Here is a 56,130-nt window from a genome sequence, read left to right on the forward strand (position 1 = left end):
AGAAGCAGCTCACCGTGGCCACCTCCTCCCTGCAGGGCTCCGGCTGGGGCGTCCTCGCCTGGGAACCGCTCGGCAAGCGCCTGATCGTCGAGCAGGTCTACGACCACCACGGCAACGTCGGCCAGAACACCACCCCGCTGCTGGTCTTCGACGCCTGGGAACACGCCTACTACCTCCAGTACAAGAACGTGCGCCCCGACTACGTCACCAAGCTGTGGGACCTCGTCAACTGGACCGACGTCGCCGACCGCTTCACCAAGGCGACCGCGGCCACCGCCTGACCCCCGCACCTCCGTACGGCCCGGCCGCACCGCCCTCACCGGGCCCGCGGCCGGGCCGTCGTGCGTCCACCCATGGGAACGGCCGGCGGCTCCGGGCCAGGTCACCTGGTGACCTCTTAAAAGTCCCAGTCGTCGTCGGCGGTGTTCTCGGCCCGGCCCATCACGTACGAGGAACCGGAACCGGAGAAGAAATCGTGGTTCTCGTCCGCGCCGGGTGAGAGCGCGGCCAGGATCTCCGGGTTCACCTCGGTCTCCTCAGCGCCGAAGCGGGCCGGATAGCCCAGGTTCATCAGCGCCTTGTCGGCGTTGTACCGGACGAAGACCGCCACGTCGTCCATCAGCCCCAGCGGTTCGTACAACTCGCCCGAGTACCGCAGTTCCAGGGCGTACAGCTCGTCCAGCAGGGCGTGCGTGAAGTCCCGCATCTCCCGCTGCCCCGCGGGCGTCAGCTTCTCCAGGCCGCGCTGGTACTTGTAGCCGGAGTAGTAGCCGTGCACCGCCTTGTCGCGCAGGATCAGCCGGATCATGTCGGCGGTGTTGGTCAGCAGGGCGTGCGTGGAGAAGTGCAGCGGCAGGTAGAAGCCCGCGTACAGCAGCAGCGAGGACAGCAGGGTGGAGGCGACCTTCCGCTTGAGCGGATCGTCGCCGTAGTAGTGCGCGAGGACGGTCTTGCAGCGCTGCTGGAGGACGTCGTTGCCGACCGCCCAACGGTAGGCGTCGTCGATCTCGGGGGTGGTGGCGAGGGTGGAGAACACCGAGGAGTAGCTGCGGGCGTGCACGGCCTGCATGAAGGCGATGTTGGTGTAGACCGCCTCCTCGTGCTCGGTGCGCGCGTCCTGGATCTGAACGATCTCACCGACGGTCGCCTGAACGGTGTCGAGCATGGTCAGGCCGGTGAACACCCGCATGGTCAGGGTGCGTTCGTCCGCGGTCAGTCGCTGCTGCCAGGCGTTGACGTCGTTGGAGAGCGGGACCTTCTCGGGCAGCCAGAAGTTGGCGGTCAGCCGGTTCCACACCTCCAGGTCCTTCTCGTCCGTCACGCGGTTCCAGTTGACCGGGCGCAGTCGGGCGGTGGGATCGTGGCGGTAGGAGGGCGGTGTGACCGACAGCTCGGTCAGGCGCGCGGTCGCGTTCGTCATCGGCGATGTCTTCCTCGACGTGGTGCTCGGCGGCTTCCTCACAGCGCGCACGACAGGCAGTTCTCGATCTCGGTGCCGGCCAGGGCCTCCTGGCGCAGCCGGATGTAGTAGAGGGTCTTGATGCCCTTGCGCCAGGCGAGGATCTGCGCCCGGTTCAGGTCACGGGTAGTGGCGGTGTCGCGGAAGAAGAGCGTGCAGCTCAGGCCCTGGTCGACGTGCTGGGTGGCCGCCGCGTACGTCTCGATGATCTTCTCGTAGCCGATCTCGTACGCGTCCTGGAAGAACTCCAGGTTGTCGCCGTCCATGTGCGGCGCGGGGTAGTAGACACGGCCCAGCTTGCCCTCCTTGCGGATCTCCACCCTGGCGGCGACCGGGTGGATGGAGGCGGTGGCGTCGTTGACGTAGCTGATGGAGCCGGTGGGCGGCACGGCCTGGAGGTACTTGTTGTAGATCCCGTGCTCCTGGACCGAGCGCTTCAGCCCGCGCCAGTCGTCCCGCGTGGGGATGCGCACGCCCGCCTCGGCGAACAGGGCGCGGACGCGTTCGGTGGCCGGTTCCCACGTCCGCTCGGTGTACGTGTCGAAGTACAAGCCGTCCGCGTACGCCGAATCCTCGAAGCCGTCGAAGGTCGTGCCGCGTTCGACGGCGATCCGGTTCGAGGCGCGCAGCGCGTGGTAGGCGACGGCGTAGAAGTACATGTTCGTGAAGTCGACGCCCTCCTCGCTGCCGTAGTGGATGCGCTGCGACGCGAGGTAGCCGTGCAGGTTCATCTGGCCGAGGCCGACGGCGTGGGACATCTCGTTGCCGTGGGCGACGGAGGGCACCGCGTCGACGCACGACTGGTCGGAGACGGAGGTCAGGGCGCGCACCGCGGTCTCCACGGTCGCACCGAAGTCGGGGGAGGCCATCGCCGCGGCGATGTTGAGCGAGCCCAGGTTGCAGGAGATGTCCCGGCCGACGGTCCGGTAGCCGAGCGACGAGTCGTACGTGCTGGGGGAGTTGACCTGGAGGATCTCCGAGCACAGGTTGGACATGTTGATCCAGCCCGGGATCGGGTTGGCGCGGTTGACCGTGTCCTCGAAGAGCAGGTACGGGTAGCCGGACTCGAACTGCAACTCGGCGATGGTCTTGAAGAACTCGCGGGCGCTCAGCGTGGTCTTGCGGATGCGCGGGTTGGCCACGAGGTCGTCGTAGTGCTCGGTGACCGACAGGTCCGCCAGCGGTCTCCCGTACTCGCGCTCGACGTCGTACGGCGAGAACAGGTGCATGTCCGCGTCGCGCTTGGCGAGTTCGAAGGTGACGTCGGGGACGACGACGCCCAGCGACAGCGTCTTGATGCGGATCTTCTCGTCCGCGTTCTCCCGCTTGGTGTCCAGGAACCGCATGATGTCCGGGTGGTGGGCGTGCAGGTACACCGCCCCGGCTCCCTGGCGGGCGCCGAGCTGGTTGGCGTAGGAGAAGGAGTCCTCCAGCAGCTTCATCACCGGGACCACGCCGGAGGACTGGTTCTCGATCCGTTTGATCGGGGCGCCCTGCTCGCGCAGGTTGGTCAGCAGCAGCGCAACGCCGCCGCCGCGCTTGGACAGTTGCAGGGCCGAGGTGATCCCGCGCCCGATGGACTCCAGGTTGTCCTCGACGCGCAGCAGGAAACAGGAGACCAGTTCGCCGCGCTGCGCCTTCCCGGCGTTGAGGAAGGTCGGGGTGGCGGGCTGGAAGCGGCCGGTCATCATCTCGTCCACCAGCCGGGTGGCCAGCGCCTCGTCACCGGCTCCCAGGTACAGGGCGGTTGACACGACGCGGTCTTCGAAGCACTCCAGGTAACGGGAGCCGTCGAAGGTCTTGAGCGCGTAGGAGGTATGGAACTTGAACGCGCCGAGGAAGGTGCGGAAGCGGTGGCGGTGCGCGTGGGCGCGGCGGTACAGGTCCTTGACGAAGGGCCAGGGGTAGCGGCGGATCGGCTCCTGTTCGTAGTAGTCGTTGTCGACGAGGTACGCGATCTTCTCCTCCAGGGTGGGGAAGACCACCGTGGAGGGGTTGACGTGCTGGAGGAAGTACTGGCGGGCGGCCTCACGGTCCTTGCCGAACTGGATGCGGCCGTCGCAGTCGTACATGTTCAGCATCGCGTTGAGCGCGTGGTAGTCCTTGCGCGCGCCGACCGGTTCGCGGGTGAGTGTCGTGTCCAAAACGTGTGGAGTCCTTCCTTGACGGCACGGACGTCGTGGTCCGTGCCCAGCAGCTCGAATCGGTACAGCAGCGGCACGCCGCACTTCGCCGCGATCACACGGCCCGCGAGGCAGTAGTCCGCGCCGAAGTTGGTGTTGCCGGAGGCGATCACACCGCGCAGCAGGGCCCGGTCGGCCGGGTCGTTGAGGAAACGCGCGACCTGCCGGGGCACCGCGCTCGCGGGGTCGCCGCCGCCGTAGGTGGGCACGATCAGCACGTACGGCCCGGTGGCGTGCGGCAGGGGATCGCGGTGCGGGTGCACCGGGGTGCGCGTGGCGGGCATGCCGAGGCGTTCGACGAAGCGCTTGGTGTTCTCCGAGACGCTGGAGAAGTACACGAGGCCGCCCAACGTCCGCCTCCTCTCCTCGTTCCCTTCCGGTGTCCGGGTCGGGAGAGGGGGAGCGGCGGCGGGTACGGAAGGCACCGGTGCGGCGGCACGACGGCACGCCGGACCGTCAAGTCCGTACGACGGCCACGCGGCCCTCCCTCGGGGCCCCGGAGCGCGTACGCCGCCGCGCGGCGCACGCACCGGTGGCAGGTCTTCGGACTCGCGGGCGTGTCCGTCGTTACGGACGCCTACTGGCCGTCGCTTCCCGGGCCCGTCGGACCCAGTGCGTGATGACGGCGGTCGTTCCCGCTCACCGCTGCGGGGCAGTCCCGGATTCCCACCGGGTTCCCTCTTGCCTCGCCGGACACGGGGAGCATCCGGCGAACCACCAGCACGTCCAACACTACATCTGGATCGGCATGGCTTCGTCCACCCCAGATGTTGTGTTTCGTCAAATACTTAGGTATACCTAAGTTCGGCCTTGGGGGTGGGTACTCCTTCCTGGGGGGCCAGGGGTCCCGCACCGACCCCGCAGGGTCAACTCCAGCTCGTCGCGGCCGGGTTCACGGCCGCCGACGCGGTGTGAGCCTGCGAACAGCGGGCTCCAGAGCTCTGGTCGCGGGATCAGGGGCCCGGTAGGTTGTCGGCGCAATCGCTTCAGGCGGCAGGGGAAGCCGGTGGGATTCCGGCGCTGTCCCGCAACCGTGTGTCCTCCCTCGGGTGGACGAGTCGGATCACCTTCCCCGCCTGGACCCGTGGAACAGCCGAACGCCGTCGTGGACTGCGGCGTGGCCCTGGCAGACACCCGCGTGTCCGCCTGTCGCCGCGCCCGCGTCCGCGGAGGCCGACAGGGAGGGGCACAGCATGACCAGGGGCAAGCGGACGGGAGCCGGCAGACACCGGTCGGTCAGAACCGTCGCGGGCGCGGCGGCCGCGCTCGCCACGCTCGGCGCGACGGCGGTGGGCACGGCCGCACCGGCCTCGGCGTCACCGATCTCCAGCTGCACGGCCACCAAGGGCGCGGTCGTCGCCGTCGACTTCGGCCACTGGGGTGGCCCCGTGGTGCGCGGCTGCGACGCCAGCCCCACCACCGGCTACAACCTGCTGCACAACGGTGGGTTCACCACGACCGGCACACAGCACGACGGCCCCGGCTTCATCTGCCGCATCGGCAACTCCGCGTTCAGCGGCGGCACCCAGTACCCGACGCCCGCGCAGGACGCCTGTGTCAACACCCCGCCGGCTTCCGCCTACTGGTCGTACTGGATCGCGCCCAAGGGCCAGACGACCTGGACCTACAGCCCGCTCGGCGCCATGAGCGACGTGCCGAAGGCCGGTGAGGTCGAGGCGTGGACCTTCGGCAGCACGGACATCAACGGCACGACCGGACAGCCGGACTTCACCCCCGCCTCGGTCCGGGCCAGCTGAGGGACCCGAGGGCTGACGTGGCGCCGCGGCAGAGCAGCCTGCTGCGGCGTCACGCCAGCCGGGCGCCCTCGGCCGAGGGCTGCGCCTAGGCTGGCGGTATGCGTATCGTCTCGCTCCTGCCGGCCGCGACCGACCTGGTCGCCGACCTCGGACTCGCCGGGAACCTGACCGGCCGGACACACGAGTGCGACTGGCCCGCCGAGGCGCTGCGCACGGTCCCCGTGGTGACCGCCTCCGGTATCGACGCCGCGCGGATGAGCAGCCGGGAGATCTCCGAGGCGGTGGGCGGCGCCACCCACCACGGGTCCTCGCTGTACTCACTCGACGCCGGGGCGCTGGCCCGGGCCGCGCCGTCGGTGGTCCTCACCCAGGACCTGTGCGACGTGTGCGCGGTCTCGTACGAGAGCGTCTCGCGCGCGGTGCGGGTGCTGGACGCGGACACGCGGGTCATCAGTCTGGAGCCGCGCACCCTGGACGAGGTGCTGGGCTGCCTGCGGCAGGTCGGCGAGGCGCTGGGGGTCGCGCGGACCGCGGTGCGGCGGGAGGCGGTGTGGCGGGAGCGGCTCACCGCGGTCGGCGCCTCGGTGGCGGGCCGGCGTCGTCCACGGGTGGCGGCGGTGGAGTGGCTCGACCCGTTGTGGCCCGCCGGGCACTGGGTGCCGGACCAGGTGCGCTGGGCGGGCGGCGAACCGCTGCTCGCCGCGCCCGGAGAACACACCGGCCCCATGACCTGGGAGCGGTTGCGGGACGCACGGCCGGACGTCGTGGTGTTGATGCCCTGTGGCTTCGAGCCCGCGCGCACGGAGGCGGAGTACGGGCTGCTGCGCGCGCTGCCCGGGTGGGGTGACCTGCCCGCGGTGCGCTCGGGCGAGGTGTGGGTGGTGGACGGACCGGCTCACTTCAACCGGCCGGGTCCGCGCGTGGTGCGAGGCGCCGAGATCCTGGCGTACGTCCTGCACGGCGTCCAGCCGCCGCTGCCCGTCACCCGGGACGAGGCGCGGCGGCTGGAACCCGCAGGCGGAGAAGGGTAGTTCGGTCGCAGAACCGAACGAACCGATCGGTGGCGCTAGTTGACGTACCGCAGCGCGATGGTGTCGCCCGCGCGTATGCGCTGTCCGGCGGTGGCCGGCACGGACGGCGAGCCGTCGACGCTGACCTGCCAGCCCGAACTGCCGTTCACGACATGGCCGTCGGCGGCGGGCAGCTGTCCCGGCAGGCCCGAGCCGCCGCACCCGGCGGGCGTGGCGTGCGCGGCGGCGGCCGACACCACGGCGCCGAGCGTGACGGTGGCGGCGGTGGGCGTCACGGTCACGGAGCACAGGCCGGGGGCACCGCTCGGGCCGTCGACGGCGACCGCCAGATCGCTGGGACTCCCGGGCGTGAAGCCCGTCACGCCTTCCCACCGGGGTTGCCCCGGGGTGACCGGACGCGGCGCAGGTGCGGTGAACCCCGCACCTGCGAGGGCGCGCAGGGCGTCGATGGAGGAGTACGGCGTCGGCGAGGTGTCCCCGGGCTGGTAACGGAAGCCGCCGCCGGGGGTGAACTGCTGGGCGAGCAGGAAGTCCACCGGAGTCCTGCCCGCCGTACTGGTGAAGTCATGACCCTGCGCCGCGATGCCGCAGGCGTTGAGGCCGGAGACCGCCCAGGCGTTGGAGTCGGTGTTGGCGCCGTACGGGGAGTCGAAGGCGCCGGAGGCGGCGAGGAGCTTTCCCGCGAGGAACTTCTCGCCCGCCTTCACCGCGGGGTCCGTCCTGGGTACGCCCACGGTGCACAGCGCCGCCATCGTGGCGCCGGTCATGTCGATGTCGCTGGGTGCGGCGAGGGCCTGGGGGTCATCGGCGGCCTGGCTGTAGTCCCAGCCTCCATCGGTGTGTTCGTTGGCGCGGACGGCGTCGACGGAGGCGCCGAGCAGCCACTGCGGCACCCGCGGCGCCCCGGTCGTCGTGCGGGCTCCGCCGAGCGCCAGCAGGGCGAAGACGGTGCCGTTGAAGTTCGACGGAGGACCGAAGTACCCGGGGGCGGACGGCTGCCAGGCGGCGGCGATCTCCGCTATCAGGTTGCGGCCCGCGCTGACCCGGGCGGGGTCGATGCCCGCGGCGTAGGCGTTGAGCGCGGCCCGTTCGTAGTCGGTGACCACAGGAGCGGAGCCGAACCAGTCGGGCTGGGACAGTTGCGCGCGGTAGACGGCGCGGGCGTTCTTCGCGGGCGCGCCCGCCGGGGCGAGGTCGGCGGCCGCCACCCCGGCGGCGGCCAGCGCGCTGAACGCCCACTCGTTCGACAGCCCGCCGCCACTGGCGAAGCTCCCGTCCGAGCCCTGGAGCTGGGAGACGTAGGTGACCGCGCGGGCACGGGCGGCGGCTATCGATCCCGGGGGCGAGGTCGCGACGGCCGGTGTCGCGCCGGCGAGGGTCGCGACGGCCGCGGCCAGTACCGCGACGACACGGGCACGACGGCCGGGTCTGCCCGCCGAACGGGCTGTTGCTCTGGCTGACATGGGGAGTCCTCCGGTGGGGGCGACGCCGCCACCCCGTCCGCGGAACCCCGCCGATGAGGCGGTCGCCGCCCGATCGCGTGGTCAGGCTTCCGCTGGTGCCGCGTCGCCGGGCGGGCATCCGGGCTCGGCCGGGACACGGCCACACCGTTGCGCCTCAGCCCTGGGCTCGCACCAGGTTCCCCCGCATGGCGACGCGCTGACGCTAGCCAGGGCTTCGGCCCGCGTCCAGTGACGGCGGTCACGTCGGGTAGTCCGTTGACTTCCGAAATGACGTCGTGCTCCTATGATGTGATTTCGCTTCAGGTCCATAGCGCAGGGGAAGCCGGTCGAAGTCCGGCGCTGACCCGCAACCGTAGGCCCACCTCGGGGTGGGCGAGCCGGAACACCTGCCCTGGAGCCACTGAACACCGTTCGCCGTCGAGGTCCGCGGCGCGGAAGTGAACGGCCCGGCCCCGCCGGTCCGTTCCCCTCTGCCTGCCCTCACGGCCGGCAGAGGGGGTCTTGGATGAACGGCATCACGGGCGGCCTGCGCAGACGCGCCGCGACGGTCGGCGCCGCGGCGGTCGTGCTCCTCGTCACCACAGGTGGATTCGTCCCGCCCGCGCTCGCCGCCGCCCAGCCGTCCGGCACGGCCTCGCCCGCCCCGGCCGTCCCCACGACCGCAGTTCCCTCCGTGTCCGCTTCGGCCTCCGCGTCCTCCTCGGCCTCCGCACCCGCCGCCGTGCCGCCGGTGACCGGGCCTTCGTCGAGCGCGCAGAGCTCCGCCGCCACCGCGAAATCACCGAACCTCACCAAGGGCACCGACTACCTGGTCGCCTCCTCCCGGCTCATCGGCGGCCACTACTACGACGCCTACCCGGGTGTGGACTTCGCCGACTACGGCATGACGATCGACGGCGCCTTCGCACTCGCCGCGACCGGCCGCGACGACGCGGCGCTGAAGAAGATCGTCGCCTTCTTCCAGAGCCAGGGCAAGGACGGCTCCAGCCGGTCGGTCAACGACTGGACCGGCATCGGCACCGCGTACGCGGGCGGCGGCTCCCTCGGCAAGGAAGCGCTCCTCGCCGAGGTGGTCGGCGCCGACCCGCGCGCCTTCGGCGGTCACGACCTGATCGCCGCCCTGGACAAGGCGGTGTGCGCCAAGGCGAGCACCGGGACCGACACCAGCTGCGCGGCGCCCGGCAACTACACGTACGCCACCTCGGTGTTCTCCCAGGCTCTCGGCATCATGGCGCAGATCCGCGCGGGCGACGGCGCCTCCGCGACCGCGCCCGTGAAGTACCTGGAGAGCCTCCAGCACAGCGACGGCTCCTGGCCGAGCCTGATCCCGGCCACCGGCGACTCCGACGTGGACAGCACCGCCATGGCCGTAATGGCGCTCGCCCTCGTGCACGGCGACGCGGCCTCCGCCGCCGTGGACCGCGGCGTGCGGTGGATCGCCGCGCAGCAGGAGAAGGACGGCGGCTTCCCCGGCGCGTCCGGTGATTCGACCAACTCCGCCGCGCTCGCCGTCCAGGGCATGACCCTGCGCAAGAGCACCTACTCCGGGCAGATCGCGCGGGCGCTGGCGTTCCTCGCCGCGCAGCAGAACAGCGACGGCGGCTTCAACGTCGCCTCCTCCGGACAGCGTGGCTCCGACGTGCGCGCCTCCACCCAGGTGGTCAGCGGGGCGACCGGGATATCCTTCGGCACCCTGGAACGCGACCTCTCGGGCAAGCCCGCGCCCACCTCCTCGGCGTCCGCCGCCCCGACCGCCACCGCGACCCTGTCGGCCGGGCCCACCCCGAGCATCAGCACGATCGGCGGCGCGGGAACCGGCGCTTCGTCAACCAACGTCCTCGCCAACGCTGTTGGGGACGACACGTCGGACGGCGGACTCGGCGGCGTGCTCGCCCACACCGGCACCGACGCACGCGGCGAGGCCGAACTCGCGGCGCTCCTGCTGCTCGTCGGCGCCGCGGCCGTCGCCGTCGGCCGCCACCGCTTCCGCCGGACGCCCGGACAGGGCGCCATCGCGGAAGGACGGCACCGCTGATGCGCCGACCGGCCGCCCTGCTCGGGGCCGGCGCGCTCACCGGCCTCGCGGCCTTCACCGGCCTCGGCGTCACCGCGACACCCGCCGTGGCCGCCGCCGAGCCGATGAGCCTCTGCACCACCACCAGCGGTGTCGTGCTCGCCGTGGACTTCGGCCACTGGGGAGGCCCGATCCTGCGCGCCTGCGGTACCACACCCACCACCGGGTACGACCTGCTGAACGAGGGAGGCTGGCGCACCACCGGCGACCAGCACGACGGTCCCGCGTTCATCTGCCGCATCGGCTACAGCGGTTACCAAGGCGGCGCGCAGTACCCGACCCCGGCGCAGGACCCCTGCGTGGTCACGCCACCGGCGTCCGCCTACTGGTCCTACTGGCATGCCGACCCCGGCCAGAACACCTGGACCTACAGCCAGCTCGGCGCGATGAGCTATCACCCCGAGCCCGGCAGCGTCGACCTGTGGATCTTCGGCGGCACCAACATCGCGGGCACCGAGGGCCGCCCCGCGTACTCGCCCGACCTCCTGCGCGCCCACAACACCGCGCCCACCGGTCCGACCGCCCCCGCCACGCAGGGCTCCGGATCCACGGGCGGGAGTACCGGCGGCCGGACGGGCAGCGCACCGCACGCGCCCGCCGGCGGCGGTGCGACGTCGCCGAGTCCGAGCGCGAGGGCCAAGCCGTCGGGCTCCGCGTCGGCGTCCGCCTCGGTCTCGGCACCGGCGAGCGGCGCGGACGTCTCACGTCCTCCCACGACACGGGTCGTGGACGCCGTGCCCGCACCGCCCGCCAAGCGGTCCAGCGGCTCCGGCGTGGCGACCGTGGTCGCCATCGCGCTCGGGGCGTCCCTGGCCGCGGCGGCCGGTGTGACGACGTGGCGCAGGCGACGAGCGGGCTGAGCCGGTGCCCGTACGCCACCCCGCCGTCGCCGCACTGAGCAGCAGCGCCCGGCCGCCGCGCAACCTGCACCCGGTGGCCTGGTGGATCTGGGCCGCCGGTCTGGCGACCGCCGCCAGCCGCACCACCAACCCCCTGCTGCTCCTGCTGGTGTTCGCGGTCCTCGGCTACGTGGTCACCGTCCGCCGCACCGACGCGCCCTGGGCCCGCGGCTTCCCGTACTACCTGTGGCTGGCGCTGACCGTGATCGCCATCCGTGTGGTCTTCCGCGTCGTCTTCGAAAGCGGTGTCACACCGGCCGACCACATCATGTTCACCCTGCCGCACCTCCCCACGCCGCGCTGGTACGCGGGCATCCAGATCGGCGGCCCCGTGTCACTGGAGGCCGCGCTGTCCGCCGCCTTCGACGGGCTGCGCCTGGCCTGCCTGATGTGCTGCGTCGGCGCCGCCAACACCCTGGCCAACCCCAAGCGCGCCCTGCGCGTGCTGCCCGGCGCGCTCTACGAACTGGGCGTGGCCGTCACCGTGTCCCTGAGCGTCGCGCCCCAGCTCATCGAGTCCGTCCAGCGGGTGCGGCGGGCCCGCAGGCTGCGCGCCGGGAACACCAAGGGCCTGCGCGCAGTACGCGGCATCGTCGTCCCGGTCCTGGAGGACGCGCTGGAACGCTCCCTCGCGCTGGCCGCCGCCATGGACTCGCGCGGCTACGGCCGCTCCGGCACCGCGACCCGCGCCTCCCGCCGCCTCACCGGGGCGTTGATGCTGCTGGGGATGCTGGGACTGTGCACCGGTGTGTACGGGCTGCTCGACGGCACCACACCCCGCCTGCTCGGGCTGCCCGCCCTGCTGGCCGGAGCCGTGCTGTGCGGCGCGGGACTGATGACGGGAGGCCGCCGGGTGCGTCGCACCGGATACCGGCCCGACCCCTGGCTCGCCCCGGAGTGGATCACCGCCGGATGCGGTGTCGTGGTGGCGGTGACGCTCTTCGCGTCCACCGGCTACAGCGCCACCCAGCTCAACCCCAGCCTTTATCCGCTGAGTTGGCCGCCCCTGCCGCTGGTCCCCTCCGCCGCGATCCTGCTGGCCGCCGTCGCGGGCCTCGCGGCGCCGCGTCCCGCGGCCGTTCCTGGGCCCGCACCGGGGGCCGCCCTTCCCGCCTCGCCCGACACACCGACGGAGACCGCCGCGTGATCCGCTTCGACCACGTCACCGTCACCTACGACGGAGAGCCGGAACCCGTGCTGCGCGACGTGGACCTGCGCGTCGAGGAGGGCGAACTGTGCCTCGTCGTCGGCCGCACCGGCGTGGGCAAGTCCACTCTGCTGGGCACGGTCAACGGCCTGGTCCCGCACTTCACCGGCGGGACCCTCGCCGGACGGGTCGTCGTCGACGGCAGGGACACCGCCCACCATCCGCCGCGCGAACTCGCCGACGTGGTCGGGGTGGTCGGCCAGGACCCCCTGGCCGGATTCGTCACCGACACGGTGGAGGAGGAACTCGCCTACGTCATGGAGCAGTTGGCGGTCCCACCGCAGGTGATGCGCAAGCGGGTGGAGGAGACCCTCGACCTGCTCGGCCTGGCCGACCTGCGCCACCGCGCCCTGCGCGAACTCTCCGGCGGCCAGCAGCAGCGCGTCGCGATCGGCTCCGTGCTCACGGCGCACCCGCGCGTCCTGATCCTGGACGAGCCCACCTCCGCGCTCGACCCGACCGCCGCGGAGGACGTCCTCGCCGCCGTCACCCGCCTCGTCCACGACCTCGGCGTCACCGTGCTGCTGGCCGAACACCGCCTGGAGCGCGTCGTGCAGTACGCCGACCGCATCGTGCACCTCACCGGGGACGGCACTGTCGAGGACGGGCCCGCGCGGCAGATCTTCCGCACCGCCTCCGTGGCCCCGCCCGTGGTCGACCTCGGACGGCTCGCCGGATGGGATCCCCTGCCGATGTCGGTACGCGACGCACGCCGTATGGCGGCCCCTCTGCGCCGCCGCCTGGAGTCGGCACCCGCACCTCGGCCCCCGTCCGGCCCGAAGACCGGCGACCCTCTTCTCACCGCACGCGGCGTGCTCGTGCGCTATGGGCCCACGGTCGCCGTCGCGGGTGTCGACACCGTGCTGCACGGCGGCGAGGTCGTGGCGCTGATGGGCCGCAACGGTTCCGGCAAGTCCTCGCTGCTGTGGGCCTTGCAGGGCTCGGGGCCGAGGCAGGGCGGCACGGTCAAGGTCAGCGGCACGCTCCCCGCACGAAACGGCGAAGGGCACCACGACCCCGGGAAGCTCGCCCCCGGCGCCGCGCGCACCCTGGTGGGCCTGGTCCCGCAGACCCCCACCGACCTGCTGTACCTGGACTCGGTGGGGGCCGAACTCGCCCAGGCGGACCGGGAATCGGCCACCACGGCCGAGGAGGCCACCCGGGGGAAGCCCGCCGACCCGGGTCGGCCGTCCGCCCGCGCGTTGCTCGACCGGATCGCGCCCGGCATCGGCGACGCCGTGCACCCCCGCGACCTGTCGGAGGGCCAGAAGCTCTCCCTGGTCCTCGCCATCCAGCTCGCCGCCACACCACGTGTCGTCCTGCTCGACGAGCCGACGCGGGGCCTGGACTACCAGGCGAAGACCGCGCTGATCGCGATCGTGCGGTCGCTGGCGGCGGAGGGGCGAGCCGTGGTGGTCTCGACGCACGACGTCGAGTTCGTGGCGTCCTGCGCCGACCGCGTCGTCGTCATGGCCGAGGGCGAGGTGGTGGCCGACGGGCCCACGGCCGACATCGTGGTGTCGTCCCCCGCGTTCGCCCCCCAGACGGCGAAGATCCTCAGCCCGCTCGCTTACTTGACGCCTCATCAAGTCGCGGCCGCACTGGCCGCGTTGCCCGCGTCGGCGGGGGAGGAGCGGTGACGAGGAGACCCCGCACTCCGGTCGCCGTGCGCCTCCACCCCCGCGCCGCGACGGCGGCCGGACTCGCCGCGTTCGTCGGGGTGGTGGCGTTCTTCTGGCCGTTCGTCGTCGCACCGGGCAGGTTCGGCTCGTCGCTGACGCCACCGTTGATCTTCGGCAGTCTCCTCGTCCTGGTGCTCGCCGTCGTCTTCGCCGAGATCGCGGACGGCGGCATCGACTCCAAAGCCCTGGCCATGCTCGGGGTGCTGTCCGCGGTCAACGCGGCGCTGCGCCCGCTGGGCGCGGGCACGGCCGGGGTCGAGACCGTGTTCTTCACCCTGGTGCTGGCCGGCCGGGTCTTCGGCGCTGGCTTCGGCTTCACCCTGGGATGCACCTCGCTGTTCGCGTCCGCGCTGATCACCGGCGGGGTCGGGCCGTGGATGCCGTACCAGATGTTCGGCTGCGCGTTCGTCGGCATGCTGGCGGGCTGGCTGCCGCGACTCGGCGGGCGCAAGGAGATCCTGGTGCTGGCCCTGTACGGTGCCTTCTCCGGTTACCTGTTCGGATTCCTGCTGAACCTCTCCTTCTGGCCGTTCTCCGTGGACCCGCACAGCTCGATCGCCTACCTGCCGGGCCTGCCCTTCACCCAGCAGTGGCACCGCTATCTGGCGTTCGACGCGGCGACGTCGCTGGGGTGGGACACGGGAAGGGCGGTGACGACGTTCCTGGGCGTGCTCGTCGTGGGGCCCGCGGTTCTCGGCTCCTTCCGCCGAGCCGCCCGCCGAGCCCACTTCGAGGCCCCGGTCCGCTTCGAGCCCGTGGGCGGCGAGGACTCTCAGCCGACCGGGACGGAGCGCTGGGCGGGGCCGTTGTAGGCGCCGAGGGGGCGGATCAGCGCGTTGTGGGCGAGTTGTTCGGTGATGTGCGCGGTCCAGCCGGTGACGCGGCTCATCACGAAGACGGGGGTGAAGGCGGGGATGTCGAATCCCATCAGGTGGTAGGCGAGTCCGGCCGGGTAGTCCAGGTTGGGGTGGATGCCCTTGCGGCTGATCATCGCGTGCCGCAGCGCCGCGTGCAGCGTGGCGAGCCGGGTGACGTCGGGGTCTCCGGCCCGCGCGATCAGCCGCTCGGTGGCCGCCTGCATGATCGGGACACGGGAGTCTCCGTGCTTGTAGACGCGGTGACCGAATCCCATGATCTTGCGCTTGGCGGCGAGCGCCTCGTCGAGCCAGGCGTCGACGCCCCGCGGGTCGCCGATCTCGTCGAGCATGTGCATCACGGCCTCGTTGGCGCCGCCGTGCAGGGGACCCTTGAGCGCGCCGATGGCCGCGGTGACCGCGCTGTAGAGGTCGGAGAGGGTGGAGGTGACGACGCGGGCGGTGAACGTGGAGGCGTTGAAGCTGTGTTCGGCGTAGAGGATGAGCGAGATCTCGAAGCAGCGCACGACCTCGGGGCCGGGCACCGAGCCGAAGCACATGTGGAAGAAGTTCTCGGCGAGGCCGAGCGAGTCGTCCGGCGCGATGGGGTCGAAGCCGTGCCTGCGGCGGTGGTCGGCGGCGACCACGACCGGCAGTCTCGCCAGCAGGGCGAGCGACTTGGCGCGGTTGGCGGCCGGGCTGCCGTCGTCCTCGACCGGGTCCTCGGCGCCGAAGAAGCTGACAGCGGTGCGCAGCACGTCCATCGGGTGGCAGGTGTCCGGCAGCCGGGTCAGCACGTCGGTGGTGGTGCGGTCCAGCGGGCGAAGGGCGCGTTCGCGGGCGGTGAAGTCCACCAGCTGGTCGTGGTCGGGCAGTTCGCCGTACCACAGCAGGTAGGCGACCTCCTCGAAGGAGCGGTGGGCGGCCAGGTCCTGGACCGGGTAGCCGCGGTAGGTCAGGGAGTTGGTCTCCTCGATGACCGTGGAGATGGCGGTGGTGTCGACGACGACACCGGCCAGGCCGCGGTGGATCTCGGGGGCTTCGGTGGTCATGGGATCCTCCGTGCGAAGGTCAGTCGCCGGGCGGCAGGCGGAAGTCGAAGACGTCGGAGTCGAAGGCGGAGTACGCCTGGTAGTCGAGGAGTTCGTAGAGCCGGGAGCGGGTCTGCATGCGCGGCAGCAGCGACTCCTGGGTGCCCTCGGCGGCGATCGTGCGCAGGCCGTCCTCCACGGCGCCCATCGCCAGGCGCAGCAGGGTGACCGGGTAGAGGGCGATGTTGTAGCCGAGGTTCTCCAGGGTGGCGGCGGTCAGCAGCGGGCCCTTGCCGAACTCGGTGAGGTTGGCCAGCAGTGGCACGTCGACCGCCGCGCGGAACGCCTCGAACTCGGCCTCGTCGGCGAGTGCTTCGGGGAAGATCGCGTCGGCTCCGGCGTCCACGTAGGCCTTGGCGCGGTCGATCGCGGCGGGCAGACCTTCGACGGAGCGGGCGTCGGTTCGGGCCATCAGCAGGAAGTCGGGGTCTCGGCGGGCGTCGACGGCGGCGCGCAGCCTGCGGGTCATCTCCTCACGGCCGACGACCTGTTTGCCGTCGAGGTGACCGCAGCGCTTGGGGTTGACCTGGTCCTCCAGGTGCATCCCGGCGAGGCCCGCGTCCTCCATGAGCTGCACGGTGCGGGCGGCGTTCATCGGCTCGCCGAAGCCGGTGTCGGCGTCGATGATCGCGGGCAGGTCGGTGACCCGGGTGGTCTGCTGGGCGCGGGCGGCGATCTCGGTGGAGGTGGTCAGCCCGATGTCGGGCAGGCCGAGGTCGGCGGCGAGCACGGCGCCGGAGAGGTAGACCGCGTCGAAGCCGGTGTCCTGGATCAGGCGCGCGGACAACGGGTTGACGGCGCCGGGCACGCGCAGCAGGCGCCCGGAGGCGAGCTTGTCGCGCAGGTCGCGGCGGCGCTCGGCGGGGGTGGTACGGGTGTGCAGCATCACAACAGGCCCTTCGGGAGCCGGGAGTCGCAGGCGGCGACGGCGCCGGTGTCCACGGCCGGGAAGAGCGCGTCGAGTTCCGTTCCCTCCAGCGTGCCGAGCCGGTCCACCGCGTCGAGGAACGCGTCCTGAGCGGCCGGGGTCAAGGCCTGCTCGGCCAGGGTGCGGAACTTCGCGGTGTAGCCGGCCCGGTCGAAGGGGCGGGCGCCGGCCGGGTGGGCGTCGGCGACGGCGAGTTCGTCCTCGATGACCGTGCCGTCCTCCAGGGTGATCACCGCGCGCCCGCCGAACGCCCGCCGCGACGGGTCGGGGTCGTGGTAGCGGCGCGTCCACTCCGGGTCCTCGGCGGTGCGGATCTTCCGCCACAGCGCGACGGTCTCGGGCCTGCGGGCGCGCTCGGGGGCGTAGGAGCGCTCGTGGTGCCAGGCGCCGTCCTCCAGGGCGACGGCGAAGATGTACGGCACGGAGTGGTCGAGCGTCTCGCGGCTGGCCTCGGGGTCGTACTTCTGCGGATCGTTCGCGCCGGAGCCGATGACGTGGTGGGTGTGGTGGCTGGTGTGCAGCACGATGTCGCGCACGCCCGTCAGCGGCCCGGTCTTCTCCCGCAGCCGCCGCGCGAGGTCGATGACGGCCTGCGCCTGGTACTCGGCGGAGTGCTCCTTGGTGTAGGTCTCCAGGATCGCGCGGCGCGGCTCGCCCAGCTCCGGGAGGCTGACGGTGTACGCCGCGTCGGGGCCGTCCAGCATCCAGGCCAGGAAGCCGTCCTCGCCCTCGTAGATCGGCGACGGCGAGCCCTCGCCGCGCATCGCCCGGTCGACCGCCTCGATCGCCGCCTTGCCCGCGAAGGCCGGGGCGAACGCCTTCCAGCTGGAGATCTCGCCCTTGCGGGACTGCCGGGTGGCGGTGGTGGTGTGCACCGCCTGCTGGACGGCCTGGTGGACCGTCGCGGTGTCCAGCTCCAGCAGCGCGCCGAGCCCGCAGACGGTGGCGGCGCCGAGGTGGGCGACGTGGTCGATGCGGTGGGCGTGCAGGCAGATGCCCTTGACCAGCGCCACGTGCACCTCGTACGCGGCGACGATGCCGCGCAGCAGGTCGGCGCCGGAGCGGCCGGTGTGCTGGGCGACGGCGAGCAGCGGCGGGATGTTGTCGCCGGGGTGGGAGTAGTCGGCGGCCAGGAACGTGTCGTGGAAGTCCAGCTCGCGCACGGCCGTGCCGTTCGCCCAGGCGGCCCACTCGGGCGAGACGCGCCCGGCGGTGCCGAAGACCGAGGCACCGGGGGTGCCGGGCGCGGCCGGGTGGGCGGCGGCCTGGGCACGGGCGACGGCGACCGGGCGGCGCAGCAGCGAGGCGGTGGCCACGGCCGCGTTGTCGATCACCCGGTTGACAGCCATGGCGGCGGCCCGCGGGTCGACGTCGTGGGTTCCGGTGGCGACGGCGGCCAGCTTCCAGGCGAGCTGCTCCTCGCGCGGCAGGCGGTCGGCGCTGCGACGCACGCGTACCTGGTGGTCGATCACGGGACTCCTCGGGGGGTTGGTGCGGATGCCCTACGCACATCAGCTTGCCCCGGGCCCGGCACCCGGGCGAGCACTCCACGCTGCGTAATCCGTCCACCCCGGGCCTGCGAAACAGCGAATCCTGCGAAATGAGCGGATGCTATGTTCGCAAGGAGTCCGCACCACCGGGATCGTGTGCGGAGCACTGACGCGGGGGCGGCCACGGAAGGAGCGCGACGGGCGATGGGACGGCTTGCCGGGCGCAAGATCTACGCCCACGCCAAGCTGCGCAGGCTCCGCCGCGAGCGGGGCATGAACCAGGTGGAGCTGGCCCGCGCGCTCGCCATCTCCACCAGTTACCTCAACCAGATCGAGCACAGCCAGCGCCCGCTGACCGCGCCGGTGCTGCTGCGCATCGCCGAGGTCTTCGGGGTCGACCCCGAGTTCTTCTCCGAGGCCGAGGAGGAGCGGCTCACCACCGATCTGCGCACGGCCCTGGGGGACGAGGCGTGCGGCGCCGACGTGCCGGCCGAGGACGTGGCGGACGTCGCCCGCGACCACCCGGAGGTGGCCCGCGCGCTGGTGGCACTGCACCGCCGCTACCGGGACGCCGCCGAACGGGCCGCCGCGCTGGCGGCGCCGGACGACACCACGGCACTGCCGCCGCTGGAACCGCACGACGAGGTCCGCGACTTCTTCTACGCCCACCACAACCACTTCGCCGCGCTGGACGAGGCGGCCGAGCGGGCGGCGGACGGGCTGGACCTGGGCCCCGGTGCCGCCGGGCGGGCGGCGGAGACGATCGCCGGTCATCTGGCCGCCCGGCACGGTGTGAAGACGGTACGGGCACCGGCCGGGCGGTCGGCGGACGCGCGCAGGTTCGACGCGGCGCACGGTCTGCTGTTCCTGTCGGCGTGGCTGAACGACGCGCAGCGGGCCTTCCAACTCGCCACGCAGCTCGCCCTGTTGGAGCACGGGCCGCTGCTGGACACCCTGGTCGACGCGGCACGGCTGTCCTCGCGGCAGGCGGAGGGACTGGCCCGGATCGGCCTGGCGAACTACTTCGCGGGCGCGCTGCTCATGCCGTACACCGCGTTCCACGCCGCAGCCGAGGAACTGCGCTACGACATCGAGCTGTTGCAAAACCGCTTCGGTGTGGGATTCGAGACCGTGTGCCACCGGCTGAGCACCTTGCAGCGCACCGGACGGCGCGGCGTTCCGTTCTCGTTCCTGCGGGTGGACCGGGCGGGCAACATCTCCAAGCGGCAGTCCGCCACCGACTTCCACTTCTCCCGGCTGGGCGGCACCTGCCCGCTGTGGACGGTGTACGAGGCCTTCTCAGCGCCGGGGCGGGTGCTGACCCAGGTGGCCGAGATGCCGGACGGCAAGCGGTACTTCTGGGTGGCGCGCACGGTCACCAAGGGCGGCTTCGGGCACCACGCGCCGCGCGCGGAGTTCGCGGTGGCACTCGGCTGCGAACTGCGCCACGCCCCGCGGCTGGTGTACGCCGAGGGCGTGGCGCTGGACGACCCGCGCGCGGCCACCCCGATCGGTCTCGGCTGCCGGATCTGCGAGCGCCGCGACTGCGCCCAGCGAGCCCGCCCGCCGGCCGCCGGACGGCTCGCCGTCGACCCCGACCGGCGCACCCACGTGCCCTACCCGGTGGAGGCGGACCCGCGGGGGCCGGTGGGGTGAGGGTCAGCGGTGCGTGAAGCGCGGCGGGCGCTTGTCGGTGAACGCGGTCATGCCCTCCTTCTGGTCCTCGGTGGCGAACACCGCGTGGAACAGCCGCCGTTCGAAGTGGATGCCCTCCGCGAGCGTGGTCTCGAAGGCGCGGTTGACCGCCTCCTTGGCCATCATCGCCACCGGCGCCGACATCCCCGCGACCTTCTCCGCCACCGCGAGCGCCTCGGTGAGCAGGTCGTCGGCGGGCACGACGCGGGAGACCAGCCCGGCGCGTTCCGCCTCGGCGGCGTCCATGGTGCGGCCGGTCAGGCACATCTCCATGGCCTTGGCCTTGCCGACCGCGCGGGTCAGCCGCTGGGAGCCGCCGATGCCGGGGATGACGCCGAGGGTGATTTCCGGCTGGCCGAAGACCGCGGTGTCGGCGGCCAGCAGGACGTCGCACAGCATGGCCAGTTCGCAGCCGCCGCCCAGCGCGTAGCCGCTGACCGCGGCGACGGTCGGGGTGCGCAGGCGGGCGAGCCGGTCCCAGGCGGCGAACCAGTCGTCCAGGTACATGTCGAGGTAGCCGCGCGGGCGCATCTCCTTGATGTCCGCCCCGGCGGCGAACGCCTTGCGCGATCCGGTGATCACCACGCAGCCCACGTCCGGGTCGCGGTCGCAGGCCTCGGCGGCGGCGATCACCTCCGTCATCAGCCGCAGGTTGAGGGCGTTGAGCGCCTCGGGACGGTTCAGCGTCAGCAACGCGACCCGGCCCCGGCGTTCGACCAGGATCGTCTCGTAAGCACCGGACGCTCCGGTGCTCTCGGAGGTGGTGGTGGACTCGGTCATGCGGTGGTTCCGTTCTGTTCCGGTGCGGTGCGGTGCCGGATGGCGCGCACGATGCCGCTGAAGTCCTCGCAGGCGCCCGCTCCTTCGGCGAACGCGGCGTACAACTCGGCAGCTCGTAGGCCGAGTTCGGCGTCGACGCCACCCGCGCGGGCGGCGTTGGCGGCCAGGCCGAGGTCCTTGGCCATCAGCGGGGCGGCGAAACCGGGCCGGTAGTCGCGGTTGGCGGGACTGGCCGGGACCGGGCCGGGGACCGGGCAGTTGACGCTCAGAGCCCAGCACTGGCCGGAGGCGGTGGAGGCCACGTCGTACAGGGCCTGGTGGGACAGGCCCAGGCTCTCGCCGAGTACGAACGCCTCGCTGACGGCGATCATCGTGACGCCGAGGATCATGTTGTTGCAGATCTTCGCCGCCTGTCCGGCACCGGCGCCGCCGCAGTGCACGGCCTTCTTCCCCATCACCGCCAGCAGCCGTTCCGCCTCGGCGAACTCCGCCTGTCCGCCGCCGACCATGAAGGTGAGGGTGCCGGCTTCGGCGCCGACGACACCACCGGAGACCGGCGCGTCCAGCGCCCGGTGACCGGCCTGGACGACGGCCTCGTGGGCGGCGCGGGCGTCGGCGACGTCGATGGTCGAGCAGTCGACGAACAGCGTGCCGGGCCGGGCGGCGGCCAGCAGACCCTGCTCGCGGTAGAGCCCGAGGACGTGGCGTCCGGCGGGCAGCATGGTGATCACCACGTCCGCCCCGGCGACCGCCTCGGCCGCCGATCCCACCGGGTCCACCCCGGCGTCCCGGGCGGCGGCCAGCGCCTCGGGCACGAGGTCGTAACCGGCCACCCGATGACCGGCCTTGACGAGGTTGGCGGCCATGGGACCGCCCATGTGGCCGAGGCCGACGAACCCGATCACACTGCTGACGCTGCTCACCAGGGCACCTCCTGTGCGGTACGGTCGCCGGGCAGGTCGAGCTCCCGGTCGTCGAGCGGTGTGAACCAGCGGGCCACGTCCGCGTCGCCGACCTCCGCGAAGGTGGGCGGCGACCAGCGCGGGGCGCGGTCCTTGTCGATCACCTGGGCGCGGATGCCCTCGACCAGGTCGGGCGAGGCGAGCGCGGCGCAGGAGACGCGGTACTCCTGGCGCAGCACCTCCTCCAGCGGGCCGAGTGAGGGCGCCCGGCGCAGCGCGGCGAGCGTGACCTTGACCGCGGTGGGCGACTTGGCGAGCAGCGTGCGCGCCGCCTCCTTGGCCGGCACCTCCCCGGCCGCCAGCAGCCGTTCCACGATCTCCTCGGCGGTGTCGGCGGCGTAGCAGCGGTCGATCCACGGGCGCCGCGCGTCGAGTTCGCCGGCCGGTGCCTCGCCTACGTGCCGCGCCAGCACCTCCCGTACGGGGGCGTGCGCGAGGTCGCCGAGGAAGCCGGGCAGGGCGGCGGACGGCACGAAGTGGTCTGCCAGGCCGCACAGTTGGGCGTCGCGAGCCCCGACGGGCGTGCCGGTGAGGGCGAGGTGGGTGCCCAGCTCGCCCGGGGCCAGGGCCAGCAGGTAGGTGCCGCCGACGTCGGGCACGAAGCCGATGCCGGTCTCGGGCATGGCGATCCTGGAGCGTTCGGTCACCACGCGGACCGAACCATGGGCCGAGACGCCCACGCCGCCGCCCATCACGATGCCGTCCATGACCGCCACGTACGGCTTGGGATAGCGGGCGACGCGGGCGTTGAGCCGGTACTCGTCGCGCCAGAAGTCCGCCGAGGCGGTGCCGCCGGAGCGCGCGTCGGCGTGGATGGCGCGGATGTCGCCGCCCGCGCACAGCCCGCGCTCACCCGCGCCCGTGATGACCACGGTCTCGACGCTGTCGTCCTCCTCCCAGCGCGTCAGGGCCTCGTCGATCCGGTGGACCATCTCGTGGGTGAGGGCGTTGAGCGCCTTGGGCCGGTTGAGCGTGAGGTAGGCGGCGCGGCCCTCGGTGCGGGTGAGGACCGGCGCGTCGTCCGGCGTCATCGCGCGGCTCCGATCAGGTCGCGGGCCACGATCAGGCGCATGATCTCGTTGGTCCCTTCCAGGATGCGGTGGACCCGCAGGTCGCGGACGATCTTCTCGATGCCGTACTCGGCCAGGTAGCCGTAGCCGCCGTGCAGTTGCAGCGCCTCGTCGGCGACCCGGTGGCCGGTGTCGGTGGCGAACCGCTTGGCCATCGCGCACAGTTCGCGGGCCCCCGGGTCGCCCAGGTCCAGCGCCTCGGCCGCCTGCCGTACCAGGGCGCGGGCGGCGGCGAGTTCGGTGGCCATGTCGGCCAGCCGGAACTGGAGTGCCTGCGACTTCACCAGCGGAGCGCCGAACGCCTCCCGGTCGGTGAGGTACTCCACGCTGCGGTGCAGGGCGGCGCGGGCACCGCCGAGGGAGCAGGCGGCGATGCCGAGACGGCCGCCGTTGAGGCCGTTCATGGCGATGCGGAAGCCGTCGCCCTCGGCGCCCAGGCGGCGGTCGGCGGGCAGCCGGACGCCGTCCAGCACGACCTGGCGGGTGGGCTGCGCGTTCCAGCCCATCTTCTTCTCGTTGGGGCCGAACGCGACCCCGCGGTCGTCGCGGTCGACCACGAACGCCGAGATGCCGTCGGGCCCTTCGGCGCCGGTGCGGGCCATGACGACGTACAGCTGTGAGGTCCCGGCGCCGGAGATGAACTGCTTGACGCCGCTGAGCACGTAGGAGTCGCCGACCCGCTCCGCGCGGGTGGCGAGCGCCGCCGCGTCGGAGCCCGCGCCGGGTTCGGTCAGGCAGTAGCTGCCCAGGGTGTCCATCGCGCACAACCCCGGCAGCCAGCGGGCCCGCTGGGCGTCGTCGCCGTAGCGGTCGATCATCCAGCCGACCATGTTGTGGATGGACAGGTAGCCGGCGATGGACGGGTCGCCGGTGGCCAGCACCTCGAAGACCACCACGCCGTCGGTGCGGGTGAGTCCGGAGCCGCCCGCGTCCTCGCGGACGTACACGCCGCCGAGCCCGAGCCCGGCCGCCTCGCGCAGGACGTCCAGGGGGAAGTGCTTGTCCTGGTCCCAGGCGACCGCGTGCGGGGCGATGCGGTCCTGGGTGAAGTCCAGCGTGGCTTCCGCCAGGGCGAGTTGGTCCTTGGTCAGTGTGCTCATCGCTGCTCAGCCCATCGTGGGGATGGTGAAGCTCGCGCCTTCCTTCACCCCGGAGGGCCAGCGCGAGGTGACGGTCTTGGTGCGGGTGTAGAAGCGCACGGAGTCGGGGCCGTGCTGGTTCAGGTCGCCGAATCCCGAGCGCTTCCAGCCGCCGAAGGTGTGGTACGCCACCGGCACCGGGATGGGCACGTTGACGCCGACCATGCCGGTGTCGACGCGCCGGGTGAAGTCGCGGGCGGTGTCGCCGTCGCGGGTGAAGAGGGCGACACCGTTGCCGTACGGGTGCTCCGAGGGCAGCCGCAGCGCCTCCTCGTAGTCGGCGGCGCGCACCACGCTCAGCACCGGACCGAAGATCTCCTCCTGGTAGATCCGCATCGCGGGGGTCACACGGTCGAAGAGCGAGGCGCCCGCGAAGAAGCCGTCCTCGTGCCCGGGCAGGGTGAAGTCGCGTCCGTCCACGACGAGTTCGGCTCCCTCCTCGACGCCGAGGTCGACGTAGGAGCGCACCCGGTCCAGCGCGTCACGGCTGACCAGCGGGCCGAAGTCGGAGGCCGGGTCGTCGGAGCGGCCGATGCGCAGGGCGGCGACGCGCTCCTTGAGGCGGGCCACCAGCGCGTCTGCGGTCTCCTCGCCCACGGGGACGGCCACCGAGATCGCCATGCAGCGCTCACCGGCCGAGCCGTAGCCGGCGCCGACCAGCGCGTCGACGGCCTGGTCGAGGTCCGCGTCCGGCATGACGATCATGTGGTTCTTGGCGCCCCCGAAGCACTGCGCCCGCTTGCCGTGCGCGGCGGCGGTGGCGTAGATGTGCGCGGCGATCGGGGTGGAGCCGACGAAACCGAGGGCCTCGACGCGCGGGTCCTCCAGCAGGGTGTCGACGGCCTCCTTGCCGCCGTTGACGACGTTGAGCACGCCCGCCGGGAGGCCCGCCGCCAGGAAGAGTTCGGCGAGCCGCAGCGGCACCGAGGGGTCGCGTTCCGACGGCTTGAGGATGAAGGCGTTGCCGCAGGCCAGCGCGGGGGCGGCCTTCCACAGCGGGATCATCGCGGGGAAGTTGAACGGGGTGATGCCCGCGACCACCCCGATCGGGCGGCGCAGCGAGTGCACGTCGATGCCGGTACCCGCGGCGTCGGTGAACTCGCCCTTGAGCAGGTGCGGGATGCCCGCCGCGAACTCCACGACGTCCAGACCGCGCTGGATGTCGCCGTGGGCGTCCTCGACGGTCTTGCCGTGCTCGCTGGAGAGCAGCCGGGCCAGTGAGTCCCGCTCGCCGTCGACGAGTTGGAGGAAACGCAGCAGAACGCGGGCGCGGCGCTGCGGATTCCACTCGCCCCACTCGCGCTGGGCCTCGGCGGCGTCGGCGATCGCCGCCTCGGTCTCGGCGCGGCTGGCCAGCGGGACGCGGGCCTGGACCTCGCCGGTGTTCGGGTCGTACACGTCGCCGTACGCGCCCGATGTTCCCGGTGTGCGCTTTCCGGCGATGAAGTGGCTGAGTTCACGGACCATGGAAACCTGCTCTCGTCAGTGCGATTCAGGTGCGATCCGGGGATGGCAGGACCGGTCGGCGATCCGCGCGGGGTGTGCGCGACCGCTCGGCGGACCGTTCAGAAGGACGCGATGGCTCGGGAACGGCCGGGGCGGGGGGACGTGCGCCCTCCCGGCCGGACCGGGGCCGGATCACCAGGGTCGTGGAGACGTACCGGTGCCATGCGTGTCTGCTCCATCCTCGTGGACAACACGGAACACCCCGCGACCGGTATCCTGACTCCCGGATCAGCGCCCGTTCTCCTGCCTTCCCGACGGCGGACTTCTCCGTCAGTGGCGTGTCGTACGGCGAGAACGCACTCCCCGGTCACAGTGGCGGGACCGTGCCGGATTCACACCGGCTTCCCTGCACCGCGGGCCTTGCCCACGAACATATAGTTGGACGTCCTAGTAAGTCCAGGACCATCTTCCAACCGCCTCGTTCCCGCAGGTCAGCGGTGTCGGTCCGGTCGCTCCGCCACCGGGTAGGGCACGAAGGTCGTGCTGTCCTCGTCGATCGCCAGCGCCTGGCCCAGCGGCGGCACCGCGCGCTGCGGGCAGTCCAGGCGTTCGCAGATGCGGCAGCCCATGCCGATCGGCGTGGCGGCGGAGACGTTGTCCAGGTCCAGGCCGTCGGAGTAGACCAGCCGGGAGGCGTGCCGCACCTCGCAGCCCAGTCCGATGGCGAAGGTCTTGCCCGGCTCGCCCCAGCCGCCGCGGTGCCGGGTGACGGTCCGCGCGGTCCACAGGTACCGCTGCCCGTCCGGCATCGCCGCGACCTGCACGTGGATGCGGCCCGGGGCGGCGAACGCCTCGTACACGTTCCACAGCGGGCAGGTGCCGCCGGCCCGGGAGAAGTGGAACCCGGTGGCCGACTGGCGCTTGGAGAGGTTGCCCGCCCGGTCCACCCGCACGAAGGAGAACGGCACGCCGCGCAGCCGGGGCCGTTGCAACGTGCTCAGCCGGTGGCACACCGTCTCGTAGCCGAGCCCGAAGCGGTCGGTCAGGCGCTCGATGTCGTAGCGCAGTTCCTCGGCGGCGGTGTGGAAGGCGCGGTAGGGCAGCACCAGCGCGGCGGCGAAGTAGTTCGCGACCCCGATGCGCGCCAACGACCAGGTGGCACAGCCGTGTTCGTAGTCCTCGGAGGCCAGCGCGGTCAGTTGCGCGTCGTACTCCAGCAGGGCGAGCTGGGTGGCCATGCGGAACGCCTGCTGGCCCGGGCGCAGGCGGTTGGACAGGTGGAGCACGCGGGCATGGCGGTCGTAGTGGTGCAGGCGGTCGGTGGCGGCGGCGGCCAGGCGCACGCCGTGCCGCTCGGTGAGCCGTGCGCTCAGGGCGCGCAGCACCTCGCCGGGCCGGATGCCGATCGCGGCGGCCAGTTCCTCGGCGGCGAGGTCGGCTTCGTGCAGGTAGTTCTGTCTGCGGTAGAAGAACTCGCGGATCTCCTCGTGCGGTGACCACGGCAGGGCCGGGCCGCCGGTGCCACGGTTGTCGGAGGTGCGGGCGACCTGCTCGGTCAGCGCCTGCTTGCGGCGGCTGAGGTCGATCAGGACGGCGGCGACCGTGGGCAGGCGGGAGGCGAGTTCGGCCAGTTCGGAGGGGGCGACGCGGTCGGCGGCCACCTCGTCGGCCAGCGCCTCGCGCAGGTCGGCCAGGACGCGGTTGGTGTCGCGTGCGGAGAAGAAGCCCGGGTCCACCCCGAACGCCTCGGTCAGCCGCAGCAGTACCGGAACGGTCAGCGGCCGGGAGTCGTGTTCCATCTGGTTGAGGTAGCTGGGCGAGATCGCCAGGACGCGGGCCAGCTCGGCCTGGCTGAGCCGCCGCTCCTCGCGCAGCCTGCGCAGCCGGGCGCCGGCATAGGTCTTGGCCATCGCGTCCTCCCTTCCGGGGTCGTGCTCGGTCACCCTGCCGGGGTGCCGTGCTCGGTCACCTTAGCCGTCGCGAAGGCCGAGCAGGGCTTCGCAATCTTGGCAATCGAAGGCCGGAAGATTCGCAGAAGTTGGCATGCGGCCACGGTTGATGGCACTCAGTGCCACTGTCAGAGTCGTAATGCGGCCGCCGGAACCCCGGCGAAGCGACCGGACACCGGGCGCGATTCATGCCCTGACGTCGTCAGACACCGGATCGTCCAGGTCGTCCGCCGGGCCCGCCGCATCCACGTCGCGTACCACCGCAACGGGCCCGGCGGGCCGCACCCGAAAGGCACCCGATGCCCAGCGGTTCCTTTCACACCATTGGCACGAACGCATCCCGGCACGAAGCGAACTCAGGAGTGGTCATGACCCAGGCAGGCAGGACGACGGCCGACGAGCTGGCCCGGCGGTGGGCGACCGATCCGCGCTGGAAGGGCGTCGAGCGCACCTACACCGCCGTCGACGTCGTACGGCTGTCCGGCAGCGTCCGTGAGGAGCACACCCTCGCCCGGCGTGGCGCCGAGCGGCTGTGGCGCCTGCTGCACGACGAGGACTACGTCCACGCCCTCGGCGCGCTCACCGGCGGTCAGGCCGTCCAGCAGGTGCGTGCCGGGCTCAAGGCCATCTACCTGTCCGGCTGGCAGGTCGCCGCCGACGCCAACCTGTCCGGCCACACCTACCCCGACCAGAGCCTGTACCCGGCCAACTCGGTGCCGCAGGTGGTCCGGCGGATCAACAACGCGCTGCTGCGAGCCGACCAGATCGCCACCGCCGAGGGCGCCACCGACACCACCGAGTGGCTGGCGCCGATCGTCGCCGACGCGGAGGCCGGCTTCGGCGGTCCGCTCAACGCGTTCGAGCTGACCAAGGCGATGATCGCGGCCGGCGCCGCGGGCATCCACTACGAGGACCAGCTCGCCTCCGAGAAGAAGTGCGGCCACCTCGGCGGCAAGGTCCTGGTCCCGACCGGCCAGCACATCCGCACCCTGAACGCGGCCCGCCTGGCCGCCGACATCGCCGACGTGCCGACCCTGATCGTGGCCCGCACCGACGCGCTCGCCGCCAACCTGCTCACCAGCGACGTGGACGAGCGCGACGCCCGCTTCTGCACCGGCGACCGCACCGCCGAGGGCTTCTACCGGGTGGAGAACGGCATGGCGCCGGTCATCGCCCGCGGCCTGGCCTACGCGCCCTACGCGGACCTGCTGTGGGTGGAGACCGGCACCCCGGACCTGGCCCAGGCCCGCGAGTTCGCCGAGGCCATCCACGCCGAGCACCCCGACCAGATGCTGGCCTACAACTGCTCGCCGTCGTTCAACTGGAAGGCCGCGCTGGACGACGACCAGATCGCCAAGTTCCAGCGCGAGCTGGGCGCGATGGGATACCGCTTCCAGTTCATCACGCTGGCCGGTTTCCACTCCCTCAACCACGCGATGTTCGACCTGGCGCGCGGCTACGCCGACCACGGCATGACCGCCTATGTCGACCTGCAGGAGCGGGAGTTCGCCGCGCAGGCCGAGGGCTTCACCGCCGTCAAGCACCAGCGCGAGGTGGGCACCGGCTACTTCGACCTGGTCTCGACCGCGGTCAACCCGGCCTCCTCCACCACCGCGCTCAGCGGCTCCACCGAGGAAGAGCAGTTCCACTGAGCCGCGCCTGATCCCGGTGCCGCCGCGCGCCTCGTCCCCGCGCGGCGGCACCGCACCGCCACACCCCCTGCGGGCCCGCCTCCCGCACACCGACAGGAGCCATGCCATGGCGCAGATCGCAACACCGATCCGGGTGGAGGTCGCCGGCGAGTCCGGGGACCGGTTCGAGGAGATCCTCACCCCCGCGGCCCTGGACTTCATCGCCCGTCTCGACGTGGCCTTCGAGGACCGCCGCCGCTACCTGCTCACCGAACGCCGCCGCCGCGCGCAGCGGCTGCGCTCCGGCGAACCGCTCGACTTCTCCCTCGCCACCCGCGCCGTGCGCGAGGACCCGCACTGGCGGGTCGCGCCGCCCGCGCCCGGGCTGGCCGACCGCCGGGTGGAGATCACCGGTCCGCCTCAGCGGCGCATGACCGTCAACGCCCTCAACTCCGGTGCCCGGGTGTGGATGGCGGACTTCGAGGACGCCACCTCGCCGACCTGGCACAACATCGTCTCCGGCCAGCTGAACCTGCGGGACGCCATCGAGCGGCGCATCGACTTCACCACGGCCGACGGCAAGGCCTACCGGCTGTGCGACGACCCGGCGACGATCGTGGTCAGGCCGCGCGGCTGGCACCTGACCGAGGAGCACCTGAGGATCGACGGCCGCCCGGTCTCGGCGTCGCTCGTCGACTTCGGCCTGTACTTCTTCCACTGCGCCCAGCGGCAGATCGACGCCGGCCGCGGCCCGTACTTCTACCTGCCGAAGCTGGAGAACCACTACGAGGCGCGGCTGTGGAACGACGTGTTCGTGCTCGCCCAGGACCTCCTGGACATCCCGCGCGGCACCGTCCGGGCCACCGTGCTGATCGAGACGATCACCGCCGCGTTCGAGATGGAGGAGATCCTCCACGAACTGCGCGAGCACAGCGCGGGCCTCAACGCGGGCCGCTGGGACTACCTGTTCAGCCTGATCAAGAACTTCTCCCACCGCCCCGACTTCGTGCTGCCCGACCGGGCCCGGGTCACCATGACCGCGCCGTTCCTGCGCGCGTACACCGAACTGCTGGTGCGCACCTGCCACCAGCGCGGCGCGCACGCCATCGGCGGTATGGCCGCGCACGTCCCCAGCCGCGACCCGCTGGCCGACGAGGCGGCGTACTCGAAGGTGCGGCTGGACAAGGAGCGCGAGGCCGAGGCGGGCTTCGACGGCTCCTGGGTCGCCCACCCGGGCCTGGTCCCGCTGTGCGGTGAGGTCTTCGACGGCGTGCTGGGCGACTCCCCGCACCAGATCACCAGGCTCCGCGACGACGTCCACGTCACCGCGGCCGACCTGCTCGCGGTGCGCACGGTGGCCGGTCCGCCCACGCCGGAGGGGGTGCGCGCGGACGTCGCCGTGGCGCTGCGGTACTTCGACGCCTGGCTGCGCGGCAGCGGGGCCGTCGCGCTGTACGGGCTGATGGAGGACGCCGCGACGGCGGAGATCGCCCGCACCCAGCTGTGGCAGTGGCTGCGGCACGGCGCCGTGGACCTCGCGACGGTGACCGCCGTGCTGGACGCGGAGTGCGCGGCACTGGAACGCGAGCGGCCGGACGCCCTGGTGACCGAGGCCCGCGACATCCTCGAACGCACGGCGCTGGGGCGGGAGTTGCCGCCCTTCTTCACCACCGACGCCTACACCCGACACCTCGTCGCCGACCGGCTCGCCTCCGGTGCGGCGGTGCGCCCGTGAACGCCGTGCCGCGCCGGGTCGGCGTGGTCGGCGGCGGTCAGATGGGCGCGGGGATCGCGGAGGTCTGCGCCCGTGCCGGACTGGACACGGTGGTGTGCGAGGCGGGCGCCGCCGCGACCCGGGCGGCCCGCGAGCGGATCACCCGCTCCCTGGACCAGGCGGTGGCCCGTGGCAAGGCGGACGCCGGGGAACGGGACGCGGCACTGGCCCGGCTGGCCTTCACCGCCGACCTGGACGACCTGGCCGACCGGGAGCTGGTGGTCGAGGCGGTCGTGGAGGACGCCCAGGTCAAGACCGAGGTCTTCCGCAGGCTCGACAAGATCGTGCGGGATCCGGACGCGATCCTCGCCACCAACACCTCGGCGATCCCGGTGATGCGCCTGGGCATGGCCACCGGCCGCGCCGACCATGTGGTGGGCCTGCACTTCTTCAACCCGGTGCCGGTGCTGCCGCTGGTCGAGATCGTCACCTCGCTGCACACCGGCGCGGACACCCTCGCCCGGGTCGAGGAGTTCGCCACCGGAGTGCTGGGCAAGACGGCGATCCGCTCCCAGGACCGCGCGGGCTTCGTCGTCAACGCGCTGCTCATCCCGTACCTCCTGGCGGCGATCCGGATGGCCGAGTCGGGGTTCGCCACCGCATCGGACGTGGACGCGGGCATGGAGCTGGGCTGCGCGCACCCGATGGGCCCGCTGAAGCTGGCCGACCTGATCGGCCTCGACACCGTGGCGTCGATCGCGGACTCGCTGTACGCGGAGTTCAAGGAGCCGTCCTACGCCCCGCCGCCGCTGCTTTCACGGATGGTCGAGGCGGGGCTGCTGGGCCGCAAGACAGGACGCGGCTTCCACACCTACTCCCGGGGTTGAGGGACCCCGGGCCCGGCCGGGCTGAAGCGGACCCGGCCCACGCGGGCGGGGCGTGCGGCGGACGGTCGGTCCGCGGCACGCCCCGCGTCGCGTTCCCAGAAGGTGTCCTCGTGACCGACACGCCGTCTCACCTCGCCGTCCGCGATGTGGGCGGTCCTGTCCCTCCCCTCGTCCGCCCTCTAGGCTGGCCGGTGCAGCTGGTTCGCCCCGTCCGCCAGACGGTGGCGTCGTAAGAGGGAACCCGGTGGGAATCCGGGACTGCCCCGCAGCGGTGAGCGGGAACGACCGCCGTCATACGCACTGGATCCGGGCCGCGGATCCGGGAAGCGACGGCCAGTAGGTGTCCGCCGGGTCCATCCGGCAGGCGTGCCCGTGAGTCCGAAGACCTGCCCGTTGCCCGCGCGCGACCGATCGCGCGCGGATGTCCCGGAAGACCTTCGAGGGCGGGTCGGGAGCGTCACCGCACGACACACGCGCGTCGCCAGGCGACGGACGCGGTGCCGTCGGCTTGTCGTCCCCCTTCGCGCCTGCGGACCCTTCCGTGACCGCACGAGTCACGCTCGCGAAGGAGAGTCATGACAGCGAAGCCCGCAGCCACGGCAGCACGGGCCACCGTGTACGGCTACCCCCGTCAGGGGCCCGACCGGGAACTGAAGAAGGCCGTCGAGGGCTACTGGAAGGGCAAGGTCACCGCCGACGCCCTGGCTGCCACCGCCCGTGAACTGCGCCGGTCCAACTGGCGTGCCCTGGCCGACGCTGGTGTCCACGAGGTGCCGACCGGCGACTTCTCGTACTACGACCACGTGCTGGACACCAGCGTGATGGTCGGCGCCGTCCCGGAACGCCACCGCGCGGCGGTCGCCGCGGACGCCCTCGACGGGTACTTCGCGATGGCCCGCGGCACCCAGGAGGTGGCGCCGCTGGAGATGACCAAGTGGTTCGACACCAACTACCACTATCTCGTGCCGGAGTTGGGCCCTGACACGGTCTTCACCGCGAACTCCGCCAAGCAGGTCGCCGAGCTGTCCGAGGCGGTCGCGCTGGGGCTGGCCGCCCGCCCGGTGCTGCTCGGCCCGGTCACCTACCTGTTGCTGTCCAAGCCCGCGCCGGACGCCGACCCGGACTTCGCACCGCTGACGCTGCTGGACCGGCTGCTGCCGGTGTACGCGGAGGTGCTGGCGGACCTGCGGGCCGCGGGCGCCGAGTGGGTACAGCTGGACGAGCCCGCGCTGGTGCAGGACCGCACCCCCGCCGAACTGAACGCGCTCGGCCGCGCCTACCGTGAGCTGGGCGCGCTCACCGACCGCCCGAAGCTGCTGGTCGCCTCGTACTTCGACCGCCTCGGCGACGCGCTGCCGGTGCTGGCGAAGGCGCCGGTGGAGGGGCTCGCGCTGGACTTCACCGACGCGGCGGCCGGCAACCTCGACGCGCTCGCGGCGGCTGGCGGACTGCCCGGCAAGCGGCTGGTCGCCGGCGTGGTCAACGGCCGCAACATCTGGATCAACGACCTGACCCGCTCGCTGTCCACCCTCGGCACCCTGCTGGGCCTGGCCGACCGGGTCGACGTGGCCGCCTCCTGCTCGCTGCTGCACGTCCCGCTGGACGCGGCGGCCGAACGCGACATCGACCCGCAGATCGTGCGCTGGCTGGCGTTCGCCAAGCAGAAGTCCGCCGAGATCGTCACGCTCGCCAAGGGCCTGGCGCAGGGTGCCGACGCGATCGCGGCCGAACTCGCCGCCAACCGGGCCGACCTGGCCTCGCGCGCCGGTTCCGCGATCACCCGCGACCCGGCGGTGCGCGAGCGGGCCGCCGCCGTCACCGACGCGGACGCCCGCCGCTCCCAGCCGTACCCGGACCGCGCCGCCGCCCAACGCGCCCACCTGCGGCTGCCGTTGCTGCCCACCACCACGATCGGCTCGTTCCCGCAGACGTCCGAACTGCGCGCGGCCCGGGCCGGGTTGCGGGCCGGACGGCTCGACACCGCGGGGTACGAGGAGCGGGTGCGCTCCGAGATCCGCGAGGTGATCGGCTTCCAGGAGAAGACCGGTCTCGACGTCCTCGTGCACGGCGAGGCCGAACGCAACGACATGGTGCAGTACTTCGCCGAACAGCTCACCGGCTACCTCGCCACGCAGCACGGCTGGGTGCAGTCGTACGGCACCCGCTACGTGCGGCCGCCGATCCTGGCGGGCGACATCTCGCGGCCGGAGCCGATGACGGTGCGCTGGACGACGTACGCCCAGTCGCTCACCGACCGGCCGGTCAAGGGCATGCTGACCGGTCCCGTGACCATGCTGGCCTGGTCGTTCGTCCGCGACGACCAGCCGCTGGGCGAGACCGCGCGGCAGGTGGCGCTGGCCCTGCGCGACGAGGTGAACGACCTGGAGGCGGCGGGCACTTCGGTCATCCAGGTCGACGAGCCCGCGCTGCGCGAGACGCTCCCGTTGCGCGCGGCCGACCGCCCGGCGTACCTGGCGTGGGCCACCGAGGCGTTCCGGCTCACCACGAGCGGCGTGCGGCCCGAGACCCAGATCCACACGCACATGTGCTACGCGGAGTTCGGCGACATCGTGCAGGCCATCGACGACCTCGACGCGGACGTCATCAGCCTGGAGGCGGCCCGCTCGCACATGCAGGTCGCGCGAGAACTGGCCGTCCACGGCTACCCGCGCGAGGCAGGCCCCGGGGTCTACGACATCCACTCGCCGCGCGTGCCGAGTGCCGAGGAGGCCGCGACGCTGCTGCGCGCGGGCCTGGAGGCGATCCCGGCCGAACGCCTGTGGGTCAACCCGGACTGCGGCCTCAAGACCCGTGGCTGGCGGGAGACCAGGTCCTCCCTGGAGAACCTGGTGACCGCCGCCCGCACGGTCCGCACGGAGCTGTCGGCGTCCTGAGAAGGTGGGCTTCGGCGGAGCGACACAGCCTCCGCCGAAGCCCCGCCGCCGCTCCATCGGTCCGGCCCGGACTCCCACCACCTGGCGGTGGGCGTACTGGGCCTGGCCGCCACCGCGTTCGCACTGGTCAGGGGATGGCGCGGCGGCCCGCCGAGCCCGACGAGGCCCAGGATCCGCCGCGTGCCTGACGCTCCGCCCGTTCGCACGCCGAGCCCGGACGCCTGCGGGGGGTGCCGCGCCGGAAATGATCCACGGACAAAGCTTTGCTCAGTGCAAAGGCGCGTAGGCGTCCATCCGGGCCCGGAGGAGGTTCAACTGGGCCGGGTCGACCCACAGGGTGGAGTCGAAACTGCCGCCCTCGAAGTGCCGGATGGTGTTGCCGGATCCCGCGATGAGCAGCACCTTGCCGGTCGGCAGCAGCGTGGCGTGGATGCTGTTGACCCGGTACTTCGCGGGCATGTCCAGCTGATCCCAGTGGCCGTAAGCCGCCTTGTACGCGGGCTGGTTGATCCGGTACTGGTGGTATTCGTGGCGGGCGAAGCCGATGGCCGCCGGAGCGTTGAGACCGCCCAGCACGGCGAGAGCGGAACCCACCAGCAGAGCCTTGCGGACCTCGGGCCGCGGTCGGTACCCCATGCGTCGACTCCCTCGGTCCGGGCGCGAGTGCATACCTTGGCCTAGTGCGGCGGTCGCATAAGGTGCCGAATCAGACATAGGGTGCGGGGCAAAAGTCGGCTTCGGGTGTGTCGTCGGTTTCGCCGGTTCGGGAAGGAGCCTGCGATCACCGGCCTCCCGCGAGGTCGCCGTAGGCGGTGGCCGTGCCGGCGTGCGGGATCACACGGGCGACCGTCCCGTGCCGGGTACCACTCCTCACACCATCGCGAGGAGCATCACCGCCATCCCCAGCGCCATCGTGGCGTGGCATCCGGAGTCCCAGGCCGAGTCCAGGGTGGTGCGCGATGCCTGGGGACCCGAGGTGGGGGAGCGCGAGTCCGGCGGGGTCGCGCGGGCTGTGTCGAAGGTACGGGAGAGCCACCACAGGGTCATCGCCACGAAGACGGCCAACAGGGCGACGCAGACGGTGTGTTCCGCACCGCGCAACGACATCGTCATCCCGCCGCCCGAGCCGGACATGGCCATCCCCGGCATGTCCGCCATCGAGCCCGTCCCGCCCCCGGCGGAGGGACGTCCGCCCTTCATCGCGTCCGGCATGACGGCCACCATCCACGCCATCGCGCCCATCATCACGGCGTGCAGGAAACCGTGCAGACGGGGATGGCCGTCCCCGTCGTGCGCCCACATCCGACGGTCGTTCAGGGCCACCGATGCAACGAACCACACGGCGGCCAGGGAGAAGAGGGCCACCTGCGGTGCCACCGGAAGCCGCCTTCCCCACGGCCACGCCATCGCGATCATCGCAAGGCCCATCAGCGCGTGCAGGGCGTGCGTCACCCGTTGCGAGTTCGCCGAGCCACCGTGACCGGCGCCCGGTCGCACCGCCCGCGTCACGCTGAACGTGGTCACCAGCGCGAACGCCAGTGTGAGGGTCCAGCGCAGTCCCGTCGCAGCGATCACCGCGCCAGCTCCGTCGCCGCGCGCCGCCGGACCACCGCGCCGACGAGGAAGTCGGTGGCGAGGAAGGCCAGCAGGGGGATGCCGAGCAGCGGCAGGTAGTAGCCGAGCACGGCCACGACCAGGACCGCCGGGGCCAGCACGCGCCCGGGTACGCGCCGCCAGGCGCCCCGTGCCGGGGCCCGGCCGAAGGCCGCCGTGCCCGAGCGGGTCGGCCTGCGCAGCCACCACATGCGGTACCCCATGAGGATCATCGCGATGAGGCTGAGGGCGAGCAGCGCGAGGGCGATCTGGTTGGCCAGGCCGAACAGCAGGCCCATGTGGGCGTCGATGCCCCAGCGGGTGAGCTTGGCCAGGAGCGGATAGTCGGCGAACCGCAGCTTCGCGGTGACCTTGCCGGTGGCCGGGTCGACGGCCACCGAGTCCTGGCGTTCGGGCCAGTGGCGGGTGTTCTCCTTGACGACCCACGCCGTGCCGGGGGCGGCGGGTGGGGTGACTACCAGGAGCCCGCTCAGCCCGGCGTCGTGCGCGGAGCGGACCACGGCGTCGATGCCGACGGCACCACTCCCGGGGTGCGGCACCACGGGCAGCGTGGTCGAGACCGACGGCGTACTCCCGGACAGCTGTGAGCGGAACTCGTCGATGTTGGCGCCCGCGTGGTCGGACCAGGTCAGACCGGTGGCGGACAGCCCGAGCAGGCCGAGCGAGACCCACAGGCCCACCACCGCGTGCCACGACAGCAGCTTCCTGCGTCCCGCGCCGCGCAGCCGGGGCAGCAGCGTGCGGCGCACGCGGTCACGACGGCGGCGGGCGCCCAGCCACAGCGCCAGCCCGCCCAGCACCTCCACCCACAGCCAACTCGCCGCAAGCTCACTGTAGTTGCGGCCGAACGTGCCGAGGTGCAGTGTGCGGTGCAGGGTATCGAGCCAGGCGCGCACCGGCAGCCACTGGCCGTCGGTGGTCAGCACGCCGAGCACCCTGCCGGTGTACGGGTTCACGAACGCCGTGCGGCTGTAGCCCTGCGGCACACCCTTGGCGGCGAGCAACACACGGGTGGTGTCCGTGGGACCGGTGGCCGGGCTGACTGACTGGAGCGTACCGCCGGGCACCGCCTTCTCACCCGCGGCGACCTGGGCCGCCAGCGGCACCGCGTGCGCCGAGGCGGGCGCGGTCACGTGCAACTCGTGCCGGTACAGGACCTGTTCGAGCTGCGGAGAGGTGGTGTAGATCAGCCCCGTGGTCGCCGCGACCAGCAGGAACGGGCCTATGAGGATGCCGACGTAGAAGTGCAGACGCATCAGCAACGGCCGCACGGCCGCCCACCCGCCGGGTGGTGCTCCCGGCTCCCGGTCCGCCGCGGTGGGACCGCCCGCGGGGCCGGGGGAGCCCTCGGGCTCGCTCCGCTCCGTCTCCAAGGTGGTGTCACCCAACGCCATCTTCGTCCTCCTGCCGTACGAGCGCGTAGGCGGGGTGCGTCCCCGCGCCTGTTGATTCGTCGTGGCGTGGACGGCCTGAGTTCCCGGCGCTTCGGTGACTCGCGCCACAACGGACCGGAACGTGGGGAGGCGCCGGGTGCGGCGATCGGCCACGCGGCGGCTGGCCTTGCGGTGGCTGGGCATGCGGCGGCCGGACATGCGGCGAGGGCAGGACGGCCACCGAAGCGGATGCTCACGAATTCCGGTGCGGCGGGAACCGAGGGCTCCTTCGGCGCGACCACCTGGTCCCGTCCTCAGCGGCGGGCCAGCATCTGCCCGGTACCGACTCCAGCGGAGCAGCGCAATGTCTCTCTCCTCCACCCCTTCCCGCTCGGCACGCCCGCCGGTCGTCGCCCCGGCCGTCGTGGGCTTCGCCGTCCTGCTCGCGGCGCTGTTCGGCTTGTCCTACGCGATCGGCTCGCTGGCCGGACCCGTCGCCCCCGGTATGCACGCGCCGGGCGGCACCGGGGGATCGGGGACCGGCGGCTCCGGAGACGGCACCGGCGGCATGAGCGGGATGGGAATGTGATGGGGTCGCGACACCCGGCGGACGGCCGGGCGCAGGCCTCCGTCACCACCGACCTGGTCGTCGGCGGGATGACCTGCGCGGCCTGCGTGGCCCGCGTCGAGAAGCGGCTGTGCCGCCTCGACGGAGTCGACGCCACCGTGAACCTGGCGACCGGGCGGGCGCGGGTCGAGCATCCCGGCTCCCTCACCCCGCAGGACCTGGTGGCCGCGGTGGAGGCGGCCGGGTACACCGCCGCGCTCCCGGAACCGGTGGCGCCCACCACCGCGCCGGAGCCGGAGCGGCTCGCCGAGGCGGACCGCGTCCGCCTGCTGGTGACGGCCGTGCTCGCGGTCCCGGTCATCGCGTTGTCGATGGTGCCGTCCTGGCAGTTCCGCGACTGGCAGTGGCTGTGCTTCGTGCTGGCCGCCCCGGTGGCGACGTGGGGTGCCTGGCCGTTCCACGCGCGCGCCCTGCGGGGGCTGCGGCACGGCGCGGCGACCATGGACACCCTGGTCTCCCTCGGCACCGCGGCGTCCTTCCTGTGGTCGGTGTACGCGCTCTTCCTCACCCCGGCCGGCGACCCGGGCATGCGGATGCCGTTCACGCTGATCCCGGCTCAGACCGTGCCGCACGTCTACCTGGAAGCCGCGGTCGGCGTACCGCTGTTCGTGCTGACCGGCCGCCTGCTGGAGTCACGTGCGCGGCGCGGCACCGGCTCCGCGCTGCGGGCGCTGGCCGAACTGGCCGCCAAGGAGGTGTCGGTACGCGAAGGCGACGTCGAACGGCGTATTCCCATAGGCGAGTTGACGGCGGGCGCGCTCTTCCTGGTGCGTCCCGGCGAGCGGGTGGCGACTGACGGCGTGGTGGTCGAGGGCGGCTCCGCGCTGGACCTGTCGCTGGTGACCGGTGAGAGCGCCCCGGTCGAGGTGGTGCCGGGCACCACGGTGACCGGTGGTGCGGTCAACGCGGGAGGTGTGCTGGTCGTGCGGGCCACCGCGGTCGGCGCGGACACCCAACTGGCCCGTGTCACCCGGCTGGTGGAGGAGGCCCAGGCCGGGAAGGCGCGGGCGCAACGGCTGGCGGACGCCGTGGCGGCGGTCTTCGTGCCCGTGGTGCTGGCGATCGCGGTGACCGTCCTGGGCTTCTGGCTGGGAGCCGGCGCCGATCCGCAGACGGCGGTGACCGCGGCCGTCGCGGTGCTGGTGGTCGCCTGCCCGTGCGCGCTGGGACTGGCGACGCCCACCGCCCTGCTGGCGGCGACCGGCCGTGGCGCCCAACTGGGTATCCTCGTCAGTGGTCCGAGGGCACTGGAGCGGCTGCGCCGGATCGACACGGTCGTCCTGGACAAGACCGGCACCCTGACCACCGGCCGGATGAGCGTCGAGGCCGTGACCGTGCGCGGGGAGGGGCTCGACGCGATGGGGGCGGCGCGGCTGGCCGGAGCGGTCGAGACCGCCTCGGAACACCCCCTCGGCCGGGCTCTGGCCGCGCACGCCCGCCGGGTGTGCGGCGAGACGCCGCCGCCGGTGCGGGACTTCCGCGCCGAGGCGGGGCACGGCGTCACCGGCCGCGTGGGCGACCGCGCGGTGTCGGTCGGCCGTCCGCAGGACGTGGACGGGCTGCCGGAGGATCTGGCCGGGGCGGTCGCGGAAGCCGAGGCGGCGGGCCGCACCGCGGTCCTGCTGCGCGTGGACGGCCGCCCCGAGGCGGTGTTCGCGCTGGGCGACAGCCTGCGCTCCGGCTGCTACCGCGCGGTCGAGCACCTGCGCAGGCTCGGCGTCCGCCCGGTGCTGGCCACCGGGGACCGGCAGGTCACCGCCCAAGCCGTCGCCGCGCACCTGCGGATCACGGAGGTCCACGCTGAGGCCGGCCCTCGCGACAAGGCGGACCTCGTACGGGAGTTGCGCGCCCGGGGGCACCGGGTCGCCGTGATCGGCGACGGCGTCAACGACGCGGCGGCACTGGCGGCGGCGGACCTGGGCATCGCCATGGGCGGCGGCACCGACGCGGCGATCGGCGCGGCGGACGTCACCCTCGTGCGCGACGACGTGCAGGCGCTCGCCGACGCTGTACGGCTCGCCCGCCGCACCCTCGGCACGGTCCGCGCCAACCTGGTCTGGGCGTTCGGGTACAACCTGATCACCCTCCCGTTGGCCGCGCTTGGCCTGCTCGACCCCATGCTCGCGGCGGCCGCCATGTCGGTCAGCTCGCTGCTGGTGGTCGGCAACAGCCTGCGGCTGCGCACCTGGCGACCTCTCGCCGCGAGCCGCGCCGCCCGACCCGAGTCCTGGGAGCGATGACGATGCCGACGAAGAGCGCGGCAGCGGTGGCGACGAGCCTGCGCTCCGCACTGCCCGCCGTGGCTGCCTGCGCGGTGACGCTCGGCGGGCTCACGGCCTGGACGACGCTCGGCGGCGCGGGGAGCCCGGCGGCCGTCGGCGTCACCGACGCCCGGCTGATCATGCCCGCGGACCCGGGCGGCCAGACGGCGGTCGTCTTCCAACTGCGCAACACCGGGGGCGCGGACGACGACCTGGTGTCGGTCACCTCGCCCCGCACGGGCCCGGTCCGGCTCGCCCACACCGTCGTACGGGACGGGGCCGGGTCGATGGCCATGGTGGACGCCGCGACCGTACCGGCCCACGGCACGCTGACCATGTCGCCGTTCGGCCTGGACGCAATGGTGGACGCGCCGCACGGCCTGAGCCTCGGCCAACTCGTCCCGTTCGTCCTGCACTTCCGCGACAGTCCGCCGCAGCGGATCGCCGCGGTGGTGGTCCGGCCACAGGACGCCACCTGACACCCGCCGGTCGGCTCAGGCGCGGATCACCGCGTCGAGCCGCCCGGCCTTGGCGTCCTCGACGAGCGACGAGAACTGGTCGGCGCTCATCTGCACGCGCTGGCCGAAGTCGTCGGTGAGGACCACCCTGCGCTCCACCGGCGCGGAGCCGTCCACGAACAACTGCGGGCAGCCGCAGTTGCACTTCCCGCAGAACGACGCGATCGGCTCCAGATTGGTGAACTCCGTCATGTCCTCACACTCCCCGACGTGCCGGCTGGCTCTGTCGGGGAGGAGATACCCCGTGTCCGGAGACGGCACCCCGCCGCCGACGCGCGGGCGGAGGCACGCGGCGCACCGTCCGTGCTCCCACGAGACCGTGTGACGCGCCATCAGGAACCGGGGTGGCGGGAACCCCGTCGACGCGTCCCGCGACTTCCTGCGGTGTGGCCGAACGGCTGCCGCGCGACAGGGCATTCGCGGGAACCCCGGGACACTCGTACGCGACCGACGGCACCGACGCGACCGCATGCGAGCGGTGTCTCGTTTACGGGCGTTCGGCGGCGCCACCCGGGCGGCATTCGGCCGGCGCGGGGCGCGTCGGCCGGCGGCGGCCCGGCGCCGGATACTCTGCCGGTGCCACCGTGGGTGGGGTCGGCTGCCCCGAGCATGGTCAGGCCAGCGCTGTTCGGTCGCCGGACCTTTCCCGCCTTGTGGGAGTCCTCCAGCGCGCGCCACGCCTGTCGGTTGCCCTCGGCGTAGTCGTCGCCACGGAAGTCGTCCCACGGCTGCGGGGCGTGGATCAGCATCAGGTCGATGTAGCCGATGCGCAGCTTGGCCAGCGATTCGTCGATCGCGGCGACCGCCGCGTCGTAGTCCTTGGTCTTTGCGGCCGACTTCGTCGACACGAAGAGACTCTCGCGCGCCACGCGCGAGGCGCGGATTCCTTCCCCGACCCCGCACTCGTTGCCATACACCTGGGCGGTGTCGATGTTGCGCTAACCGACCTCGATCGCCGCGCGCGTGAACGAGGTGCCTAGGCCGAGCTTGGGTATCTGGACGCCGTTGGAGAGGGCGTAGGTCTCGTCAAGGACGCTCATGCGTTCTGTCCGCTCTTGGGCAGCCGGCCGTACATCTCGTCGGTGACCGGCTCCAGCCACTCGTTGCTGACGCCTTCTCCCGGCGTGATGAAGGCGACGTGGGAGAACCACGAGTCGGCCTTCGCACCGTGCCAGTGCTTGGTGCCCGCCGGGACGCGGATCGCGGTACCCGGGGTCATGCTGACCGCGTCCTGGCCTTCGGCCTGATACCAGCCGCTGCCGGCCGTGCACAGCAGGATCTGATCACCACCGCCACCGGTGCCGTGGTGAATGTGCCAGTTGTTGCGGCAGCCCGGCTCGAAGGACACGTTGCTGACCGGGACGCTCCCGCCGGTCAGTGGGGCCAGGTAGCTCTGCCCGGTGAAGTTCTCGGCGTAGGCGTCATTGGTCTTGCCGAGCGGAAAGATCTGCTGGAATCCGTGGTCGGTCATATCGGCTGCCTCCGTGATCATGATGGTCTCAGGCTTACCCGGCTCACCTCGGCGAGCGAAACGGGTGCCCCGACCGCTCGGCCTCGGCGAGAACCGCCTTGAGCCGGCCGGCGGCGCCTCCGGTGCTTGTGCCTTCCGACACCGGTCACCTTCCAGCCGGACCAGGGGTTTGGCGCTGATGGGATCCGCCGTTGGGGTGCGCGGCCACCTGCGTGGATACTGGGCGGCATGCGCGTTGACTTTGATCCCGAGGCCTTGGACAGGACCTCCTTCTACAAGCTGCTGACCTCGGTCGTCGTGCCCCGGCCGATCGCTTGGGTTTCGACGATCGACCCAGTCACCTTTTCAGCGAACCTCGCCCCGCACTCCTTCTTCAACGTGGCGTGCGTCAGTCCGCCCATCGTGCAGTTCTCCTCCGTGGGGCGTAAGGACTCGCTGCGCAACATCGAGGAGACCGGGGAGTTCGTGGTCAGCCTCGCACCGGAGCACCTCTTCGAGCAGGTCAACGCCACCGGGACCGATTTCCCACACGGCGTCAGCGAGTTCGACGAGGTGGGCATCGCCCGGGAGCCCAGCAGCCGGGTCAAGCCGCCCCGGGTGGCGGCCTCGCCCGTGGCGCTGGAATGCGTGCTGCACAGCACCGTCCGGCTCGGCGACTCCACCGTCGTCTTCGGACGCGTCGTGCACGCCGCCGTGTCCGAGGCGGTCATGACCGACGGACACCCCGACATCCGCCGCCTGCGCCCGCTGAGCAGGCTGGGCAAGGACGAGTGGGGCACCCTCGGCGAGGTGCTGGAGATCTCCCGCATCCGTTACGCCGACTGGCCCGGCCACCGCGCCCAGTAGCAGCCCACCGGCGGCCGTCCCTCAGCGCCGTGCCCGTGCCAGCCACGCGCGGGCGCGGGCGCTGCGGGCCGCGAGGAGCGCGAGGAGGGCCGGCACGGCGATGACCGCCAGCGCGATCAGGAAGGCGGGGGAGCCGGGTGAGGCGGCGCGGCTGCCCGCGACGGCGTACGCCATCGTGTTGGGCACGCTGCCCACCGCCGTTCCCACCAGGAACGGCACGCACCGCATCCGGGAGAACGCGGCACAGTAGTTCGCCGCCGCGAACGGCACCCCCGGCAGCAGCCGCATCGCCAGCGTGCTGCGCAGGCCGTGCTCGCTCAACTGCCGGTCCACGCCCAGCAACAGGCGCCCCCGCAGCAACGGCCGCAGCGCCTCGCGGCCCAGCAGCCGCCCCAGGCAGAACGCCGCCCCCGCGCCCAGCACCGTTCCGGCCACCGCGGCCACCGTGCCCGCCTGCGCGCCCAGCAGCACTCCCGCCGCCAGGTTCAGCAGCGGGCGCGGTGCGAACGCCACGGTGCACACCGCGTACACCACCGTGAAACACACGAGGCGCACCGGCCCGCCCGCGCTCAGCAGCCGCTGCGGATGCCACACGAGCACCGCCACCGACGCCGCCGCGAGCAGGACGACCAGCAGGCCCAGTCGCACGAGGGCGCGGACCCGGGAGGACGGAAGGGCGAGGGCGACGGGCACCCCGGCAGCTTAGCGGCGGGCGCCAGGCGACTGCGGCGACCCCGACGGCGCCCCCAACGCGACCGCGTCAGCCCCCGCGCCGAAAACCGTTCGCCAACCGCCGCCCGACGCACGATCATTGACGCCATGTCCCGGTACGCCTTCGCCGCCACGTCCGCAGTCGCGGACTCGCCGCGGGCTGCCGTCGTGTCCCTCCCGGACCTGGACCCCGCCGCCGCACCCGCCATCGCGTACCCCGCCGCCCACGTGGCCGCGTACGCAGCCGACGGCGCCCGAAGCTGACCCTTCCCGGACATTCCGCGGACCCCGCAGGGGGAGGGTCGGACGGGCTCCAGGGGTTCGCCGCCACACTTCGGAATACCGGGAAGGAACCATGCCCAAGCAGGCATACGTGCGCACCAAGCCGCACCTGAACATCGGCACCATGGGCCACGTCGACCACGGCAAGACCACGCTGACCGCTGCCATCACCAAGGTGCTCAGCGACCGCGGCACCGGCAGCTTCGTGCCGTTCGACCGCATCGACAAGGCCCCGGAGGAGTCCGCGCGCGGCATCACCATCAACATCGCGCACGTCGAGTACGAGACCGCGACCCGCCACTACGCCCACGTCGACATGCCGGGCCACGCCGACTTCGTGAAGAACATGATCACCGGCGCCGCCCAGCTCGACGGCGCGGTGCTGGTGGTCTCGGCGCTGGACGGGATCATGCCGCAGACCGCGGAGCACGTGCTGCTCGCCCGCCAACTCGGCGTCGAGCACGTCGTCGTCGCGCTCAACAAGGCCGACGCGGGCGACCCGGAGCTGACCGACCTGGTCGAGCTGGAGGTGCGCGAACTGCTCAGCGCGCAGGGGTATCCCGGCGAGACCACTCCGGTCGTGCGGGTCTCGGGGCTGCGCGCGCTGGAGGGCGACCCGGTGTGGACGGCGGCGATCGAGGCGCTGCTCGACGCGGTGGACACGTTCGTGCCGGTACCGACGCGCTACACCGACGCGCCCTTCCTGATGCCGGTGGAGAACGTGCTGACCATCACGGGTCGCGGCACGGTCGTCACCGGTGCCGTGGAGCGCGGCACGGTGCGGGTCGGCGACCGGGTCGAGGTGCTCGGCGCGGGGATCGAGAGTGTCGTCACGGGCCTGGAGACCTTCGGCAAGCCCATGGAGTCCGCCGAGGCGGGCGACAACGTGGCGTTGCTGCTGCGCGGTGTGCAACGCGAGACGGTGCGGCGCGGTCACGTGGTCGCCGCGCCCGGCAGCGTCCAGCCCGGTGACCGCTTCACGGCCAGGGTGTACGTGCTGCCCGCCGCGCAGGGCGGGCGCCGCACGCCGATCGGCAGCGGTTACCGGCCGCAGTTCTACATCAGGACCGCGGACGTCGTCGGGGACGTGGACCTCGCAGACGCGGGCGTCGCGCGGCCCGGCGAGACCGTCGAGATGACGGTGACGCTGGGACGGCCGATCCCGTTGGAGCCGGGCCTCGGCTTCGCCGTCCGCGAGGGCGGCCGCACCGTCGGCGCGGGCACCGTGACCGCCGTCGGCTGACGGCACCGCCCGTCCCCACCGTCCGCGCGAACCGGCGGTGGGGGCGGGCGGCGCACGCAGGTATCGGACAATGGCCGTGTGGACGCCACCGGCGCGGACGACCCCCGCACCCCAGAGGACACCCGCACCCCAGTCATCCGGGAGGTGGACTTCGGCACGGCCAGGCTGCTACCCGACGTGGACAGGCCGCGCGCCTGGCTGCTGACGGTGGACGGAGCCCCGCAGTCCTACGTCGACCTCGACGACCCCGGGCATCTGGAGTTCGAGTACGTCCGCAGGCTGGCGTTCGCACTGGACGCCGCCGCCGCGCCCGGCCGCCCGCTGGACGTGGCGCACCTAGGCGGCGGGGCGCTCTGCCTGCCCCGCTACGTGGCCGCGACCCGCCCCGGTTCGCGCCAGCACGCCGTCGAGGCCGACGGCGGCCTGCTGCGGCTGGTGGCGGAGCACCTTCCGCCGGTCGCGGCGGCGGGCGTCACCACGCACCACGCCGACGCCCGCGACTGGATCGAGCGGGCACCGGACGCCGGCGCCGACGTCGTGGTCGCCGACGTCTTCGGCGGCTCCCGGGTGCCGGCCCGCCTGACGTCGCTGGAGTACGCGCGCCACGCGGCCCGGGTCGTGCGGCCCGGCGGACTGTACCTGGCGAACCTCGCCGACGCGGCGCCGTTCGACTTCCTGCGTCCGCAGATTGCCACCGTCTCGGCGGTCTTCGCCCACGTCTGCCTGATCGCGGAGCCCGCCGTGCTGCGCGGACGCCGCTTCGGCAACGCCGTCCTCGTCGCGGGCCACGAAGAGCTGCCGATCGCCGAGTTGGCCAGGCGGGCGGCAGCCGACGTCTTCCCGGCCCGCGTCGAGCACGGCGCCGCGCTCGGGCGGCTCGTGGCCGGTGCCCGGCCGGTCGCGGACGAGGCGGCGGTCGCGTCCCCCGAACCGCCGCGGGGCGCGTTCCGTGTGGGATGAGGCAGGTCACGCCTGCTCCAGGTCGATCCCCGCTTCCGCTTCCTCCCGGGCCATCCGGGTCTCGGTCTCCACGTCGATCGAGCGGGCCAGCCACCAGTACAGCAACCCTGAGACCGGCAGACCGATGAACAGCGAGATGTCCGCCCCGCCGAGCGCCTTCGCGGCCGGGCCGGTGTAGAGGGTGCCGACGGCGAAGAACGGCGTCATGGCCGCGAATCCGACCGCATAGCTCACGATGCCGCGCCAGCCCCAACGCCCGTAGATCCCCCGGGGGTTGAAGATCTCGGCGATGACGTAGTGGCCGCGCCTGACCACGTAGTAGTCCATCAGGTTCACCGCGGTCCACGGGATGAACAGGTAGAGCACCAGCAGCAGGAAGTTGTTGAAGTCCGCCAGGAAGTGCGAAGTGGCCGCCAGCGCGCCCACCACCGACAGCGCCGCGGTGACGGCGAGCGTCAGCACCCGCACCCTCAGCGTCGGCCGCACTTTGCGCAGCGAGTCGAAGGCGCTGATCAACGTGAGCGATCCGCCGTACATGTTGAGCGCGGTCACCGAGACGAGTCCCAGGGCGGCGAAGATCAGCACGACCGCGCCGAAACCGTTGAACACCTTGTCGCCCGCCGCGTTGATGGAGGCGATGGTGTCGAAGTCCTTGCCCGCCCACGCGGCCAGCAGCGTGCCGAGGATCATCAGCCAGGCGCCGCCGAGCGCGGAGCCGAAGTACGTCCAGTAGAACGTCTTGCGCACCGTCACGCCGGGCGGCAGATAGCGCGAGTAGTCGGAGACGTAGATGGCCCAGCTGATCTGGTAGCCCGCGACCACGCCGAACTGGGCCAGGAACGGCGTCCACTTGAAGCCGCTCAGGTCGAACGAGCCGGCCGGGTAGTGCAGGGTGCACAGCACACCGACCGTGAACACGCCGAAGATGAGCAGGAAGGCGTACGTGAGGAACTGCTCGGCGCGGTGGATGATGTCGTAGCCGACGAGGGCGACGACGAGGGCGACCAGAGTGATGACGACGACCCATGTCTTGACGTTGCCGTGCGCCGTCTTTCCCATCGCCTGGCCGGCCAGGATGGTGTTGAACACGTTGAACCCGGCGTACTGCACGTACGCGAAGAGCCACACCAGCAGGGCGCCGACGTAGCCGAACTGCGGGCGGGACTGGATCATCTGGGGCAGGCCGAGCTGCGGCCCCTGCGCGGAGTGGAAGGCCATGAAGAAGGTGCCCAGCAGGGTGCCGGCGACGATCGCGATGAGCGACCAGATGAGGTTGCCGCCGGTGGTGATGCTGGTCAGCCCGACCGCGAGGGTGGCGATCTGCGCGTTCGACATGAACCACAGCGGCCCCAGGTGCCACAGCTTGCCATGCCGCTCCGCCAGTGGAACGTAGTCGATGGAACGGGTCTCAAGACCTGTGACCCGTGGCTCGGATGTCGCCACCGCCGCCTCCTAGCACGAGGATCCAGCACGGATGAAGCACGTATGGAGGCACATTCATTCGTGTCGGAGCTCGCAGGTCAAGGGGCGCGGGCGGCGTCGGCGGAAGAAGATCGGGACGGCGCACGGCGTTCGGGCCGCCCCGATCGGTACCGGCGAGTTCCGGCCAGTGGATCAGCGCGTCACGGGATGGGGCGCAGGCTCTGCTCGATAGTCTGCACGGTCTGAGGCGGGACGGCGCCGGACACGCCAGTCGAGGTCCACAGCACCCATTCGTTGAGCTGGTCGTCGCTGCCGAGCCAGGTGATGTCGTAGGCGGTGCCGTCCGTCGCGCACTTGTTGGACTTGGGCACCGACGTCTCGGTCGCCGTCGCCACGTAGCCCTTGATGCCGTGGGAGTCGCTGAACGGCTTCGCCGCGCTGTAGGCCAGCTTGCCCTTGTCCTTCGCCTTGAGGTCGGCGAAGGCGTAGTACACCCACTGGGCGGCCATGTCCTGGGCGGCGCCCGCGACGCTCTTGGCGCCCGAGATCCCGTTGGTGCCGGTGCCCGCCAGGCTGTTGTCCTGGTCGCCGCACCACCCGTTCTTGTACTGGGCGGGGCTGTCGGCCCTGACCGCGGGGTCGCCCTTCTCGTCCTCGAATCCGATGACCGTGTCCTCGCTGGGGATCTGCCAGCCCGGCGGCACGTCGAAGGCCACCTTGCGGTCGCCGTTCGCCACCACCTGCCAGCCGGGCACCACGGGCTTGACGTCCGTGCCGCTGCCGCGCGGGCCCGCGTCGTCCGGGTCGCTCGGCTGCGGGTCCGCCGGGTTCGTGGCGGCGGGGGAGGACGCCGACGCCGAGGCCGGTGCCTTCGCCTCCGCCTTCTTGTGGCCCCCGCCGAGCAGGAGCACCGCGCCCACGCCCGCCGCGATCACCGCGACGGCGGCCGTGATGGCGATGGCCGTCGTGCGGCCGTGGTTGCCGCCGGGCGGCTTCAGCGGTGTCGTCGGCGGCCCGGACGGCGCGCCCCACTGCGGCTGCTGCCCGTAGCCGCCGCCGTAACCCGGCTGCGGCTGCGGCGGATAGCCGTACGTGGGCCCGAACCCCGGCTGTGCTTGCGGTGGTTGGCCCGGAGTCGGCTGTCCGTAGCCGGGCTGCGGCGGGCCGAAACCCTGCGGGGGCTGCCCGTACGCAGGCGGTCCCTGGGGCGGCGGGCTCTGGACGGGGCCGCCGTACGGGGGCTGGGCGCCGCCGGGCGGCGGGGGCGGGGGACCCTGCGGGTTCCACTGGGGGTTGGACTGGGGGTCCCCCTCCGGGCGCCGCTGTCCCTCGGGCTGCTGTTCTCCGGGCCACATGGCGCCAGACCTTACGGGGCCCGGGCTGCTGCGGTCACGGCTGCCCCTGCCGCCGCTTGCTACTGATTGGTAACATGCGGCCATGTCTGACACCCTGCCGTCGATCGGCGAGCTGCTGACGGCCACTGTGCCGATGGTCCGTACGCTCAACCTGGAGTACGTCGAGACCACCCCCGAGCGCGCCGTCCTGCGGCTGCCCGACCAGCCCGACTACCACAACCACATCGGCGGCCCGCACGCCGGCGCGATGTTCACCCTCGCCGAGTCCGCGAGCGGCGCGATCGTGCTGGCCGCGTTCGGTGACCAGCTGAGCCGTGCCGTGCCGCTGGCCGTGCGGTCCGAGATCGCGTTCAAGAAGGTCGCCAAGGGCGTGGTCACCGCGACCGCCACCCTGGGCCGCCCGATCGGCGAGGTCGTCGCGCAGCTCGACGCGGGGGAGCGGCCCGAGTTCCCCGTCGAGGTGGCCATCACCCGCGAGGACGGCGCCGTCAGCGGCGAGATGCACATCGTGTGGACGCTGCGCCCCAACTCCTGAGCGCCCAACTCCCGATCGCCCAACTCGTGAGCGCCTCGACTCTGTGCGCCTCAACTCCTGAGCGCGTCAACTCCAGAGCGTCCCAAGGTCTTCGCGGGCCGGTGTGACACGTTCTCCCACGGGCGAGGCCCGTGTTCGCCGATCGGCGAACACGGGCCTCGCCCTGCACTTTTCGTTCCCCGGTCACCCGGCGGGGAGCACCGGGTGACCGATGCGGACCGCTGCGGGTCGCTCAGCCCTGGTTGTCCCAGGCGTCGAAGCCGGAGGCGGCGCCGTAAAGGTCGTCGGCGACCAGGTGGTCACCCGGGTCGTTGATGGCGACGTGGTCGCCCGCGATGAAGCCGGCGCCGCCCTTGACACCACGGCTGTGGCCGTGGTCGCAGTTGTGGTGAACGGGCTTCGGCTTGTGGCAGGGGTGGTGCCACAGGCTGTTCGCGCTGGCGACACCTGCGCCGCCCAGCGTGATCATGGCGGCGGCGGCGACGGCGGCGACGGCACGGGGCAGAGTACGGGACACGTGGCCTCCAAGAAGTGTGTGCGACCCGTCGCCTCGCTGCGACGGGATGCGGTACGCACGCCACTGACTGTCACCCCGGCGGGGTGCGCATATGCCTGTTCACGGGGCTCTTCATCCCGATGGCCGCCTCCCGTTGGACTGCCGGGGGGTTTTGCGCATGCGTCCCGTCCGGCGCCCCGGGCGGCGCAGTCACCCGTGGTCCGGACGGCCCGGCGCCGTGGCGGCGGACATCACGGCCGCGAGGCAGAAGGCTCCCGCAGCGAGGAGCGCCGCCAGGTGCAGCCCGGCCGGCGGGCGGCCCGCCGCGAGACTGCCGAAGAGCGCCACGCCGAGCGCGCTGCCGACCTGGCGTGCGGCGTTGAGACCGGCCGCGGCCGCACCGCTGCGGCCGTCCGGAGCCGACTCCATCACCGCGGTCGTCGCCGCGGGCATGGCGAAGGACGTGCCGAGTCCTGACAACGCCATCGGCGCCACCAGTACCGCGTACGGCGTGTGCGGACCGGCCAGCAGCCATCCGGCCAGGCCCGCGGCGCCCGTCAGCAGCCCCGCCGTCATCGGCAGCCGAGGGCCGGTGCGCGCCGCGAGCCGTCCCGACACGAACGACGAGCCGGCCATCACCACGAACATCGGCAGCAGCGCGAGCCCGGCGCTCAACGCCCCGTAGCCGCGCTGCCGTTGGAAGTAGAGCGTGGCGAGGAACAGCAGCCCGTAGAAGCCGAGGTTGAGCAGGAGGCCGACCGCGCAACCACCCGCCAGACCGGTCCGCCGCGTTCGTTGCGGCCGTACCTCCCGCGTCCGTCCCCGTCGCGGCTCCGGCTCACGCTCAGGCCTCCGCTCCAGGGCCCGCCGCGACCCCCGTTCCGGCCGCTTCCGCAGGCCACCGCGCGCCAACGGGACGGCGCACGCCAGGCTCAGCGCGCCGCCGGTCAGGCAGCCCAGCACCAGCGGGTCCGGCCAGCCTCGCGCACCGGCCTCGTTGAGGCCGCCGGTCACCGCGGCCAGCCCCGCCACGCACGCCACTTGCGGGGCCACGGCGACGCGCGCACCGCGGTCCGGCCCGGGAGACGGCACGTACCGCCGGGTCAGCACCAACGCCAGCAGGGCGAACGGGAGGTTGACCAGGAACACCGCACGCCAGCTCAGCCCCCACACGGCCAGCCCCCCGACCAGCGGACCGGCGGCGGCGCCGAGGCCTGACAACGCGCCCCAGGCCCCGAAGGCCCTTGCCCTGGCGGCCGGTTCCGCGTAGGCGGCACGCAGCAGGGCCAGTGAGGCGGGCACCATCAGCGCCGCGCCCACCCCCTGCGCGAGCCGGGCGGCCACCAGCGCGACGGCCGTCGTGGAGGCCCCGCAGGCCGCCGAGGCGGCGCCGAACACCAGGAGCCCGCCGACGAACGCCCGGCGGTGCCCGAAGCGGTCGCCCAGGGCGCCGCACGGCAGCATCAGACAGGCGAACACCAGCGTGTAGCCGTCCACGATCCACTGGAGCGACGAGGATCCGGCGTCCAGCGCGGTGCCGATCGACGGCACGGCCACGGTGACCACGGTGACGTCGAGGATCACCATGAAGAACCCCAGCGAGACCGCCAGCAGCGGCAGCCAGGCGGCGGGCTCGCGGCCGTCCGGCCGAGCGGGCGTGGTCCGCGGAGCAGTGCGGTCACGTTCTCGTGCGGTGGTCATGGGACCACGATGGCGCCGGAACGTTTCGGCCCGGCCCGAAGCATGGGCGCCGCGCCCCGGGCGCACGTCGCGTCGCCCGTTCTCCCCGCACGCTTCGCTCCCCGTCGAAACGTGCGCTGCCTACGCTGGAGACATGAACGCGAACACCGCCGACCGGGTGGAGCGCGAGGCCGACGTGGCCGCCGTCGCCGCCGTGTTCGGAGACGCCTCCCGGGTGCGCGTGCTGCTCGCCCTCGGCGACGGGCGGCAACTGCCCGCGAGCGTCCTGGCCGCCGAAGCCGGGGTGTCGCCGTCGACCGTGAGCGCGCACCTGAACAGGCTGCTTCAGGCGGGACTCGTCACCGTCGCCAGCCACGGGCGCCACCGCTACTATCGGCTCGGCGGCCCCGACGTGTCCGACGTACTGGAGGCACTGGCCCGGGTTGCGCCGCCGAAGACCGTACGTTCGCTGCGGGATGGGACGCGCGCCGCCCAGCTGCGGCGCTGCCGCACCTGCTACGACCACCTCGCCGGGCGGCTCGGGGTGGCGCTGATGGACGCCCTGCTGGAACGCGGCGTGCTCACCGGCGGCGACGGCGTGTACCGGCCCGAGCGCGCCGACCACGACCGGCCGTCAGCGCCCGGCCACGACACGCGTTACCGCGTCACGCCCGAGGGCCACCGGTTCCTCGCCGACTTCGGAGTCGATCCCGGCCAACTCCCGCGCCGCAGGCCCGCGATCCGCTACTGCGTGGACTGGAGCGAGCAGCGGCACCACCTCTCCGGCGCGCTGGGCGCGGCCCTGACCGGGCGGCTGTTCGCGCTGGAGTGGATCAAGCGGGGAGACGCGCGGCGGGTGGTGCGCGTCACCGAGGCCGGCCGCGAGGGGCTGGTGCGCGCCTTCGGTCTCGCCGAGGACTGGGACACACCCGAACGGGTGCCGAGCCGCGCCTGAGGGGCACTCGTGCGGCGGCCCGTGCGTTTCCGGTACGTACCGGCGTTCGCTTAGGCTTCCGGACGACCGGCCGTACGCCGGGAGGGCGCCGCGGCATCGAGCCGGCGGGACGTCGGCGGTCCGGGTGCGCGAGGCCCGGGGGTGACCAGGGAGGAAGCGGCCTTGCACGTACAGGAGTGGCTCCAGCACATTCCGCCGGTCGTGGTCTATGTGGTGGTGGCCGCGGTCATCGGGGTGGAGAGCCTCGGCATTCCGCTGCCGGGCGAGATCGTGCTGGTCAGCGCCTCGCTGCTGGCCGTGGGTCACACCGTCGACCCGCTCGCCGTGGGCGCCTCGGCTGTCGTGGGCGCGGTGATCGGCGACTCCATCGGCTACGCGATCGGCCACCGGTACGGTAAGGCGATCTTCGAACGGCTGGGGCGGAGATTCCCCAGGCACTTCGGCCCCGACCACATCGCCAAGGCCGAGCGGTCCTTCCAGCGCTGGGGGATGTGGGCGGTCTTCTTCGGCCGGTTCATCGCGTTCCTGCGGATCTTCGCCGGACCCCTGGCGGGTGTGCTGCGCATGCCGTACTGGAAGTTCCTCACGGCGAACCTGCTGGGCGGCATCGCCTGGGCGGGCGGCACCACCGCGGCCGTCTACTACGTGGGCGTGGTCGCGGAGAAGTGGCTCAAGGACATCTCCTACGTGGGCCTGGCCGCCGCCCTCGTGGCCATCGCGGCGGGCGTGGTGATCGCCTGGCGCAGGGCGAAGGCGAAGGCCGCCGGTAAGCACGGCGAGGACGACGGAGACGACAGCGACGAGCGCCGGACCCGGACGGTCGGCGTGGGGGAGTGACCCCAGGCGGTCGGTGCAGGGAGTGACACGGGCGGTCGGTGTGGGTGAGTGATACGGGCGGTCGGCCCGCGGAAGGCGCCGGCCTCCGTCGTGGGCCCGGGCCTCTCGCGGTCCGGGCTTTCGTGTCCCGCTCAGGCCCGCGGGGTCTCCCGCGCGTTCCCCACCGCCTCGCGGTGCGCACGCGCCAGACCCACGTAGTGCTCCGCGTTGATCCGCACCATCTCCCGCTCCTCGTCGGTCAGTTGGCGCCTGACCTTGGCGGGCACACCCGCGACCAGCGAACCGGGCGGCACCTGCGTCCCCTGCGGCACGAGCGCCTGGGCCGCCACGAGTGAACCGGCGCCGATCCGGGCGCCGTTGAGGACCGTGGCGCCCATACCGATCAGCACGTCGTCCTCCACCACGCACCCGTGCAGTACGGCGTTGTGGCCGACCGAGACCCGCTCGCCCACGACCGCGGGGAAGCCGGGATCGGCGTGCACCGTGCAGTTGTCCTGGATGTTGCTGCCGGCGCCGACGCTGACGCGTTCGCAGTCCCCGCGCAGCACCGCGTGGTACCAGACGCTGGACCCGGCCGCCATCGCCACCTCGCCGACCACCACCGACGTCGGCGCGGTGAACGCCTCCGGATCCACCGCGGGCTCACGTCCCGCCACGGCCGCTACCAGTGCCTTGTCCGTCATGCGGGTCACCGTAGCGCGAGGGCGCTGGCGTACGGTGTGCGGGTGCCGAAGAACAGAAACGTGTTCTCATCCGTGACCGCGTGGCGCCGCCGGACCGCCGCGCGACTGGTGCACCGGGCCGACCGTTGGGTGAGGGAGGCCGCCTCGATCAGCGCCGAGACCCCCGGCCCCTACGCGTTCGCGCGCATCGGTGCCGGGACCCGGCTGGCCTATCCGCAGGGCACGATCTTCGGCGAACGATGGATCGAACTCGGAGCCTGCTGCATCATCGCCGAGCAGGTCACGCTGACCGTCGGGATGATGCCGGGCCAGGAGTTCGGCCCCGAACCCCTGCTGCGGCTCGGCGACGGCGTGGTGCTCGGGCGCGGCAGCCATGTCGTGGCCTCGGAGTCCGTGGTCCTCGGCGACAACGTCTTCTGCGGCCCGTACGTCTACGTGACCAGCGACAACCATTCCTACGACGACCCGCAGCAGGCGATCGGCCATCAGTGGCCGCGCAGCGCGCCGGTGGAGATCGGCTCGGGCAGCTGGCTGGGCGTGGGCGCGGTCGTCCTGCCCGGCGCCCGCATCGGCCGCAACGTGGCCGTCGCCGCCGGGGCGGTCGTACGCGGCGAGATCCCCGACCACTCGGTGGTCGCGGGCGCGCCGGCGAGGGTCGTGCGCCGGTGGGACCCGGCCGACGGCTGGCAGCCCCCGCTGCGCACCCCCGCCCCCGTGCCGCTGCCCGACGGCATCACGGCGGCGCAACTCACGGCCCTCGCGGAGCTGGAGGAGGCGCGAGCGAAGGACGCGGCGGAACGCGAGGCGGAGGCGGGCGCCTCCGGCGTGGACAGCGCGGCACCCGCGGGCCCCTGAAGCGTCGTGCGCGCGGCGGGCGCGTCAGCCCGCCGCCAGCAGCACCGACCCCGCAACCGCCAGCCCGGCCCCCGCGGCCTGGAGCACGAGCAGCCGTTCCTTGAGCACCCCGCGCGCGGCCAGCGCCGTCACCACGGGATACAAGGAGGCCAGCACCGCGGCGACGGTCACCGGGCCGCTGCGTGCCGCGAGCGCGTAGCACCCGTTGGCGGCCACGTCGGCAAGGCCCACGAAGGCCAGCGCGGGCAGCCCGCGCGCCACCTCGGACAGTCCGCCCTCCGGCAGCGCGGGCGCGCCCCGCCGGACCGAGACCGCCAGCACGGTGCCGCCGACCGCCACGTTGCACAGGCGCTGCACGAACAGCGCGAGGAACAGCCCGGTCACGTTCACCGACGCCTCGGCGATCAGGGCCATCACGGCGCCGAATCCCACCGCCGCCGTCAGCGTCAGCGCGACGGTCTTGCGCTGCACCGGCGCGCCGCGCAGCTGGGGACCGCCGGCCAGGACGACGCCGACCACGGCGACCAGGATGCCCGCGTACTGGATGAGCCCGGGCCGCTCCCCGAGCGCCAGACCCACCCCGACCGGCACCGCCACGCCCACGGTGGCCAGCGGTGAGACCACGCCCATCGGGCCGAGCGCCAGCGCCCGGTAGAAGCACAGCATGGCGGCCGGGCCGACCACGCCCGCCGCGACCGCGAACCACAGGCGCGGTCCCGCCTCGCTCCAGCCGCCCGTGCCCAGCACCACCGCCCCCAGCACCACGACCGCGGCGGTCTGCGAGACCACGACGACGGTGAGCGCCGGAACGCGTCGGGTCAGCAGCCCGCCGCCGAAGTCGGCGAAACCCCAGAGCAGGCTGGTGGCCAGGGCGAAGACCGCGGTCACGGGAGAACCTCGCAGTACAGTGTGATGAACGATGGAGTGCACTCCACCGTAGTGCAATGGCCTGCATTACGCCATGCAGAATATTGCACCGAGGTGGAGGGGCACATGGCTCGATCTGCGATCTTGGGGATGATAGGTGCCGGATCTCGATGTCGTGGCGCAGGCGCTCGCACGCAACCTGAAGCGACTGCGCCAGGAACGCGGATACTCGCTCGACGCGCTCGCCGGCCGG

49 protein-coding genes, 2 pseudogenes and 6 riboswitches (1 of these 57 cut by a window edge) are annotated in these 56,130 nt (G+C 72.7%); of the genes and pseudogenes, 25 read left to right on the top strand and 26 right to left on the bottom strand.

Annotated features, from left to right (window positions below; genetic code table 11):
* A partial coding sequence (locus tag CK485_RS10035) for a Fe-Mn family superoxide dismutase (RefSeq protein ID WP_199239305.1) occupies positions 1-281 on the top strand: 281 nt, incomplete at its 5' end.
* Positions 282-397: 116 nt separating this feature from the next.
* Here the strand turns inward: CK485_RS10035 and nrdF are convergent.
* Genes nrdF through nrdI form a run of 3 tightly spaced genes read right to left on the bottom strand, consistent with a single transcriptional unit; the run spans position 398 to position 3,992 of the window.
* The gene (nrdF, locus tag CK485_RS10040; protein ID WP_109449181.1) at positions 398-1,420 is read right to left on the bottom strand and encodes a class 1b ribonucleoside-diphosphate reductase subunit beta; all 1,023 of its coding nucleotides are present in this window, start codon (positions 1,418-1,420) and stop codon (positions 398-400) included.
* A gap of 38 nt (positions 1,421-1,458) precedes the next feature.
* Positions 1,459-3,540: a class 1b ribonucleoside-diphosphate reductase subunit alpha gene (nrdE, locus tag CK485_RS10045; RefSeq protein WP_109452718.1), complete on the bottom strand. Its 2,082-nt coding sequence runs from the start codon at positions 3,538-3,540 to the stop codon at positions 1,459-1,461.
* Positions 3,534-3,992 carry a class Ib ribonucleoside-diphosphate reductase assembly flavoprotein NrdI gene (nrdI, locus tag CK485_RS10050; protein ID WP_109449183.1) on the bottom strand — a complete coding sequence of 153 codons (459 nt, stop codon included), beginning with the start codon at positions 3,990-3,992 and terminating at the stop codon, positions 3,534-3,536. Before nrdI ends, nrdE begins: the two co-directional genes overlap by 7 nt.
* Before the next feature lie 166 nt (positions 3,993-4,158).
* Positions 4,159-4,376: riboswitch (cobalamin riboswitch) on the bottom strand.
* Between the two features lie 205 nt (positions 4,377-4,581).
* Positions 4,582-4,732: riboswitch (cobalamin riboswitch) on the top strand.
* Between the two features lie 199 nt (positions 4,733-4,931).
* On the opposite strand from nrdI, the pseudogene CK485_RS10055 reads away from it, so the two are divergent.
* Both CK485_RS10055 and CK485_RS10060 read left to right on the top strand, forming a co-directional pair.
* Positions 4,932-5,393, top strand: a pseudogene (locus CK485_RS10055) (peptidase); the annotation flags it as partial.
* Between the two features lie 104 nt (positions 5,394-5,497).
* A complete protein-coding gene (locus CK485_RS10060; protein WP_109449185.1) occupies positions 5,498-6,430 on the top strand; it encodes an ABC transporter substrate-binding protein in 933 nt (310 codons plus the stop codon).
* A 35-nt stretch (positions 6,431-6,465) separates the two neighbouring features.
* Here CK485_RS10060 and CK485_RS10065 read toward each other — a convergent pair whose 3' ends face one another.
* Entirely contained in the window at positions 6,466-7,893 is a 1,428-nt protein-coding gene (locus CK485_RS10065; RefSeq protein ID WP_109449187.1) for a hypothetical protein, read from the bottom strand.
* 112 nt (positions 7,894-8,005) lie between these two features.
* A riboswitch (cobalamin riboswitch) is annotated at positions 8,006-8,075 on the bottom strand.
* Positions 8,076-8,177: 102 nt separating this feature from the next.
* A riboswitch (cobalamin riboswitch) is annotated at positions 8,178-8,302 on the top strand.
* Positions 8,303-8,398: 96 nt separating this feature from the next.
* On the opposite strand from CK485_RS10065, the gene CK485_RS10070 reads away from it, so the two are divergent.
* Genes CK485_RS10070 through CK485_RS10090 form a run of 5 tightly spaced genes read left to right on the top strand, consistent with a single transcriptional unit; the run spans position 8,399 to position 14,567 of the window.
* Positions 8,399-9,928: a prenyltransferase/squalene oxidase repeat-containing protein gene (locus CK485_RS10070; protein WP_109449189.1), complete on the top strand. Its 1,530-nt coding sequence runs from the start codon at positions 8,399-8,401 to the stop codon at positions 9,926-9,928.
* Positions 9,928-10,827 (top strand): hypothetical protein, encoded by a 900-nt coding sequence (locus CK485_RS10075; RefSeq protein WP_109449191.1) that lies wholly within the window; start codon positions 9,928-9,930, stop codon positions 10,825-10,827. Before CK485_RS10070 ends, CK485_RS10075 begins: the two co-directional genes overlap by 1 nt.
* 4 nt (positions 10,828-10,831) lie before the next feature.
* Positions 10,832-12,013, top strand: a complete 1,182-nt coding sequence (locus tag CK485_RS10080) for an energy-coupling factor transporter transmembrane component T (RefSeq protein ID WP_109449193.1) — start codon at positions 10,832-10,834, stop codon at positions 12,011-12,013.
* The gene (locus CK485_RS10085) at positions 12,010-13,713 is read left to right on the top strand and encodes an ABC transporter ATP-binding protein (protein WP_109449195.1); all 1,704 of its coding nucleotides are present in this window, start codon (positions 12,010-12,012) and stop codon (positions 13,711-13,713) included. Before CK485_RS10080 ends, CK485_RS10085 begins: the two co-directional genes overlap by 4 nt.
* Before the next feature lie 26 nt (positions 13,714-13,739).
* On the top strand, positions 13,740-14,567 hold the full coding sequence (locus tag CK485_RS10090; RefSeq protein ID WP_241968431.1) for an ECF transporter S component: 828 nt from the start codon (positions 13,740-13,742) through the stop codon (positions 14,565-14,567).
* On the opposite strand, the gene CK485_RS10095 is transcribed toward CK485_RS10090, so the two are convergent.
* From CK485_RS10095 to CK485_RS10105, 3 genes are read right to left on the bottom strand one after another with little or no spacing between them, the layout of a single operon-like run.
* Complete coding sequence (locus tag CK485_RS10095; protein ID WP_109449199.1) at positions 14,528-15,661, bottom strand: bifunctional 2-methylcitrate synthase/citrate synthase; 1,134 nt, start codon at positions 15,659-15,661, stop codon at positions 14,528-14,530. The two genes, CK485_RS10090 and CK485_RS10095, sit on opposite strands and share 40 nt — an antisense overlap.
* Before the next feature lie 19 nt (positions 15,662-15,680).
* A complete protein-coding gene (prpB, locus tag CK485_RS10100) occupies positions 15,681-16,586 on the bottom strand; it encodes a methylisocitrate lyase (protein ID WP_109452720.1) in 906 nt (301 codons plus the stop codon).
* A complete protein-coding gene (locus CK485_RS10105; protein WP_109449201.1) occupies positions 16,586-18,100 on the bottom strand; it encodes an MmgE/PrpD family protein in 1,515 nt (504 codons plus the stop codon). The genes prpB and CK485_RS10105 overlap by 1 nt, the downstream gene beginning before the upstream one ends.
* Before the next feature lie 222 nt (positions 18,101-18,322).
* On the opposite strand from CK485_RS10105, the gene CK485_RS10110 reads away from it, so the two are divergent.
* On the top strand, positions 18,323-19,774 hold the full coding sequence (locus CK485_RS10110) for a short-chain fatty acyl-CoA regulator family protein (RefSeq protein ID WP_109449203.1): 1,452 nt from the start codon (positions 18,323-18,325) through the stop codon (positions 19,772-19,774).
* Positions 19,775-19,777: 3 nt separating this feature from the next.
* On the opposite strand, the gene CK485_RS10115 is transcribed toward CK485_RS10110, so the two are convergent.
* From CK485_RS10115 to CK485_RS10140, 6 genes are all read right to left on the bottom strand, one after another.
* Positions 19,778-20,593, bottom strand: coding sequence for an enoyl-CoA hydratase (locus tag CK485_RS10115; protein ID WP_109449205.1), 816 nt, complete (start codon positions 20,591-20,593; stop codon positions 19,778-19,780).
* Positions 20,590-21,516: a 3-hydroxyisobutyrate dehydrogenase gene (gene mmsB, locus CK485_RS10120; protein WP_275124602.1), complete on the bottom strand. Its 927-nt coding sequence runs from the start codon at positions 21,514-21,516 to the stop codon at positions 20,590-20,592. The genes CK485_RS10115 and mmsB overlap by 4 nt, the downstream gene beginning before the upstream one ends.
* A complete protein-coding gene (locus tag CK485_RS10125; RefSeq protein WP_109449207.1) occupies positions 21,513-22,586 on the bottom strand; it encodes an enoyl-CoA hydratase/isomerase family protein in 1,074 nt (357 codons plus the stop codon). The genes mmsB and CK485_RS10125 overlap by 4 nt, the downstream gene beginning before the upstream one ends.
* Positions 22,583-23,725, bottom strand: coding sequence for an acyl-CoA dehydrogenase family protein (locus CK485_RS10130; protein ID WP_109449208.1), 1,143 nt, complete (start codon positions 23,723-23,725; stop codon positions 22,583-22,585). Before CK485_RS10130 ends, CK485_RS10125 begins: the two co-directional genes overlap by 4 nt.
* Positions 23,726-23,731: 6 nt before the next feature.
* A complete protein-coding gene (locus CK485_RS10135; RefSeq protein ID WP_109449210.1) occupies positions 23,732-25,231 on the bottom strand; it encodes a CoA-acylating methylmalonate-semialdehyde dehydrogenase in 1,500 nt (499 codons plus the stop codon).
* Positions 25,232-25,480: 249 nt separating this feature from the next.
* Positions 25,481-25,617: riboswitch (cobalamin riboswitch) on the bottom strand.
* Positions 25,618-25,701: 84 nt separating this feature from the next.
* Entirely contained in the window at positions 25,702-27,120 is a 1,419-nt protein-coding gene (locus CK485_RS10140) for a short-chain fatty acyl-CoA regulator family protein (protein ID WP_109452724.1), read from the bottom strand.
* 407 nt (positions 27,121-27,527) lie between these two features.
* Here CK485_RS10140 and aceA point away from each other — a divergent pair, with 407 nt between their 5' ends.
* The 4 genes from aceA (at position 27,528) to metE (ending at position 34,285) form a co-directional block, all read left to right on the top strand.
* Complete coding sequence (gene aceA, locus CK485_RS10145) at positions 27,528-28,811, top strand: isocitrate lyase (protein ID WP_109449212.1); 1,284 nt, start codon at positions 27,528-27,530, stop codon at positions 28,809-28,811.
* A gap of 106 nt (positions 28,812-28,917) precedes the next feature.
* On the top strand, positions 28,918-30,525 hold the full coding sequence (aceB, locus tag CK485_RS10150; RefSeq protein WP_109449214.1) for a malate synthase A: 1,608 nt from the start codon (positions 28,918-28,920) through the stop codon (positions 30,523-30,525).
* A complete protein-coding gene (locus CK485_RS10155) occupies positions 30,522-31,391 on the top strand; it encodes a 3-hydroxybutyryl-CoA dehydrogenase (protein ID WP_109449216.1) in 870 nt (289 codons plus the stop codon). The genes aceB and CK485_RS10155 overlap by 4 nt, the downstream gene beginning before the upstream one ends.
* A 230-nt stretch (positions 31,392-31,621) precedes the next feature.
* A riboswitch (cobalamin riboswitch) is annotated at positions 31,622-31,779 on the top strand.
* Between the two features lie 187 nt (positions 31,780-31,966).
* Positions 31,967-34,285, top strand: a complete 2,319-nt coding sequence (gene metE, locus CK485_RS10160) for a 5-methyltetrahydropteroyltriglutamate--homocysteine S-methyltransferase (protein ID WP_109449218.1) — start codon at positions 31,967-31,969, stop codon at positions 34,283-34,285.
* A 267-nt stretch (positions 34,286-34,552) separates the two neighbouring features.
* Here metE and CK485_RS10165 read toward each other — a convergent pair whose 3' ends face one another.
* The 3 genes from CK485_RS10165 to CK485_RS10175 all read right to left on the bottom strand — a co-directional run bounded on the left by CK485_RS10165 (position 34,553) and on the right by CK485_RS10175 (position 37,293).
* The gene (locus CK485_RS10165) at positions 34,553-34,921 is read right to left on the bottom strand and encodes a hypothetical protein (protein ID WP_109449220.1); all 369 of its coding nucleotides are present in this window, start codon (positions 34,919-34,921) and stop codon (positions 34,553-34,555) included.
* 234 nt (positions 34,922-35,155) lie between these two features.
* The gene (locus CK485_RS10170; RefSeq protein ID WP_109449222.1) at positions 35,156-35,860 is read right to left on the bottom strand and encodes a DUF5134 domain-containing protein; all 705 of its coding nucleotides are present in this window, start codon (positions 35,858-35,860) and stop codon (positions 35,156-35,158) included.
* On the bottom strand, positions 35,857-37,293 hold the full coding sequence (locus CK485_RS10175; RefSeq protein ID WP_109449224.1) for a PepSY domain-containing protein: 1,437 nt from the start codon (positions 37,291-37,293) through the stop codon (positions 35,857-35,859). Before CK485_RS10175 ends, CK485_RS10170 begins: the two co-directional genes overlap by 4 nt.
* A gap of 343 nt (positions 37,294-37,636) precedes the next feature.
* On the opposite strand from CK485_RS10175, the gene CK485_RS10180 reads away from it, so the two are divergent.
* The 3 genes from CK485_RS10180 to CK485_RS10190 are packed head-to-tail and all read left to right on the top strand — an operon-like array spanning position 37,637 to position 40,640.
* Positions 37,637-37,861, top strand: coding sequence for a hypothetical protein (locus CK485_RS10180; protein ID WP_109449226.1), 225 nt, complete (start codon positions 37,637-37,639; stop codon positions 37,859-37,861).
* Positions 37,861-40,140, top strand: a complete 2,280-nt coding sequence (locus CK485_RS10185) for a heavy metal translocating P-type ATPase (protein ID WP_109449227.1) — start codon at positions 37,861-37,863, stop codon at positions 40,138-40,140. The genes CK485_RS10180 and CK485_RS10185 overlap by 1 nt, the downstream gene beginning before the upstream one ends.
* A gap of 2 nt (positions 40,141-40,142) precedes the next feature.
* On the top strand, positions 40,143-40,640 hold the full coding sequence (locus tag CK485_RS10190) for a copper chaperone PCu(A)C (protein WP_158288197.1): 498 nt from the start codon (positions 40,143-40,145) through the stop codon (positions 40,638-40,640).
* A gap of 15 nt (positions 40,641-40,655) precedes the next feature.
* Here CK485_RS10190 and CK485_RS10195 read toward each other — a convergent pair whose 3' ends face one another.
* From CK485_RS10195 to CK485_RS10205, 3 genes and pseudogenes are all read right to left on the bottom strand, one after another.
* Positions 40,656-40,871: a hypothetical protein gene (locus tag CK485_RS10195; protein WP_109449231.1), complete on the bottom strand. Its 216-nt coding sequence runs from the start codon at positions 40,869-40,871 to the stop codon at positions 40,656-40,658.
* 443 nt (positions 40,872-41,314) lie between these two features.
* Positions 41,315-41,719: pseudogene (locus CK485_RS30155) on the bottom strand (aldo/keto reductase); the annotation flags it as partial.
* Positions 41,716-42,150, bottom strand: coding sequence for a cupin domain-containing protein (locus CK485_RS10205; RefSeq protein WP_109449233.1), 435 nt, complete (start codon positions 42,148-42,150; stop codon positions 41,716-41,718). The pseudogene CK485_RS30155 and the gene CK485_RS10205, both read right to left, overlap by 4 nt.
* A 228-nt stretch (positions 42,151-42,378) precedes the next feature.
* Here CK485_RS10205 and CK485_RS10210 point away from each other — a divergent pair, with 228 nt between their 5' ends.
* The gene (locus CK485_RS10210) at positions 42,379-42,996 is read left to right on the top strand and encodes a flavin reductase family protein (RefSeq protein WP_109449235.1); all 618 of its coding nucleotides are present in this window, start codon (positions 42,379-42,381) and stop codon (positions 42,994-42,996) included.
* A gap of 21 nt (positions 42,997-43,017) precedes the next feature.
* Here CK485_RS10210 and CK485_RS10215 read toward each other — a convergent pair whose 3' ends face one another.
* A complete protein-coding gene (locus CK485_RS10215) occupies positions 43,018-43,689 on the bottom strand; it encodes a VTT domain-containing protein (RefSeq protein ID WP_109449237.1) in 672 nt (223 codons plus the stop codon).
* Between the two features lie 126 nt (positions 43,690-43,815).
* Here CK485_RS10215 and CK485_RS28740 point away from each other — a divergent pair, with 126 nt between their 5' ends.
* From CK485_RS28740 to CK485_RS10225, 3 genes are all read left to right on the top strand, one after another.
* A complete protein-coding gene (locus CK485_RS28740; protein ID WP_158288198.1) occupies positions 43,816-43,971 on the top strand; it encodes a hypothetical protein in 156 nt (51 codons plus the stop codon).
* A gap of 91 nt (positions 43,972-44,062) precedes the next feature.
* Positions 44,063-45,232 carry an elongation factor Tu gene (gene tuf, locus CK485_RS10220; protein ID WP_109449239.1) on the top strand — a complete coding sequence of 390 codons (1,170 nt, stop codon included), beginning with the start codon at positions 44,063-44,065 and terminating at the stop codon, positions 45,230-45,232.
* A 78-nt stretch (positions 45,233-45,310) separates the two neighbouring features.
* A complete protein-coding gene (locus tag CK485_RS10225) occupies positions 45,311-46,192 on the top strand; it encodes a fused MFS/spermidine synthase (protein ID WP_109449241.1) in 882 nt (293 codons plus the stop codon).
* 6 nt (positions 46,193-46,198) lie between these two features.
* Here the strand turns inward: CK485_RS10225 and CK485_RS10230 are convergent, their stop codons facing one another.
* Together CK485_RS10230 and CK485_RS10235 are read right to left on the bottom strand one after the other, a co-directional pair.
* Entirely contained in the window at positions 46,199-47,635 is a 1,437-nt protein-coding gene (locus tag CK485_RS10230; protein WP_109449243.1) for a cytosine permease, read from the bottom strand.
* Positions 47,636-47,814: 179 nt separating this feature from the next.
* A complete protein-coding gene (locus CK485_RS10235) occupies positions 47,815-48,969 on the bottom strand; it encodes a hypothetical protein (RefSeq protein WP_109449245.1) in 1,155 nt (384 codons plus the stop codon).
* Positions 48,970-49,051: 82 nt separating this feature from the next.
* On the opposite strand from CK485_RS10235, the gene CK485_RS10240 reads away from it, so the two are divergent.
* Positions 49,052-49,504 carry a DUF4442 domain-containing protein gene (locus CK485_RS10240; RefSeq protein WP_109449247.1) on the top strand — a complete coding sequence of 151 codons (453 nt, stop codon included), beginning with the start codon at positions 49,052-49,054 and terminating at the stop codon, positions 49,502-49,504.
* A 232-nt stretch (positions 49,505-49,736) separates the two neighbouring features.
* Here CK485_RS10240 and CK485_RS10245 read toward each other — a convergent pair whose 3' ends face one another.
* A complete protein-coding gene (locus CK485_RS10245) occupies positions 49,737-50,021 on the bottom strand; it encodes a hypothetical protein (protein ID WP_109449249.1) in 285 nt (94 codons plus the stop codon).
* Positions 50,022-50,210: 189 nt separating this feature from the next.
* Complete coding sequence (locus tag CK485_RS10250) at positions 50,211-51,701, bottom strand: MFS transporter (protein ID WP_109449251.1); 1,491 nt, start codon at positions 51,699-51,701, stop codon at positions 50,211-50,213.
* Between the two features lie 133 nt (positions 51,702-51,834).
* Between CK485_RS10250 and CK485_RS10255 the strand changes: the two genes are divergently transcribed.
* Complete coding sequence (locus tag CK485_RS10255; RefSeq protein ID WP_109449253.1) at positions 51,835-52,635, top strand: winged helix-turn-helix domain-containing protein; 801 nt, start codon at positions 51,835-51,837, stop codon at positions 52,633-52,635.
* 162 nt (positions 52,636-52,797) lie between these two features.
* Entirely contained in the window at positions 52,798-53,472 is a 675-nt protein-coding gene (locus tag CK485_RS10260) for a DedA family protein (RefSeq protein ID WP_109449255.1), read from the top strand.
* A gap of 131 nt (positions 53,473-53,603) precedes the next feature.
* Here the strand turns inward: CK485_RS10260 and CK485_RS10265 are convergent, their stop codons facing one another.
* Entirely contained in the window at positions 53,604-54,155 is a 552-nt protein-coding gene (locus CK485_RS10265) for a gamma carbonic anhydrase family protein (protein ID WP_109449257.1), read from the bottom strand.
* Between the two features lie 42 nt (positions 54,156-54,197).
* On the opposite strand from CK485_RS10265, the gene CK485_RS10270 reads away from it, so the two are divergent.
* Positions 54,198-55,010 carry an acyltransferase gene (locus tag CK485_RS10270; protein ID WP_109449258.1) on the top strand — a complete coding sequence of 271 codons (813 nt, stop codon included), beginning with the start codon at positions 54,198-54,200 and terminating at the stop codon, positions 55,008-55,010.
* A gap of 24 nt (positions 55,011-55,034) precedes the next feature.
* On the opposite strand, the gene CK485_RS10275 is transcribed toward CK485_RS10270, so the two are convergent.
* On the bottom strand, positions 55,035-55,898 hold the full coding sequence (locus CK485_RS10275) for an EamA family transporter (protein ID WP_109449260.1): 864 nt from the start codon (positions 55,896-55,898) through the stop codon (positions 55,035-55,037).
* Positions 55,899-56,034: 136 nt separating this feature from the next.
* Between CK485_RS10275 and CK485_RS10280 the strand changes: the two genes are divergently transcribed.
* Positions 56,035-56,130: the start of an XRE family transcriptional regulator gene (locus CK485_RS10280; protein WP_109449262.1), read on the top strand. The gene runs 477 nt beyond the window's last position; 96 of the gene's 573 nt are visible here — the first part of the coding sequence; the start codon lies at positions 56,035-56,037; its stop codon lies off the right edge, out of view.

The organism is Streptomyces sp. ICBB 8177, assembly GCF_003144095.1.
Classification (GTDB): Bacteria; Actinomycetota; Actinomycetes; order Streptomycetales; family Streptomycetaceae; genus Streptantibioticus_D.

What these genes read in the sequence shown, in the direction of transcription:
- nrdF (WP_109449181.1), bottom strand. Translation starts at nt 1,420, where the DNA reads ATGACGAACGCGACCGCGCGCCTGACCGAGCTGTCGGTCACACCGCCC.
- nrdE (WP_109452718.1), bottom strand. Translation starts at nt 3,540, where the DNA reads ATGCTGAACATGTACGACTGCGACGGCCGCATCCAGTTCGGCAAGGAC.
- CK485_RS10060 (WP_109449185.1), top strand. Translation starts at nt 5,498, where the DNA reads ATGCGTATCGTCTCGCTCCTGCCGGCCGCGACCGACCTGGTCGCCGAC.
- CK485_RS10065 (WP_109449187.1), bottom strand. Translation starts at nt 7,893, where the DNA reads ATGTCAGCCAGAGCAACAGCCCGTTCGGCGGGCAGACCCGGCCGTCGT.
- CK485_RS10070 (WP_109449189.1), top strand. Translation starts at nt 8,399, where the DNA reads ATGAACGGCATCACGGGCGGCCTGCGCAGACGCGCCGCGACGGTCGGC.
- CK485_RS10075 (WP_109449191.1), top strand. Translation starts at nt 9,928, where the DNA reads ATGCGCCGACCGGCCGCCCTGCTCGGGGCCGGCGCGCTCACCGGCCTC.
- CK485_RS10095 (WP_109449199.1), bottom strand. Translation starts at nt 15,661, where the DNA reads ATGACCACCGAAGCCCCCGAGATCCACCGCGGCCTGGCCGGTGTCGTC.
- prpB (WP_109452720.1), bottom strand. Translation starts at nt 16,586, where the DNA reads ATGCTGCACACCCGTACCACCCCCGCCGAGCGCCGCCGCGACCTGCGC.
- CK485_RS10110 (WP_109449203.1), top strand. Translation starts at nt 18,323, where the DNA reads ATGGGACGGCTTGCCGGGCGCAAGATCTACGCCCACGCCAAGCTGCGC.
- CK485_RS10115 (WP_109449205.1), bottom strand. Translation starts at nt 20,593, where the DNA reads ATGACCGAGTCCACCACCACCTCCGAGAGCACCGGAGCGTCCGGTGCT.
- CK485_RS10125 (WP_109449207.1), bottom strand. Translation starts at nt 22,586, where the DNA reads ATGACGCCGGACGACGCGCCGGTCCTCACCCGCACCGAGGGCCGCGCC.
- CK485_RS10130 (WP_109449208.1), bottom strand. Translation starts at nt 23,725, where the DNA reads ATGAGCACACTGACCAAGGACCAACTCGCCCTGGCGGAAGCCACGCTG.
- CK485_RS10135 (WP_109449210.1), bottom strand. Translation starts at nt 25,231, where the DNA reads ATGGTCCGTGAACTCAGCCACTTCATCGCCGGAAAGCGCACACCGGGA.
- CK485_RS10140 (WP_109452724.1), bottom strand. Translation starts at nt 27,120, where the DNA reads ATGGCCAAGACCTATGCCGGCGCCCGGCTGCGCAGGCTGCGCGAGGAG.
- aceA (WP_109449212.1), top strand. Translation starts at nt 27,528, where the DNA reads ATGACCCAGGCAGGCAGGACGACGGCCGACGAGCTGGCCCGGCGGTGG.
- aceB (WP_109449214.1), top strand. Translation starts at nt 28,918, where the DNA reads ATGGCGCAGATCGCAACACCGATCCGGGTGGAGGTCGCCGGCGAGTCC.
- metE (WP_109449218.1), top strand. Translation starts at nt 31,967, where the DNA reads ATGACAGCGAAGCCCGCAGCCACGGCAGCACGGGCCACCGTGTACGGC.
- CK485_RS10165 (WP_109449220.1), bottom strand. Translation starts at nt 34,921, where the DNA reads ATGGGGTACCGACCGCGGCCCGAGGTCCGCAAGGCTCTGCTGGTGGGT.
- CK485_RS10175 (WP_109449224.1), bottom strand. Translation starts at nt 37,293, where the DNA reads ATGGCGTTGGGTGACACCACCTTGGAGACGGAGCGGAGCGAGCCCGAG.
- CK485_RS10180 (WP_109449226.1), top strand. Translation starts at nt 37,637, where the DNA reads ATGTCTCTCTCCTCCACCCCTTCCCGCTCGGCACGCCCGCCGGTCGTC.
- CK485_RS10185 (WP_109449227.1), top strand. Translation starts at nt 37,861, where the DNA reads ATGGGGTCGCGACACCCGGCGGACGGCCGGGCGCAGGCCTCCGTCACC.
- CK485_RS10190 (WP_158288197.1), top strand. Translation starts at nt 40,143, where the DNA reads ATGCCGACGAAGAGCGCGGCAGCGGTGGCGACGAGCCTGCGCTCCGCA.
- CK485_RS10195 (WP_109449231.1), bottom strand. Translation starts at nt 40,871, where the DNA reads ATGACGGAGTTCACCAATCTGGAGCCGATCGCGTCGTTCTGCGGGAAG.
- CK485_RS10205 (WP_109449233.1), bottom strand. Translation starts at nt 42,150, where the DNA reads ATGACCGACCACGGATTCCAGCAGATCTTTCCGCTCGGCAAGACCAAT.
- CK485_RS10210 (WP_109449235.1), top strand. Translation starts at nt 42,379, where the DNA reads ATGCGCGTTGACTTTGATCCCGAGGCCTTGGACAGGACCTCCTTCTAC.
- CK485_RS28740 (WP_158288198.1), top strand. Translation starts at nt 43,816, where the DNA reads ATGTCCCGGTACGCCTTCGCCGCCACGTCCGCAGTCGCGGACTCGCCG.
- tuf (WP_109449239.1), top strand. Translation starts at nt 44,063, where the DNA reads ATGCCCAAGCAGGCATACGTGCGCACCAAGCCGCACCTGAACATCGGC.
- CK485_RS10235 (WP_109449245.1), bottom strand. Translation starts at nt 48,969, where the DNA reads ATGTGGCCCGGAGAACAGCAGCCCGAGGGACAGCGGCGCCCGGAGGGG.
- CK485_RS10240 (WP_109449247.1), top strand. Translation starts at nt 49,052, where the DNA reads ATGTCTGACACCCTGCCGTCGATCGGCGAGCTGCTGACGGCCACTGTG.
- CK485_RS10250 (WP_109449251.1), bottom strand. Translation starts at nt 51,701, where the DNA reads ATGACCACCGCACGAGAACGTGACCGCACTGCTCCGCGGACCACGCCC.
- CK485_RS10255 (WP_109449253.1), top strand. Translation starts at nt 51,835, where the DNA reads ATGAACGCGAACACCGCCGACCGGGTGGAGCGCGAGGCCGACGTGGCC.
- CK485_RS10265 (WP_109449257.1), bottom strand. Translation starts at nt 54,155, where the DNA reads ATGACGGACAAGGCACTGGTAGCGGCCGTGGCGGGACGTGAGCCCGCG.